41 protein-coding genes and 6 tRNA genes (2 of these 47 cut by a window edge) are annotated in these 57,671 nt (G+C 40.6%); 19 read left to right on the top strand and 28 right to left on the bottom strand.

Features of this window, described 5'->3' with window-relative positions:
- Window positions 1-1,014: the start of a T9SS C-terminal target domain-containing protein gene (locus ED557_15335; GenBank protein ID RNC79446.1), read on the bottom strand. Its footprint begins 1,569 nt before the window's first position; only the first 1,014 of its 2,583 coding nucleotides appear in the window; its start codon is at window positions 1,012-1,014; its stop codon lies off the left edge, out of view.
- Window positions 1,015-1,406: 392 nt separating this feature from the next.
- Here ED557_15335 and ED557_15330 point away from each other — a divergent pair, with 392 nt between their 5' ends.
- A complete protein-coding gene (locus ED557_15330) occupies window positions 1,407-8,378 on the top strand; it encodes a CHRD domain-containing protein (GenBank protein RNC79445.1) in 6,972 nt (2,323 codons plus the stop codon).
- Between the two features lie 120 nt (window positions 8,379-8,498).
- Window positions 8,499-9,365 (top strand): hypothetical protein, encoded by an 867-nt coding sequence (locus ED557_15325; protein RNC79444.1) that lies wholly within the window; start codon window positions 8,499-8,501, stop codon window positions 9,363-9,365.
- A gap of 159 nt (window positions 9,366-9,524) precedes the next feature.
- Here the strand turns inward: ED557_15325 and ED557_15320 are convergent, their stop codons facing one another.
- The 17 genes from ED557_15320 to ED557_15240 form a co-directional block, all read right to left on the bottom strand.
- Window positions 9,525-10,424 (bottom strand): GTP cyclohydrolase I FolE2, encoded by a 900-nt coding sequence (locus tag ED557_15320; GenBank protein RNC79443.1) that lies wholly within the window; start codon window positions 10,422-10,424, stop codon window positions 9,525-9,527.
- 25 nt (window positions 10,425-10,449) lie between these two features.
- Complete coding sequence (locus ED557_15315) at window positions 10,450-10,884, bottom strand: 6-carboxytetrahydropterin synthase (GenBank protein RNC79442.1); 435 nt, start codon at window positions 10,882-10,884, stop codon at window positions 10,450-10,452.
- A gap of 350 nt (window positions 10,885-11,234) precedes the next feature.
- The gene (locus ED557_15310) at window positions 11,235-11,798 is read right to left on the bottom strand and encodes a hypothetical protein (protein RNC79441.1); all 564 of its coding nucleotides are present in this window, start codon (window positions 11,796-11,798) and stop codon (window positions 11,235-11,237) included.
- 186 nt (window positions 11,799-11,984) lie between these two features.
- Window positions 11,985-14,390: a T9SS C-terminal target domain-containing protein gene (locus ED557_15305; GenBank protein RNC79520.1), complete on the bottom strand. Its 2,406-nt coding sequence runs from the start codon at window positions 14,388-14,390 to the stop codon at window positions 11,985-11,987.
- A gap of 3,228 nt (window positions 14,391-17,618) precedes the next feature.
- Complete coding sequence (locus tag ED557_15300) at window positions 17,619-20,522, bottom strand: TonB-dependent receptor (GenBank protein ID RNC79440.1); 2,904 nt, start codon at window positions 20,520-20,522, stop codon at window positions 17,619-17,621.
- 132 nt (window positions 20,523-20,654) lie between these two features.
- Window positions 20,655-22,730, bottom strand: coding sequence for an ATP-dependent metallopeptidase FtsH/Yme1/Tma family protein (locus ED557_15295; GenBank protein RNC79439.1), 2,076 nt, complete (start codon window positions 22,728-22,730; stop codon window positions 20,655-20,657).
- Between the two features lie 97 nt (window positions 22,731-22,827).
- Entirely contained in the window at window positions 22,828-23,856 is a 1,029-nt protein-coding gene (gene thiL / locus ED557_15290) for a thiamine-phosphate kinase (GenBank protein ID RNC79438.1), read from the bottom strand.
- Window positions 23,857-23,921: 65 nt separating this feature from the next.
- The gene (locus ED557_15285) at window positions 23,922-24,368 is read right to left on the bottom strand and encodes a biopolymer transporter ExbD (protein RNC79437.1); all 447 of its coding nucleotides are present in this window, start codon (window positions 24,366-24,368) and stop codon (window positions 23,922-23,924) included.
- Between the two features lie 2 nt (window positions 24,369-24,370).
- Window positions 24,371-24,913: a biopolymer transporter ExbD gene (locus tag ED557_15280; GenBank protein RNC79436.1), complete on the bottom strand. Its 543-nt coding sequence runs from the start codon at window positions 24,911-24,913 to the stop codon at window positions 24,371-24,373.
- 13 nt (window positions 24,914-24,926) lie between these two features.
- Entirely contained in the window at window positions 24,927-25,208 is a 282-nt protein-coding gene (locus tag ED557_15275; GenBank protein ID RNC79435.1) for a hypothetical protein, read from the bottom strand.
- Between the two features lie 28 nt (window positions 25,209-25,236).
- A complete protein-coding gene (locus tag ED557_15270; GenBank protein ID RNC79434.1) occupies window positions 25,237-25,962 on the bottom strand; it encodes a MotA/TolQ/ExbB proton channel family protein in 726 nt (241 codons plus the stop codon).
- Window positions 25,963-26,136: 174 nt separating this feature from the next.
- A complete protein-coding gene (locus ED557_15265; protein RNC79433.1) occupies window positions 26,137-29,625 on the bottom strand; it encodes a hypothetical protein in 3,489 nt (1,162 codons plus the stop codon).
- 119 nt (window positions 29,626-29,744) lie between these two features.
- Window positions 29,745-31,661 carry a hypothetical protein gene (locus ED557_15260; protein ID RNC79432.1) on the bottom strand — a complete coding sequence of 639 codons (1,917 nt, stop codon included), beginning with the start codon at window positions 31,659-31,661 and terminating at the stop codon, window positions 29,745-29,747.
- 131 nt (window positions 31,662-31,792) lie between these two features.
- Window positions 31,793-32,239 carry a 50S ribosomal protein L9 gene (locus tag ED557_15255; GenBank protein RNC79431.1) on the bottom strand — a complete coding sequence of 149 codons (447 nt, stop codon included), beginning with the start codon at window positions 32,237-32,239 and terminating at the stop codon, window positions 31,793-31,795.
- A 15-nt stretch (window positions 32,240-32,254) separates the two neighbouring features.
- Window positions 32,255-32,506 carry a 30S ribosomal protein S18 gene (rpsR, locus tag ED557_15250; protein RNC79430.1) on the bottom strand — a complete coding sequence of 84 codons (252 nt, stop codon included), beginning with the start codon at window positions 32,504-32,506 and terminating at the stop codon, window positions 32,255-32,257.
- A 23-nt stretch (window positions 32,507-32,529) separates the two neighbouring features.
- A complete protein-coding gene (gene rpsF / locus ED557_15245) occupies window positions 32,530-32,907 on the bottom strand; it encodes a 30S ribosomal protein S6 (GenBank protein ID RNC79429.1) in 378 nt (125 codons plus the stop codon).
- 142 nt (window positions 32,908-33,049) lie between these two features.
- Window positions 33,050-33,328 (bottom strand): 4a-hydroxytetrahydrobiopterin dehydratase, encoded by a 279-nt coding sequence (locus ED557_15240; GenBank protein RNC79428.1) that lies wholly within the window; start codon window positions 33,326-33,328, stop codon window positions 33,050-33,052.
- A gap of 190 nt (window positions 33,329-33,518) precedes the next feature.
- Here ED557_15240 and ED557_15235 point away from each other — a divergent pair, with 190 nt between their 5' ends.
- Both ED557_15235 and ED557_15230 read left to right on the top strand, forming a co-directional pair.
- Window positions 33,519-34,961: a sodium:proton antiporter gene (locus ED557_15235; GenBank protein RNC79427.1), complete on the top strand. Its 1,443-nt coding sequence runs from the start codon at window positions 33,519-33,521 to the stop codon at window positions 34,959-34,961.
- A gap of 3 nt (window positions 34,962-34,964) precedes the next feature.
- Window positions 34,965-36,116: a hypothetical protein gene (locus ED557_15230; protein ID RNC79426.1), complete on the top strand. Its 1,152-nt coding sequence runs from the start codon at window positions 34,965-34,967 to the stop codon at window positions 36,114-36,116.
- Here the strand turns inward: ED557_15230 and ED557_15225 are convergent.
- From ED557_15225 to uppP, 3 genes are all read right to left on the bottom strand, one after another.
- Window positions 36,113-37,066, bottom strand: coding sequence for a fatty acid desaturase (locus ED557_15225; protein RNC79425.1), 954 nt, complete (start codon window positions 37,064-37,066; stop codon window positions 36,113-36,115). The two genes, ED557_15230 and ED557_15225, sit on opposite strands and share 4 nt — an antisense overlap.
- A 132-nt stretch (window positions 37,067-37,198) precedes the next feature.
- Window positions 37,199-38,317, bottom strand: a complete 1,119-nt coding sequence (locus tag ED557_15220) for a hypothetical protein (protein ID RNC79424.1) — start codon at window positions 38,315-38,317, stop codon at window positions 37,199-37,201.
- Between the two features lie 134 nt (window positions 38,318-38,451).
- Entirely contained in the window at window positions 38,452-39,258 is an 807-nt protein-coding gene (gene uppP / locus ED557_15215) for an undecaprenyl-diphosphatase UppP (protein ID RNC79423.1), read from the bottom strand.
- 95 nt (window positions 39,259-39,353) lie between these two features.
- Here uppP and ED557_15210 point away from each other — a divergent pair, with 95 nt between their 5' ends.
- Together ED557_15210 and ED557_15205 are read left to right on the top strand one after the other, a co-directional pair.
- Window positions 39,354-40,355 carry a MoxR family ATPase gene (locus tag ED557_15210; protein RNC79422.1) on the top strand — a complete coding sequence of 334 codons (1,002 nt, stop codon included), beginning with the start codon at window positions 39,354-39,356 and terminating at the stop codon, window positions 40,353-40,355.
- A gap of 71 nt (window positions 40,356-40,426) precedes the next feature.
- Window positions 40,427-40,675 carry a hypothetical protein gene (locus ED557_15205; protein RNC79421.1) on the top strand — a complete coding sequence of 83 codons (249 nt, stop codon included), beginning with the start codon at window positions 40,427-40,429 and terminating at the stop codon, window positions 40,673-40,675.
- A gap of 97 nt (window positions 40,676-40,772) precedes the next feature.
- Here ED557_15205 and ED557_15200 read toward each other — a convergent pair whose 3' ends face one another.
- Complete coding sequence (locus ED557_15200) at window positions 40,773-42,824, bottom strand: 30S ribosomal protein S1 (GenBank protein RNC79420.1); 2,052 nt, start codon at window positions 42,822-42,824, stop codon at window positions 40,773-40,775.
- 67 nt (window positions 42,825-42,891) lie between these two features.
- A complete protein-coding gene (locus ED557_15195) occupies window positions 42,892-43,548 on the bottom strand; it encodes a (d)CMP kinase (protein RNC79419.1) in 657 nt (218 codons plus the stop codon).
- Window positions 43,549-43,671: 123 nt separating this feature from the next.
- Between ED557_15195 and rpsT the strand changes: the two genes are divergently transcribed.
- The 3 genes from rpsT to ED557_15180 all read left to right on the top strand — a co-directional run bounded on the left by rpsT (window position 43,672) and on the right by ED557_15180 (window position 48,206).
- Window positions 43,672-43,923 carry a 30S ribosomal protein S20 gene (gene rpsT / locus ED557_15190; GenBank protein ID RNC79418.1) on the top strand — a complete coding sequence of 84 codons (252 nt, stop codon included), beginning with the start codon at window positions 43,672-43,674 and terminating at the stop codon, window positions 43,921-43,923.
- A gap of 11 nt (window positions 43,924-43,934) precedes the next feature.
- The gene (locus ED557_15185; GenBank protein RNC79417.1) at window positions 43,935-45,455 is read left to right on the top strand and encodes a 2,3-bisphosphoglycerate-independent phosphoglycerate mutase; all 1,521 of its coding nucleotides are present in this window, start codon (window positions 43,935-43,937) and stop codon (window positions 45,453-45,455) included.
- A 135-nt stretch (window positions 45,456-45,590) separates the two neighbouring features.
- Window positions 45,591-48,206, top strand: coding sequence for an ATP-dependent Clp protease ATP-binding subunit (locus tag ED557_15180; GenBank protein ID RNC79416.1), 2,616 nt, complete (start codon window positions 45,591-45,593; stop codon window positions 48,204-48,206).
- A 113-nt stretch (window positions 48,207-48,319) separates the two neighbouring features.
- On the opposite strand, the gene ED557_15175 is transcribed toward ED557_15180, so the two are convergent.
- Window positions 48,320-49,423, bottom strand: coding sequence for a hypothetical protein (locus ED557_15175; protein ID RNC79415.1), 1,104 nt, complete (start codon window positions 49,421-49,423; stop codon window positions 48,320-48,322).
- Between ED557_15175 and ED557_15170 the strand changes: the two genes are divergently transcribed.
- The 8 genes from ED557_15170 to ED557_15135 all read left to right on the top strand — a co-directional run bounded on the left by ED557_15170 (window position 49,412) and on the right by ED557_15135 (window position 52,499).
- Window positions 49,412-50,455: an NAD-dependent epimerase/dehydratase family protein gene (locus tag ED557_15170; GenBank protein RNC79414.1), complete on the top strand. Its 1,044-nt coding sequence runs from the start codon at window positions 49,412-49,414 to the stop codon at window positions 50,453-50,455. The two genes, ED557_15175 and ED557_15170, sit on opposite strands and share 12 nt — an antisense overlap.
- Window position 50,456: 1 nt before the next feature.
- Window positions 50,457-51,725 carry a glycosyltransferase gene (locus ED557_15165; GenBank protein ID RNC79413.1) on the top strand — a complete coding sequence of 423 codons (1,269 nt, stop codon included), beginning with the start codon at window positions 50,457-50,459 and terminating at the stop codon, window positions 51,723-51,725.
- Window positions 51,726-51,808: 83 nt separating this feature from the next.
- Window positions 51,809-51,882 (top strand) — tRNA-Pro (locus tag ED557_15160).
- 31 nt (window positions 51,883-51,913) lie between these two features.
- Window positions 51,914-51,990, top strand: a tRNA-Arg gene (locus ED557_15155).
- An 8-nt stretch (window positions 51,991-51,998) separates the two neighbouring features.
- A tRNA-Cys gene (locus ED557_15150) sits at window positions 51,999-52,072 on the top strand.
- A 26-nt stretch (window positions 52,073-52,098) separates the two neighbouring features.
- Window positions 52,099-52,171: transfer RNA gene (locus ED557_15145), tRNA-Glu, on the top strand.
- Window positions 52,172-52,333: 162 nt separating this feature from the next.
- Window positions 52,334-52,407 (top strand) — tRNA-His (locus ED557_15140).
- A 19-nt stretch (window positions 52,408-52,426) separates the two neighbouring features.
- A tRNA-Glu gene (locus ED557_15135) sits at window positions 52,427-52,499 on the top strand.
- Window positions 52,500-52,537: 38 nt separating this feature from the next.
- On the opposite strand, the gene ED557_15130 is transcribed toward ED557_15135, so the two are convergent.
- From ED557_15130 to ED557_15120, 3 genes are read right to left on the bottom strand one after another with little or no spacing between them, the layout of a single operon-like run.
- Window positions 52,538-54,019: a glycosyltransferase gene (locus tag ED557_15130; protein RNC79412.1), complete on the bottom strand. Its 1,482-nt coding sequence runs from the start codon at window positions 54,017-54,019 to the stop codon at window positions 52,538-52,540.
- 57 nt (window positions 54,020-54,076) lie between these two features.
- Window positions 54,077-55,210, bottom strand: coding sequence for a hypothetical protein (locus ED557_15125; protein RNC79411.1), 1,134 nt, complete (start codon window positions 55,208-55,210; stop codon window positions 54,077-54,079).
- Between the two features lie 18 nt (window positions 55,211-55,228).
- Window positions 55,229-56,071: a hypothetical protein gene (locus tag ED557_15120; GenBank protein ID RNC79410.1), complete on the bottom strand. Its 843-nt coding sequence runs from the start codon at window positions 56,069-56,071 to the stop codon at window positions 55,229-55,231.
- A 14-nt stretch (window positions 56,072-56,085) separates the two neighbouring features.
- On the opposite strand from ED557_15120, the gene ED557_15115 reads away from it, so the two are divergent.
- Window positions 56,086-56,511 (top strand): GtrA family protein, encoded by a 426-nt coding sequence (locus ED557_15115; protein ID RNC79409.1) that lies wholly within the window; start codon window positions 56,086-56,088, stop codon window positions 56,509-56,511.
- A gap of 14 nt (window positions 56,512-56,525) precedes the next feature.
- On the opposite strand, the gene ED557_15110 is transcribed toward ED557_15115, so the two are convergent.
- Window positions 56,526-57,476, bottom strand: a complete 951-nt coding sequence (locus ED557_15110) for a glycosyltransferase (protein ID RNC79408.1) — start codon at window positions 57,474-57,476, stop codon at window positions 56,526-56,528.
- An 80-nt stretch (window positions 57,477-57,556) separates the two neighbouring features.
- On the opposite strand from ED557_15110, the gene ED557_15105 reads away from it, so the two are divergent.
- Window positions 57,557-57,671 carry the 5' end (the start) of a MerR family transcriptional regulator gene (locus ED557_15105; protein RNC79407.1) on the top strand. Its footprint extends 212 nt past the window's final position, so the window shows 115 of its 327 coding nt (coding positions 1-115); its start codon is at window positions 57,557-57,559; its stop codon lies off the right edge, out of view.

Here is a 57,671-nt window from a genome sequence, read left to right as displayed (position 1 = left end):
GAGCTCCCAAAAAACAGCAATTCCGGCAGTACCATCCTGCATGTAAAGCGGGCCTCCGAATTCATTACCTACTGTTACCCTTCCGGTAACGGTTACACGGGTACCAAGTGGAAAATCTCTGGCTGTTGAGATCGGAATAATCTCTCCATCTTCGATTCCTTCACCGGAGAGTGTTACACCAAATGAAGGGGCGTTTTCGGAGTTATTAAGAATACTAATAGAACCAGCTGCTTCACCTGCACTTTGAGGTTCGAATGTTAGCGTCAGATCCGTTGATTCATTGAAAGCCAGAGAACTATCCGCAAGGCTTGAAACGGAGAATCCTTGTCCTGTGATGGTTACTTCTGAAATGTCTAACTGGGTATTACCTGTATTTTTGATACTGAGTGTTTTTTCTCTTGAGGTACCTACCAGGGTAGTCGGGAATGTAGTAGTGCCCGTATCATTAATGGTGATATCATCTACAGTAACGGCAATTGTTGCGGTATCGCTGGCTTCTACAAAATCGGTGATTCGGATATCATCAATATTCAATCGGTCTGTGCCAGCCGATTGTATGAATTTGAAGCGGATATTGCCGGAAATGGCAACCGAAATTGTTCGTTGTTCAAGGGTTGACGGAGCAGCTAAGGGATCGCCAAGATTTTCCCAGGTGCTTCCTCCATCAGTTGAGTACTGTACTTGCAACTCATTGTCATCGCTACTTCCATAATTAGCGAAATAAAAGGAGACTTCATCAGCACCATCCGTCTTATCAAATTGCATATAGATGTTTCCGGTCCGGTCATTTCTGCGATCCATTCTTACTCCCTGGGAGCCATTAAACTTGTCATTGGCCAGGTTTCCCAGTAAGGCATCATCCAGAAACCAGTTTCCTGAAGAAAGGCTAACAGTAGCTCCGGTATAACTTGCCTTTTCAGCACCTTCGAAATCTTCGAAGAGCTGAGCCTGAACCGGATTGTTGGAAATAAGAAAAAGAAGACCTAGAACGGAAAGAAACTGCAAATACTTCATCTAAAAAAAATTTGAAAATTGAGCCTGAAGTTAAGCAGTTGATGTTAACAGATCATAATCGGATTTCTATTCTTTCAATTTTGATAGCTCTGTCCTTTTGCTGTCTTATGTTGAGTCATCCTGAACTTGTTTCAGGATCGGGGTGTGGGATGACTAAGGAAAGAATTGGGATGTCGACAGAGGCAAGTGCAGGATAACCAGAAAGAGAAAAGGGCGAAGGTTATAATTCAGTAACCAAAAAATAACCTATCATTAATCTTAATTCAGAATGTTTACACTTTGGTAAACTAAATTGGATTCTGTTAATCAAATCGTAAATCACTAGTAAAGGTGAAGTAAAGTTAGGTTCGGATTCTGGGGAGTTACTAACCCTTAATTAACAAACCTAACTAATGAAGAAACAAGCTAACATTTTGCTGCTTTTAGCAGCTCTTATTTTTTCTTCCGCGGGGGTTTTTGCTCAGGATGTATCCTTAAATCTGATCGGGCAATACCATACCGGACTTTTTGATGCTGGTGCTGCTGAAATTTCAGCCTATGACCCAGCTTCAAAACAACTTTTTTTCACGAATGCTGAGGATAACTCAATCGTGGTATTAGATCTCAGCGACCCTAACAACCCCTCTGAAGTAACCACCATAGATATGAGTGTTTATGGTGATGGGGTTAACAGCGTAGCTGTTTACAATGGACTTGTAGCTGTTGCGGTACAGGCCGATCCTGTAACCGACCCTGGTAGCGTAGTCTTTTTCAAAGCCTCTGATGCAAGTCATATCAGCACTGCTACTGTTGGAGCACTACCAGACATGTTAACCTTCACGAATGATGGCGAAACAGTTGTAGTAGCCAATGAAGGTGAACCTAATGACGATTATGATGTAGACCCTGAAGGTTCTATTTCTATTCTTGATGTCTCGGGAATTGATGCAAGTGCCGGAACCGGTTCAGCTGTGGTATCAACTGCTGATTTCAATGATTTTGATACTCAAGAAGCTACTCTTTTAGCTGAAGGAGTAAGGATTTTTGGTCCCGGAGCAACAGTATCAGAAGATCTTGAACCGGAATACGTAACCATCTCCAGTGATGATGCTACTGCTTATGTAGTACTTCAGGAAAACAATGCTATTGCTGTTGTTGATATCGCTTCTGCTACCGTAACTGATATCTGGGCACTTGGATTTAAAGACCACTCAGAATTTGGCAACGAAATCGATGCAAGTAATGACGACAATGCCATCAACCTTGCTAAATGGCCTGTAATGGGTATGTATCAGCCTGATGCAATCTCTATCATCACAATGGATGGGAATGATTATTTAATTACCGCAAATGAAGGTGATGCCCGTGATTATGATGGTTTTTCTGAAGAATTCAGAATAGGTGATTTCCGATTAAACCCCTCTGTGTTTACTGATTCGGACTTACAGGAAGATGAAAACCTGGGCCGTTTAAGAACTACCAATACTCTTGGTATGAATGCGGATTCTCTATTTTTTGTGATGGAAGCTGATTCTGCACAGGAAACTTCAGGCGGAGATAATAGAGGATCTGGCGAAGGCGAGTTCAAGTATGATGTAGCTGCACAAACTATGACCTTTACCATGACTTTTGAAGGTCTGGACTTCAACGGCTTCAATGGTATGGATACCCTAACTACCGACGATACTTCTGATGATGTTACCGCAATGCATTTCCATAATGCGGCAAGCGGAGCTGATGGAGGAGTGCTCTTCAACATTTTGACTGATGGTGATACCGAGGTTACTACTGATGATGCAGGTGTTACTACAGTTACTGGTGAGTGGTCTGAATCAGATTCCACGTTTGCAGCTATTCTTTCTGAAATGGAGGAAGCTCTTTTTGAAGAAGAAATTTCACTTTATGTTAATGTTCATACCGTTGGTCAATCAAATGGCGCTATTCGTGGTCAGTTGATTGCTGATCCAATGTTTGACGAGCTTTATTCATATGGCGCGCGTTCGTTCAGTATCTGGAGTGCTACTGACGGTTCTTTGGTCTACGATAGTGGAAGCGATATGGAATTAAGGCTTTCATTGCTAGAACCTGATAATTTCAACTCTACCAATTCAGAGAATGATTCTTTTGATAACCGTTCTGACGATAAAGGGCCTGAGCCTGAAGCAGTAACTGTAGTTTACCTGGCAGGTAAAACCTATGCATTCATCGGTCTTGAAAGAATCGGTGGGGTTATGGTGTATGATGTAAGTGATCCAACCGATCCTACTTATATTTCTTATGCCAACCCAAGAAACTTCAACGAGCTGGACTTCAACGAAGATACTATTGAAGAATTGGCCGATGCTGATGATACTGAAGCTATTGCAGCAATTATGCGATCTACCATTGCCTCTGGTCCTGAAAGCATCACCTTTTTAAAGCAAGGTACCAGCCCTGCTGCCCTTCCTCTAGCTCTTGTCAGCAATGAGGTAACTGGTTCTATTACCGTTCATGAAGTTGAATTTGCTTCTGAGGCTGCTCCGATTTTTATCTCTGAGTATGCTGATGGAGATGGTGGAAGCAACAAGTACCTGGAACTTTATAATCCAACCGATGAAGATGTACTTCTCCAGGATTACGCAATTGCTCGTGTATCTAACGCGCCAAGCTTACCCGGTGATTTTGAAAGCTGGGAAGACTTTTCAGCTACAGATACAATCAAAGCTAATAGTACTTTCCTTTGGGTAAATCCAAGTGCTGTTGACTCGCTGCTCGATCTTGCTGATGCAACGGGTAGTGCATTCTTTAACGGAGATGATGCTGTTGCTCTCGTTTTCGGTACCGAAGATGATTATGAAGTACTTGATATGTTTGGCGATTTCCTTGGAGATCCGGGTACTGCCTGGGATGTAGCCGGTATCTCTGAAGCAACTGCTGATCGCGTACTTATAAGAAAGTCTTTCATTAAAGAAGGAAACCCTGCTCCTCAAGGCTCATTTGGTTCTTCAACGCTTACTTCTGAGTGGATTGTTGGAGAAGATGGAGCTAATGACTTTAGCGATGCCGGTGAGCATATGATTGATAACTCCATCACGCTAACCATTCTTCATAATAATGATGGTGAGTCTCAGCTTATAGATCTGGGATCGGATACTCTTGAAAACTTTGGGGGTGCTGCCCGCTTCAAAACTCTTGTTGAAGATTTAAGAGACGAAGCTGATTACCCAGGAAGTACTTCTATCCTGCTTTCTTCAGGGGATAACTTCCTTGCAGGTCCTGAATTTAATGCTGGTGTAAATAACGGGGTATTCTACGATGCTCTTGCAATGGACCAGCTTGCTTACGATGCAATTGCTCTTGGGAACCATGACTTCGACTTTGGCCCTCAAAATACTGCTGATTTCATCTCTGCATTCGAACAAACCAGCCCAACCTTCCTAAGTGCGAACCTTGACTTCAATGGCGAGCCTTCGCTAAAAGAACTTGAAGGCGATGGACGAATAGCAAGCAGTACTATTGTGGAAGCCGGGGGTCAAATGATTGGTATTATTGGTGCAACTACACCAAACCTTCCGTTTATCTCAAGCCCTGGTAATGTAGAAGTAGATTCTGATGTAGCCGGACTGGTACAGGACGAAATTGACGCTCTTGAAGCTGCGGGTGTTAATAAAATCATCCTTATTTCTCACCTTCAGGGTATTGAAGAAGATTCCACGCTTGCAACGCAACTTTCTGGCATCGACATCATGATTGCTGGTGGTGGTGATGAACTTCTTGCCAATGATGGTGATCTTCTGGTACCAGGAGACGAAGAAATCGTTTACGGCTCATATCCTATTACCGTACAAAACCTCGATGGTGATGATGTACCAATCGTTACAACCAGAGGGTCTTACTCTTATGTTGGACGATTAATCGTTGAGTTTGATGAGAACGGTGACATTGTTCAAGTAAGCGATGATTCCGGCCCGGTTCGAGTTTCAGGTATTGGAACTGACGCTGTAGATGAAGATCTGACTATGTTTGAAACTGTTGTGGAGCCTGTAGCTGACTTCCTTGATCAATTAGACCAAAATGTGATCGCAGTTAGTGATGTAGCACTTGATGGTGTAAGAGGTAACGTTCGAGGTAAAGAAACAAACCTTGGTAACCTTATTTCTCAGGCTTACTTAAGAGTTGCACAGGATAGAGCTCCTGATTTTGGAGTGAATGTTCCTGATGTTGCTCTTCAAAATGGTGGCGGTATCCGAAATGACAATGTGATTGCAGCTGGAGATATCACTGAATTACTAACCTTCGATATCCTTCCATTTGGAAACTTTCTCAGTGTAGTTGAAGAAATTCCTGCTGAGCAGTTTAAGGAAATTATGGAAAACGCCGTTTCCAAGATTAGTAGCGAAACCGGTGAACCAAGCGGAAGTGGTACTGGCCGATTTGCCCAGGCTGCAGGGTTCTATTTCGTATATGATCTAGAAGGCGAGCCTCGCCAGTTCGATGATGAAGGAAATGTTACGTTCTCAGGAGATCGAATTGTTGATCTTGTACTTGATGACGGAACGGTAATAGTTCGTAACGGAGAGGTAATCGAAGATGCTCCAAATGTTAATATGGCTATTGGTGACTTCAATGCAGGTGGCGGAGATCAATACCCATTTGGTGATCTTGGATTTACCAGATTAGGTATCACTGATCAGCAAGCATTCTCTCTCTACCTTTCTGACAGCGAGTATCTTGACGGCGAAGTTTCCGGAGATGATTTCCCAGAAGGTGGTCTTGGAAATATCACGCGTACTGACACCTATATTGAGGATATCCTTGAAACCGAAGAAGGTGTTCGTGTAACGGTTCACGGTGTTGTCACCAGAGCAGCAGGTGCTATTGCCAGAATCCAGGATCCTACAGCTGGTGTAGCAGTATTTAGCTTTAGTGGTGAGTTCCGCGATTCAGTAGAAACCGGTTATATCCGTCAGGGAGACCTGATAAGAGTGACTGGTGAAATTGATCCTTTTAACGGACTTCATGAAATCGCCGGAGACCTCCTATTTACCGTTATTTCTCGTAACAATACCCTTCCTGAGCCACAGTTGGTAACTCTTGCTGAGATTGCTGCTAATGGTGAGGAATATGAAAATGAGTTAGTGGTTGTAAAAGATATCACTATTACAACTGACGACACTGAGTTCTCTTTAGGAACTACCTATGATATCACTGATGAATCTGGCGAAACTGAAGTAGGACTTAGAGTTCAAACCAGCTCAACAGGTGAGTCTGCCAATTTTGTTGGAACTACAGTTCCTGATGGTGAATTTACATTTACAGGTGTTATTGGTCAGTTTGATGGTTCTGGAAATAATAACTCCGGATATCAGTTAGTACCAAGCTTATCTTCTGATATAAGAACTTCATTCCAGCTTGCCATCCTTCACAATAATGATGGCGAATCTCAGCTTGTGAATGCTGGCGAAGGTTTAGAAGACTTCGGTGGTGTAGCTCGATTCAAAACCATGGTTGATTTAATGAGATCATCTAACCAGGCTATGAGCCGTGGAGTATTGATGCTTTCTTCAGGAGATAACTTCCTGGCAGGCCCTGAATATACCGTTGGTGAAAACGATTCTGTATTCTACGATGCTCTTGCTGTAGATGACATTGGATACAACGCACTTTCGCTAGGTAACCACGATTTCGACTTTGGACCAGAAGTAACTGCCGATTTCGTTAGTCAAATCAACAGTATCTTCTTGAGTGCAAACCTTGATTTCTCTGAAAACGCATCCCTTTCGGCACTTGAAGATGATGATCAAATTGCAGCAGCTGCTGTATTTGAAGTAAATGGTGAGGAAATAGGAATCGTAGGTGCAATTACTCCAAACCTTCCATTCATCTCAAGCCCTGGCGATGTTGAAGTACTTGATGATGTTGCCACTATCGTTCAAGCTGCTATTGATGAGCTTGAAGCAGAAGGTGTCGACAAGATTATCTTGATCTCTCACTTACAGGGAATCGAAGAGGATTCAGTGCTAGCTACCCAGCTTTCCGGAATTGATATCATGATTGCTGGCGGTGGTGATGAACTTCTTGCTAACGACGGTGATGCCCTCATTCCTGGAGACGAAGGCGATGTATTTGGTTCATATCCAATGTACGCTGAAAACCTTGACGGAAACGACGTACCAATTGTAACTACTACTGGTAGCTACAAGTATCTTGGTCAGCTTGTCGTTGAGTTTGATGCGAGCGGTGATGTGGTACAGGTTCTGGATGAATCAGGCCCGATCAGAATTGCTGGTGGAGACAATGATGACGCTGTTGAAAGCGATCCATACCTACAAGAAACTGTAGTTGACCCGGTAGTTGAAGGGTTAGCAGAGCTTGCATCTAACGTGATTGCCAGCTCTGAGGTAGCTCTAGATGGTGTTAGATCAAATATCAGAGCTCGTGAAACAAACCAGGGTAACCTGATCGCAGATGCCTTCATATGGCAGGCAAATGAGTTAGCTAATGACTTTGGTGCTCCACAAGTTCAGGTTGCTATTGCTAACGGTGGTGGTATCAGAAATGACAATGTTATTCCTGCAGGAGATATCTCCGAGCTTACCACATTCGATATGCTGCCTTTCTTAAACTTCATCACTATCGTGGAAGGTGTTACACCGGAAAGATTCAAGCTGATGATGGAAAATGCAGTATCCAGAATCTCCCTTGACGGAGGTGAGCCTATCTCATCCGGAAGCGGTACAGGTAGATATGCTCAATTTGCAGGGTTTAGCATGCAATACAATCCAACATTAACCGCTGTTGAGTTAGATGATAATCTGGAAGCTACTGTTGAAGGGTTACGCGTAATCGATATTACTCTCGAAGATGGAACCAAGATCATCGAAAATGGACAAGTTGTTGCTGGCGCTCCTGATGTAAACCTTGCAACTGCTAACTTTACGGCAGCAGGTGGAGATCAATATCCGTTAGCCGATCTTGATCAAACACTGGTTGGTGTTACTTATCAGCAGGCACTTTCGAACTACATTGTTGAAAGTCTGGGAGGTTCTATCACTTCTGCTGAGTATCCAGAGGGTGGTGAAGGCAGAGCCGTAGTCACCGACAGAATGCCGGTTGCTAACGAGCAAATCTCCGGACTTCCAACCGAGTTTGGTCTGGATCAGAATTACCCGAATCCATTCAACCCCACTACTAACATCCAATTTGCTTTACCACAAGCTGCTGATGTTCAGTTGTCGGTATATAACATGCTTGGGCAAAAGGTAGCTACTCTTGTTAACAACAAGATGGAGGCTGGCTATCACAGCGTAGCTTTCGATGCAAGAAGCCTGGCTAGTGGCATGTATATTTACCGAATTGAAGCGGGTAAATTTACCAGCGTGAAGAAGATGATGCTTATCAAATAAGCGAGACTCTGCTCACACAAGAAGCAGAATAGTAGCTCTGTTTCATGTTTATCCCGTACATCGAGAGATGTGCGGGATTTTTTTTATCATCCAGAAGTACCCAGTTTAATTCTATATGCCATGCGTTCTTTCATACTTCTCATTTTCTTAAGCTTTTCCTTCACGGTAGGTTACACTCAAAGCAACCCTGAAGTGTACATGGGAGATATATCATTTGAAGGTGAATCGTTCACCATAAGCGGATTGCAAAATATCTCGAACTCCCCGGGTTATGATAACCAACCCTCTTTTCATCCAAATGGGCGCCATCTTTTTTATGTAAGTACAAGGGATAGCGCGAACCAGGATATCCTGAGCTTTGATTTTAAAACAGGAGCAAAAGCGTGGATCACAGACTTAGAAGGTGGAGAATATTCTCCTACCGTTACACCGGATCCTCTTTTCCTTTCCTCAATATGGTTGAAACCAGATGGTGAACAATTGCTTTGGAAGTTTCCTATTGACGGAGGAAAGCCAAAGGTATTAGTCCCGGATGAGGTGATCGGATACCATACCTGGTTTGATAAAAAAACCATTTATGCTTTTGTGTTAGGAAATCCTCAAACCTTTGTCGAGTTTAAGCTTGGTCGCAAAGGCTCTAAAAAGGTTATTGCAAACAATCCCGGCCGTTCTATTCATAAAATACCTGGTACAGAACTTATCAGTTTCGTAGATAAGTCTGATCCGGACAGCTGGCTTGTTAAAGCTTATGATCCTTCGGAAGGTGCAATGAAGCCTCTAACAGAAACCCCTGAAGGCTCGGAAGATATGTTTTGGGTGGATGGAGAGAGCTTTATCATTGGTTCAGGTAACACACTCCGACTTTGGAAAGAAGGCCACGGATATGCACCAGAAGTCCAGATATTTGATCGCAATGGAACTATTTCCAGGGTATCTCTGAGCCCGGATAGAACTAAAATTGTCATCGTTTTTGCTGAAACGGACTGAGGAATAACAACTACACAAGCAAGTCATCCTGAACTCGTTTCAGGAAGGTAAATAGATCATCCTAAGTCATTCCCGCGGAGGCGGGAATCTAGATTCCGGCTTTCGCCGCGGAATGACGAACAATAAGGTAGTTGAAAACTCTTAACGAACTAAGAAAAACTATCTAAGCCCGTTGGGAAGTCCTTTACAAATTCTGCTTACCGCATCATGGCTGTGTAAGCTTTCGTAATGAGCACATCGGACTACGAAGTCTCTAATACTATTGTATGTATCCAGTTCTTCGTAAAGAAGGCGTGCAGCATCTTCCACAAATTTCTGGTAGGCACCATTAAGTTCCGCAAAGGCTTGCTCATCCTCTCTTTTAACCATCACTTGCGTTTCGGTTTTAAGAGCTGTTTGGCAAATTTGGACTAAATCCTCTACAAAAAATTCATCTCTCAGTGAAACTGTAACCTCTGCCTCACTTCGCTGGCTATGAGGAATTGCCGCTACTCCCCTTTCTACACGAGCGTGCTCAGCGAGTTCATAAGAACACGGACAAGCACTGCTGTACACAAACTTTAAATGCATATGCTTATGAAAGCGGTCATAATTATCAAGATGACCTTCCAGCGAAACATCATAATATTGATATCCTTCCATTCCCGATCGTAGGCTCTCTTGTATCATAGGATAGGAAAAAGTTAACCGCAGGAATGATTCCTGTGATTCTAAGTCTTCTTTATATGACTTCAATACTTCCTCTAACATATCTAGAGAGAACACCCGGTCTTTAAACCCATAAAAAGTCCGCATTATACGGCTCATATTGATGCCTTTCTTGTTAGCATCCAGGCTCACATACCCATCAACCGATACTTCAAGTGTGATGGGTTTACCATCTCTCTTTTTAAGCTGAAGAGGTAAGCGAAAATTTGAAATTCCTACTTGCTGAATGGGAACATTTGCACCTTCGATTAATGATGCAGGTCCGTTCTGTAAATCGGGTAAAGTCTCTTTGTATTCGGGTGTAATAGTAAATGTAGGATCATAGAACCTACGAACTTGATTAGAAATCATATTGGAGAAATTCAGTATTAAATAATTAACTAGTCCGTCGATATGGACAATATTCGGCTATGTTTCGTTCGGTCTCGAACAGCTTCACCGAATAGAGAACGCTACCTTGTGATGCGGATTGCTCAACGTTCTCCTTTAGTTCCTCATAAAAAGCTTTAACTAAATTCTCAGAGGTTGGGATAATTCCCTTAAGAAAAGGAACATCCAGATTTAGATTTTTGTGATCGCAAGGATCGGTAATTCTCTTCTTGATAATGGACTTAAGTGCACCGAGATCTATCACATACCCTGTTTTAGGATCAGGATCTCCCGCAACGGTTACTTCCAGTACATAGTTGTGGCCATGCCAATTCGGATAATTGCACTTCCCGTAAGTGTTTTTATTCCACTCTTCCGACTCGTTTGGATTGTTAAGCCGATGGGCTGCGTTAAAATGTGTTTTGCGCGTTACGAATATCACTATGAATGCTTTTTAATTGGGCACCCATAAACCTAAACAATTCTGTTTCGGTTCCAAATATTCATTGACCAAGAAAAACCCACCCCTCAGTCCCCTCCCAAGAGGGGAACTCTTTGATTTTCAGAATAATCTTTAACAACGAGCTTTCCCTCCAATTGACGAGATTGAGCCGCCTTCCATAGTATATTTAAAGCGAACAGGGGTGGGTCAAAAGATGGTGGGTATTGCACCCCACCGAATGATCAAAGGACTATTTGATCATTCAGCTCCCCTAAAGAGGAGACTTTTGAAGGGCATAAAAAAAGAGCCCCAAACATATGGAGCTCTTTTCATTGATATTGGGGTTATAATCAATCATTTAAATCGAATACTACTCTAATGGAGTCTACCCCGGTACCTCCTCCACCTCCGGTACCTATCAGAAGTACTTCATATACTCTAAGTCGGAATCTTTCATCTCCATCCATACCATTAAATGCATTTCCATAAGCATCTGATTCAAACACATAAATATCATCACCTCTCGCAAAAATATCAGGTGAGTCATGTGTCCAGTACGTATCCCAACTTGAAGAGGTATCATCCCATTTTTCTACTTCAAAGTAGAATCCATCTGAAGATTCAATCAATTCTCCGTAGGTAGTTATTCTTAAATACCCATCACCACCATCGCTTGGAGGACATACCACCGGGCTAGTAAAACCATCTAAGTCCCATTGTTGAGTACTAATCAACCATGCCCTATAGTTTCTGGTTGAGCAGCTAGGTGTCGTAAACTCAGCTCCTGGATTTTGTGAGAGCGGTGCTAATTCTAATTCCCCTGGATCTTCAGCAGTTGGGCTTGTACAACTTATAAAAGTAATTACGATTAGAAGTGCAACCATACTTGTTAGTGTTCTCTTTGAGTTTTTCATATCTCTTTCTTTTTTGATTTTGACCATTATTGGTACTTATAAGAGCACTCTAGCCTTCACTCATTACATTAATAAAGTGTTATCAATATGTTAGGGGAATAAAAAAAGGAGTTCCAATTCCTTGGAACTCCCTTTGTGATCAGCACACCTCACAATGAAGTGAGACGTTTCGTGAGTAGAAAATCCTTATTTGATTAAGGTCATTTTCTTAGTCAATACTGTGTTAGCACCTACCAATCGGTAAATGTATACCCCACTTGAAAGTGAAGACGCATCGAATGAAATCGTCTGGCTGCCAGCCTGAAGGTTTTCATTATTGATGAGTGTTGCCACTTCCTGACCAAGCATGTTGTACACTTTCAATGTCACATTCTGTGCAGAAGGTAACGCGAACTGAATGTTGGTAGTAGGGTTGAATGGATTCGGATAGTTTTGGCTTAACTGCATTTCAGAAGGAATGTCAGTTTCAACTTCCTCATTTGGATTGATAACAGCATCGTTTAGGTATCCGTAGTCATCTAATCCAGTCCAGTCTTTGATCCATACTTCGTTATAAGCAAATGCTCCAATATGGCCTCTGTTAGCAAACCAGTCGCTTACTGTAGAGTTAAGGTCAGTAGTTGTTGAAGTAGATGCAGCACCGTCTGGTGAAACTTCCGGGTTCAAACCACCATCAGTAGATCGGCTGATGCCGGCAATACCCGGATCAACGATTTGGTTAGTACCAGCTACCATTGCAGTTTCAACGAAGTCTTGTGGCCAGATATCAGCAGCAGTAGCACCTGCACCGAAGTCGTACCAGATGTTATTTTCAAACACAAGGTTCCCTGCTTCGACTTGAGCACGGCTATCCTCAGAAGAGCCGTCAATGTCTTCAATGTTTGCACCTACACCAGCAAAGTCAGTGAAGATAGAGTTGTAGTACTTACCACCTGCATTGTCACGGATCGCGAACGCTCTATCGTTACCGTCACCACCAACTCCAGTTGCACCAGAACCGGAACCGATGTAAGTAACGTGAGAGATTACCGGGATTGAGAATGGAGTACCTGTTTCGTTGGTATCACCACCATCATGCTCACCAGCACGTCCAGCTTCATCAGTTCCCTGGATAGAGAACCAATACTGTCCGTAACCTCTAAACCCTTGGTCATAATCATAGGTATCATCACCACAGAAGGCACCTACTAAGTAACGGGTATTTACTGTTCCACCGAACCACTCGAAGCAGTCATCAAGGTTTGCAAATACTTCTACAAACTCTATAACAGTTCCGGAACCTACAGCTCCCATAGTAAGACCATTGATCTCATCGCCAGGAACACCTGAGATAGAGAAACCACCATGTCGGATAGATACATATCGTAACGTACCGGAATTATCGGTGTCGTCGTTACCACCATATTGAGCTGGCTGCTCAGCTGGGATACCTTCAACCTGGATGTTGGTGCTGGTTTCGTTAGTAGTAGCACGTCCAAGGATGATTATACCACCCCAAAGACCACGGTCAGTAGCTTCTACTTCGTCAACTTCAGTAGTGAAGACAATAGGGTTAGAAGCATCACCTTGAGCATTAATAGTAGCTCCTCTTTGAACGATAAGAGCAGAAGCCCCTTCACCCGTAGTGATGTTAGTGTTCAATCTACCTTTAACTATAGTACCTGGCTGGATAGTTAATTCACCGCTTTGAACGAATACTAGTCCGTCAAGGATGTAGATATTGTCGTTAGTCCAGGTAGTGTTTGCAGTGACATCGTCAGTTATTACAACTTCATTGGTTGCTGTACCTAATGGAATATCACCAAGAGTTCCTGCATTGTCGATTGCAGTCCAACCAGCTAACCAGTTAGAACCACCGAATGCACCTTGATAAATTACAGGAGTGAAGAAGTCATCATCCAGTACATCAAAGCTGAAATTAGCGCCTGTTGAAGCAGGGCTTCCTAATCCTAATCGAGGATCAAGACCAGCGTCTGTTCCACGGCTGATTCCTCTTAGATTTGGATCTACAACCTGGTTGTTAGCAGCAACGAAGTTCGTTCTTACGAAGTCTTGCGGAAGAATAGCTTCAGCAGTATTTCCTGCTCCATAACCATACCATAGGTTGTTATTGAAAACAAGATTTCCTTCTTCAAGCTGTCCACGGCTATCATCGGAAGTTCCGTCAAGATCTTCGATGTTGGCACCTACACCAGCAAAGTCAGTGAAGATAGAATTGTAGTATTTACCACCAGCGTTGTCACGGATCGCGAATGTTCTGTCGTTTCCGTCACCACCAATTCCTGAAGCTCCTTCTCCGGAACCGATATAAGTAACGTTAGTGATTACAGGGATAGAGAATGGCTCACCAGTTTCGTTGGTATCACCACCGTCATGCTCACCAGCACGGCCGGTTTCATCTGCTCCCTGGATAGAGAACCAGAATTGACCTTTACCGCGGAACCCCTGGTCATAGTCATAAGTATCATCACCACAGAAGGCACCTACAAGGTTCTTTGTGTTTACTGTACCTCCAAACCACTCGAAGCAGTCATCAAGGTTTGCGTAAACTTCTACATACTCAATAACAGTTCCGGAACCTACACCACCCATAGTAAGACCGTTAATCTCGTCTCCAGGAACACCTGAGATAGAGAATCCACCGTGACGGATAGAAACATAGCTTAAAGTACCTGAACCATCTTCATCATCAGTACCTCCATAAAGAGCAGGTTGCTCAGAAGGAATCCCTTCTATCTGGATGTTGGTGCTAGTTTCGTTAGTGGTAGCAGAACCTAACATGATCAAACCACCCCAAAGACCACGATCACTTGAAGTAAGATCCGTTCCATCGGTAACGTCATCTAGTTCTGAAGTCATAATGATTGGTTGATCAGCAGAACCCTGAGCATCAATTGTAGCACCTCTGCGAACGATAAGAGCAGAAGCTCCTTCACCGGTAGAGATGTTCGTATTCAATCGTCCTTTGATTACAGTACCTGCCTGAATAGTAAGCTCAGCACCATCAACAAATACAAGACCGTCCAAGATGTATACATTGTCAGCAGTCCAGGTAGTGTTTGCAGTAATATTGTTAGTAACAACAACTTCACCAGTTGGAACTTCTAGTGGAATGTCACCATTAATTCCCATTGCGTCTAGAGCAGTCCAACCAGCTAACCAGTTAGAACCACCAAAAGCACCTTGATAGAGTACCGGAGTAAAGAAGTCATCATCTAAAGAGTCCGCGCTAAAGTCAGCTCCGGTAGCAGCAACGCTTCCTAATTGAAGACGTGGGTCAAGACCAGCATCGTCAGTTCGACTGATTCCTCTTAATTCAGCATCCGTGATATCATTACCAGATGCTGTAAATGCAGTTTCAACAAAATCTTGTGGGAAAATGTCAGCAGCAGTATTACCAGCACCAAATCCAAACCATAGGTTGTTGGTGAATGATAAGTTTCCTGCTTCCAATTGACCACGGCTATCATCAGTAGATCCATCAAGATCTTCAATATTCATACCAACACCAGCAAAGTCGGTGAAGATAGAGTTGAAGTAATGTCCACCAGCGTTATCACGGATAGCAAATGTTCTGTCGTTTCCGTCACCACCAATTCCAGTAGCTCCTTCACCAGAACCGATGAATGTTACGTTTGAGATAACAGGAAGTGAGTACGGAGTACCAGTTTCATTAGTATCACCACCATCATGCTCACCAGCACGGCCGGTTTCATCAGCACCCTGGATCGAGAACCAGAATTGACCTTTACCACGGAATCCCTGGTCATAGTCGTAAGTATCATCACCACAGAACGCGCCTACTAGATACTTGGAGTTTACTGTACCACCAAACCACTCATAGCAGTCATCAAGGTTTGCAAATACTTCAATGTTTTCGATAGTAGTTCCGGAACCAACAGCTCCCATTGTAAGACCATTGATCTCATCACCTGGAACACCAGAGATTGAATAACCACCATGACGGATTGAAACATATCTAAGTGTACCAGAGTTGTCTGAATCATCAGAACCACCATAAAGAGCTGGCTGCTCTGAAGGGATACCTTCAATCTGGATGTTTGTACTGGTTTCGTTGGTAGTAGCTTGTCCTAAAAGAATGATACCACCCCAAAGACCTCTGTCTGATACTGTTAAGTCATCAGCATCATCAGTGTCATCAAACTGTGAAGTAAAGATGATTGGGCTTGTGGCAGAACCCTGAGCATCGATACTACCACCTCTTCTTACGATAAGAGCAGATGCTCCTTCACCAGTAGAAATGTTAGAAGTAAATCTCGCCTTGATAATTGTACCAGGCTCGATAGTTAATGAAGCAAGAGAGTCAACGAATACCAGACCGTCAAGAATGTATAAGTTATCAGCAGTCCAGGTTTCGTTTCCGGTAATGTCGTCAGTTACAACTACAGCATCAACTGGCTCCTGCCCAGCAGTTCCGGTGAATCCCATGTCAGAAAGAGCAGTCCAGCCGTCTAACCAGTTTACTGCACCACTAAAAGCACCTACATAGCTTGTATTTGTGAAAAATGTATCTGATAAAGAATCTGCAGAGAAATCACCAGCAGTTAACGCGGGGCTAGCTGCATCAAGAGTTGGATCAAGACCTCCATCCACGATACGGCTGATTCCGTTAAGCTGAGGATCAACGATAGTGTTTCCGGTTGTGAATGCAGTTTCAACAAAATCTTGTGGCCAGATATCAGCAGCAGTAGCACCTGCAGCGAAATCAAACCAGTAGTTGTTGTCAAAAGTAAGGTTACCGGCCTCTAATTGCCCACGGCTATCATCAGAAGTACCATCAAGATCTTCAATGTTCATACCTACACCAGCAAAGTCGGTGAAGATAGAGTTGAAGTAGTGACCACCTGCATTGTCGCGAATAGCAAAGGCTCTGTCGTTTCCGTCACCTCCAATTCCGGAAGCACTTGAACCAGAACCAATAAATGTTACGTTTGAAATAACAGGAAGTGAAAATGGAGTGCCAGTTTCGTTGGTATCACCACCATCGTGCTCACCTGCACGACCTGCTTCATCAGTACCTTGTAATGAGAACCAGAATTGACCTTTACCACGGAATCCCTGGTCGTAATCAAAAGAGTCATCACCACAGAATGCAGCTACCAAATACTTGGTGTTAACTGTTCCACCAAACCACTCGTAACCATCATCAAGGTTTGCAAAAATTTCGATGTACTCGATAGTTGTTCCGGAACCAACAGCGCCCATAGTAAGACCATTGATTTCATCTCCAGGAACACCTGAAATAGAGAATCCACCGTGCCGAACAGAGACATATCGTAGCGTACCAGAGTTATCAGTATCATCAGAACCACCATATAGTGCTGGCTGCTCTGAAGGGATACCTTCAATCTGGATGTTTGTACTGGTCTCGTTGGTAGTAGCTTGCCCTAAAATAATAATACCACCCCAAAGTCCGCGATCAAACTGAGTTAAGTCGGTTCCATCATTGAGATCATCAAACTCTGAAGTAAAGATAATTGGGTTGTTCGCAGTACCTTCTGCATCAATCTGGGCGCCTCTTCTCACGATAAGTGCAGATGCTCCTTCTCCAGAAGTGATGTTGGTTACTGATCTGGCTTTAATAATGGTACCAGGCTCAATAGTAAGTGTAAACGTAGAATCTACGAATACAAGTCCATTGAGAATGTACTCAGTATCAGCAGTCCAAGTAGTATTGGATGTGATGTCATCAGTTACTACAACTTGCTGTGCGAAAACATTAGCAGTTGCCATCACAAATAACAAACATATGGTATATAAGTGCTTCATACTTGTGGGTTTTGTTAGTTAGGTTAATAGTTAAAGTTTGTACTTAACCCCCAGGGAGAAAGAGACACCCGTCTTATAGCTTTGATACACTTCGTTATTATTCTTGAAGTCGTATTCAAAGCTGGTTTCGGAGTTAAGGATATTCTTGATATCGAAGCTTACTTCGACGTTTCCAAAATCCTTTGAGCTAATAAAATCTAATTGCGAACGTGGCTGCTCAAATACATCAGGATTGGTACCAAAGCCTACGTTTGACAAACGCTGGCCAAATACGTTGAAATACATACCAATACTTAGACCCTTATCTACATCGTCATAACCAAAGTTAATGTTGACGATATACGGTGACTGACCCTGAAGCTCTCGTGTTGTTTGCGTTGAATCTGCTCTCTGCGCAAGCTCCTCAGGTGGTAGATCGATGCTTGAATTGATAAGTGATAAGTTTGCTCCAACACTAAAGTTTTCTGTGAAATCAGAAATGAAGTCAAGGTTTTTTCTTACTTCGAATTCAAGCCCAAGAATTTCGGCCTCATCGACATTTTGCCATTGTAAGATGGCATTTGTTGCAATCGCTCCGGGTCTAAAACCAAGTTCTATAGGATTTTCCAGGTTTTTGTAGAATGCACTTACAGCAAGCACTTCACCCGGGCGAGGGAAAATTTCGTATCTGAAGTCATAGTTGGTAATCAATGTTCTTTTTAATCCCGGATTACCTTGTTTTGCTTCATCACCAATGAAGTCGAAACTGGAGAATGGAGCAATTTCCCTTGCAGTAGGCCTTGCGATGGTTCTTGTCCAAGCAACCCTAAGATTCGAGTTGTCTCCTAGTGCATAAATAAGACTTAAAGAAGGGAGTAAATCGGTATTGTCTATTTTACCCTGGCCTGGTCTGGTTTCTACATCATCAACAATTACCACTGATGTATCAAAACTTGCTACTTCAAGAACTGCAGTTTCATACCTGGCGCCACCTACAAATTTTAATCTGTCGGTTAGTGGTAACTCGAACATCCCGTAAATAGCCTGTATCTCAGTAGATGCATCGTAGTTGTTTCTGTCCTGGGTATTATCACTTACATAATTACCAAATGTTGGTCTGTTAGTGGTCTCATTACGATCGATTATACCCCGGTAAGGGAAAGTAAAAAACTCAACCACATCGCCATCCAGGTCAGAAAAGATTCCCTGGTCAGGATTGATAAAGAAATAGTTCTCCCTGAATTCTCTCTCTACATTTCTGTAGGACGCTCCCATTTTGAATTTGGAGTTTTGGTCGGTAAGGAGCTGGAAGGGGAACTCTACATTAATTGCATAGTTCTCATTTGTTTCTTCCAAATCTCTAAAGAGTCGGGAAGGAAAAGCAAAACCTGCCGTTCTGATTACATTGTTTGTATCAGCTCCAACAAAATTTTGATTCTGATAGTAAGAAACGAAACGTAAATCTGGCTGCTCTTGAGTAGTCGTAGCGAATGAAGCCGACCAATCTACTTTTGCTCTAAGGAAGTTTTCAAAATAGTGCTCACCTAATAACTGTGTATACTTGAGGTTCCTTTCCGTATAGCTGACAACGTTATTCGTTCTTTGCTGGAATTGGCCTTCTATAGGAAAACCTAACTCATCCGGCCAAATTCCCTGTTGGATTCGCCCAGAATTTGCTCCACTCTGAGTTCTGAAATAGTTTACCCCAACTCTGTGAGCATTACTTAATTTGTACTGTAAACTGATTAGCCCGCCAATATTTACTTCATCAGTTCCAACTCTATCGGTATACTGCTGCAGTGGAGTTAATTGATCCGCATTAAGGTTAATTAAATTATAGCGGCCTGTTTCACCGTCATCGTAGTATTGGTATGAACGGCTATATGTGAGACTTCCCACATATCCTAACTCTTTGCCAAATAGGGTAGTTTGATTGCCCAAAGAGATCGAATAGCCATAGTCTAACGGGATAGTTCTTTCAACAGGAACCATCGTCTCATTGAACGCATTACTTGTATTATCAAGAATGGTAGCAAGAGAATCATTGAACCTTGCTTGTACTTCGGCAGGGATAACCAAATCCGGATCATTAAAAATATCCGGAATTGCTCTCATTCCGTCATCAGATCCCAGCCAATCTGTATCAGAAGTGTTATCACTAATAAAATCATCTCTAAACGATGATTGTGTGTTATACTTGAATGAGGTAGAAAGAGAGAATTGTAAATTTTCAGGGAAGGTTTTGGTATTGATGTCTACAATACCGCCACTAAAGCTCCCTGGTTTATCCGGAGTAAAAGTCTTTACCGTGTTGATATTCTCCAGGAGTGATGAAGGAATTAAATCCAGCTGGAAAGTTTTTCTATCGGGGTTAGTACTAGGTAATTCTACTCCATTCATTTGGATAGATGAATAGCGATCACCCAAACCTCGTACATATACATACTTGCCGCCTACTACACTGGCTCCGGTTACTTTTGTAAGAGCAGCTGCAGCATCTCCTGATCCACTCTTCGAAATGCTTTCAGCTGAAATTGCATCGCTAAAAGAAATAGATTTTTGACGGTCACGTAACAGACCCGCCTCACTGTTAAGTACCGCCTCTGCTGTTACAACTATTTCCTCAAGAAACTCAGTCTCTGACTGGAGAGTAATGTCCAACCTTACGGTTGCACCTTCTTCAACTTCAACCCCAGTTACGGTCTGGGTTGCATATGACAGATAGCTTATAACGATGTTATATGTACCTGCCGCTACTTTACGGATGGTATAATTACCATCAATATCGGTTGCTGTACCTTGTATGGTACCTTCGATTACCACGTTAACACCAATAAGGGTTTCCCCTGTTTCGGCGTCAACAACGGTACCTACTATTTTTCCATCTTGCGCAAAAAGGTTAGATGAGATTAAAAGCGCAAGAAAAAGAAAACATGCGTGTTTTATTTTATTCACGAGTGTGCTGATTTTTTAGTTTTGTTCGCATTTTTCATTGCGCTCAAAACTACCCTACACTCGTTGCGGTACTGTTATGTTGAGTTTATGCTTTTGTTATGTGTGTATTACCGGAACATTAACAAGAACTCTCTATTCTTCTGTACTAGTCTCAGCTTTTTCTTCGGCTATCTCTTCCTCTTCTACTTCAGCTTTGGGCTCTTTCGGAACACCATTTTTTGTAGCCTTTTTCTTTGGGTTCTCTTCAGTTGCTTCTTCTTTCTTGCTATTGGTAAAAGCCTCATAAGTAGTTTCTTTGTCGAAAGGTCTTTTACCTATAAGCTTCTCAAGATCGGTCTGGAAAAGAATCTCTTTCTCCAATAATTCTTTGGCAAGAATCTCGAGCTCATCTCTTTTATCTTTTAACAGTTTTAGTGTGCGCTGATAAGCAGTGTCAATGATTTTCTTGACCTCTTCATCAATGATCTTTGCAGTGGCATCAGAGTATGGCTTATTAAATGAGTACTCATTCTGCTTTGAATCATAGAATGAAATATTCCCAATCTTATCATTCATACCATACACAGTAACAATACTGTAAGCCATTTTTGTGATTCGCTCTAAATCACTCAATGCTCCCGTAGAGATTTTCCCGAATACAATTTGTTCTGCTGCACGGCCACCTAAAGTCATACACATTTGATCCATCAACTGCTCTGTTTGATGAAGGAATTGCTCTTTTGGTAAATACTGTGCATAACCAAGTGCTGCAAGTCCTCTTGGCACAATAGAAACCTTTACCAATGGATCGGCATGCTCTAGGAACCAACCGGCTACAGCATGTCCTGCCTCATGATAGGCCACAATTTTCTTTTCCTCGGGGGATATAATCTTGTTCTTTTTTTCAAGCCCACCGATAACCCGGTCAATGGCGTTTTGGAAGTCTTCCATATCTACCGACTTCTTATTTCCGCGAGCTGCAATTAACGCTGCTTCGTTACACACGTTGGCTATCTCAGCTCCGGCAAAACCCGGTGTTTGGGCCGCAAGATTTTTTGGGTCAACTTCTTTATGTAGCTTTAAAGGCTTTAGATGTACTCTAAAAATTTCTTCCCGTCCATTTATGTCTGGTTTGTCAATACTGATCTGACGATCGAATCGACCTGGACGTAGTAAGGCGCTATCTAATACATCTGGGCGGTTAGTAGCAGCTAGAATGATTACCCCTGAATCGGTTGCAAAACCATCCATTTCAACTAGCAAAGAATTTAATGTATTCTCTCGCTCGTCATTCGAGCCAGGCATTTGACCTTTTCCTCTGGATCGACCAATTGCATCAATCTCATCTATAAATATTATACAAGGTGCTTTTTCTTTCGCAGTCTTGAAAAGATCCCTAACCCTTGCTGCACCAACCCCAACAAACATTTCCACAAAGTCAGATCCGGAAAGTGAAAAGAATGGCACTGCTGCTTCCCCAGCTACTGCTTTTGCGAGAAGAGTTTTTCCGGTGCCGGGAGAGCCTACCAATAACGCTCCTTTAGGAATCTTACCACCAAGCTTGGTGAATTTACCAGGGTTCTTTAAAAACTCGACAATTTCTCTAACCTCTTCTTTGGCCTCTTCCAGACCAGCTACATCCTTGAAAGTGATTTTTGTATCGGTCTGCTGATCATAAAGTGAAGCTTTATTCTTCCCGATATTCAGAACTTGCTGACCAGGGTTCATTCTTCTAAAAATGAATACCCAAAAACCAACGGCAAGTGCGATCATGATTAGCCACATGAACATTCCACTAAACCACTCTTCCTCAATCCTTACCTCATACTCTACTTCATTCGCATCAAGTATGGGACGAATCTCATCACCTGGTAGCATAGTGGTGATAAAGGCATTAATATCTTCTGACCCTGAAGAAAGACTAAAGGGACTATCATCTTGTACTGGTAAATCAACTATCCCATCCTGTATAGCACTGTCATTATACTTCCCATAGATATTTACTCCGTTCTTGATGATGATTTCATCTACATAACCACCTTCTACGTGCTCAAGAAAAGTGCTGTACTTGATCTGTGTTCCCGTCTCTGGGTTCAGGAACATAAACTGAATAACAATTAGAAAAAGAATGATAGCAAGAAAACCCCAGGTTGGGAATTTCGGGGTATTTCCTTTCTTTTCTCCTGATGGAGGTTTAATCTGTTTTTTAGGAAGGGGCTTATCGGCCATTAACTTACTTAATTATATTTTCAATATAGCGAATAACAAATACTAATCTCGAATTCAAACTAACACCTTATTCGCAAAAAACGTGCCACTGCAAGTTTTATGACAAATCATCAAAACTTATTATTTCTCCCTCAGCACTTTGGAGGTTTAACCCCTCCTCTTTAGGAATCATTCTTCCTATTACAACAAAATCTTTGAATTGCTCTGCAAATGCTTCGATTTGTTTCTCATTCAATGTGAACATCAACTCCAGATCCTCTCCTCCAAATAGGCCGTATCTATCTACATCCTCTTCCATTTCATCTGCAACTTTACGAGTTTCCAGAGCTATTGGAAGTGCTGCCTGGTAAAGATGAGCGCCAGTATCTGACGCAATACATAATTCTGTTACCTCACTAATTACCCCTTTTGTAATATCAATCATCGAGGACGGCACTACGTTCTGTGTTTTTAATTCCTCGATCAAATCTTTTCGGGCATTGGGCATAAGTTGGCGCTGTACAACAAACCGGTAATCTTCCAAGTCAGGCTGTAGCGCTTCATTACCATGTTCTTCCCAGAATTGTTTTTCGCGCATCAGAACTCTGAGCCCAGCTAACGCGGCTCCAACATCTCCTGTTACACAGATTGCGTCATCTACTTTTGCTCCTGATCGATATACAATATGCTCACTTTCAGCTTTACCATATACTGTCACAGAGATTACTGCATTTTGATGATTCCCAGTCAGATCGCCACCTACTACTTCTATACCATAGGCCTTACAAGCATTGTCAATTCCTGTATAAAGATCTTCCACCATTTGAACAGACATTCGATTAGGTAATGCCAGGTTTATAAGTATTGAAGTGGGAGTTCCATTCATGGAATAAATATCACTTACACTTGCACTAACCATCTTGTAACCGAAATGCGTAAACGGAGTGTAAACCGGGTCAAAATCTACTCCTTCTACAAAAGTATCTGTGGTAAGTAGTGTGAGTGATCCATCTTTCTCCTTGATTACTGACGCATCATCTCCTATCCCCGTTAATGTAGATTCCTGAACTTCCCCTTTATAAACAGAAATTCTCTCCAGCAGTTTTTGCCGACCTAAGTTTTGTATGGTAGTAAAATCGTTGTTCATTTTTCCAGATATAAAAAAACCAGCACATTTAGAATGTGCTGGTTCTAATATGAATTTGATTCAGACTATTCTTCTCGCTTAGTAGAATAATTAATTCTGAATGTTCCGGCTTGCTGAAGTTCTTTTTGAACATCAGTTAACAGCCCAAACTCAGAATTCTCATCAACACGAAGAGAAACAATTAATCGAGGCTCTTCGAGTAGTTTATCATACATAATGTTTCGAATTGCTCCAATATCTTCCTGTATTGAATCATCGATCTGAACCTTATCTTCTCCTAATTGATTTCCAGGTAACCGTTCTGGTCCCATATAGATATAAGACACTAACCGCTTTTCCTCAATCTTTTCGATGTTATTCGCTTTAGTAAGATCGAGCTTTACTTTTAAGGTAACCTCACGAAGAACCGTGGTAACCATAAAGAAGAACAAAAGCATGAATACTACATCAGGCATTGCTGAAGTTGGTACCTCTTGCTTGCTCCCTGCTTGTTTCTTTTTGAATTGGCTCATAATTAACTATCAGGTTCTGCGATTGAAATTTTCTTAGGATACATATCCTTAATCTGTTCCTGTTGAGGACTATTCTCTTCTAAACGAGCATACTCAACACCATAGTTAGCACGAGAAGCAGCATCCCTTAAATCCTTGTACGCCGACATCACCTCATCCAACATATCTATATAGATATTGTAGGGTGTTTCGCGCTGGGTTTTTAAAGAAACGATAGCTGCATCGGGAGAAATGGATAACTCCTCATTGTCGGTTGGATTATCAATAAACTCAATAAGTTTATCTTTCACCTCATTAATTGATACAGGCTGCTCATCCATCAAGATCAATCCCTGAGCATTCACCAGAATGTTCATAAGGTTTCTCTCCCGGATCGGTGGTGGTTCAACTTCCGGATCTAAAGGGGGAGGAAGAACCATACCTATACCGGTATCCACATTAATAGTAGTGGTTACCAGGAAGAAAATAAGGAGAAGGAATGCGATATCGGCCATTGAAGACCCATTTATTTCCGCAGAATCTCTTTCTCTTTTCTTTAATAGCATAGGTTATGCTCCATTAAAATTTAAAAGTACCTCGGAGGCCGGTAATCACTACCGATACCACCATAATACCCATCATAATAAGGGTAGTAAGTACGCCAGCTTGAGCAAAGTCAAGCTCGCTTCCTCGTACAGCAAAATAAGAAATCGCAAAAATCACAAATGGCACCGCCATAATCGCGATTCGCTTAACATCCTGCTTGCCTTGAGATAAGCCTTTAATGCCTGAAATAATCATAGTCAGAATTCCGAGGCCCATCAAAGCAAACGTTCCAATAACGGCTATTTGAACAATCATAGTATCTCCTTTTAGAGGTTAATGATGATTATTCTTCATCTGAACTAGTGTCATCTGCTGCAGGAACTAATGATTTGCCTTCCTGAAGTAAGATAATCGAATCAATAAGTGTGATAGAACTTTCTTCCATCTCAGCAATTAATCGATCGATTTTAGAAACACAATAGTTGTACCCAATTTGTAGAATAATACCTGCTATAAGACCACCGGCAGTGGTTAAAAGTGCAGTCTTGATACCACCTGCAACGATACTTGGAGAAATGTCGGCAGCTTCCTGAATATCATCGAAGGCCTCGATCATACCTACTACTGTTCCAAGGAATCCGAACAGTGGGGCAATAGCGATAAATAATGACAACCAAACAAGACCTCGTTCAAGGAAACTCATTTCAATTGATCCGTATGCTGCGATTGCTTTTTCCGCAGCGTCAATTCCTTCATGTGATCGCATTAAACCAGCCTGGAATACCGAAGCTACAGGACCACGAGTTTGAGCACAAAGTTGCTCTGCTGCTTCAACACCACCTTCTTGTAATGCTTCTTGAACATTTACAATGAACTTTCTAGTGTTAATATCAGCAAGGTTAAGAGTAATAATTCTTTCAAGGAAAATCGCAAGACCCAGAATAAGAGTAATTAATACAGGCCACATCCAGCCCCCATCATTACCTTCGTTAAATTTCTGAACAATTAGATTGAAAAAGCCTTCTTCAGCTTGGAGTCTTAAAAGAAATAGAGCAATCGACGATGTCATGTTCACTCCGATTATTTTTGATTAAATGTTAGTGTCTAAGATTAGTGAAGCGAAAGGATATGTCATTTTAAACTAAATGTCAAAGCTCTGAACAATCGAAAAATTAACTTTTAGTTAACAGAAATGAGGTTTTACCAAGTTTTTTTAGTTCCGCACTTATCACTCATAAAACACTTAAAAAACCGCACTCACAACCAATTTAAGCGTATGAATATCAGGACGGTTTTTCACTGTTCTTCCATCATAATTAAGACTGAGCCTAATTAGTTCACTTACTCGGTAATTTCCATTAATGGACCACAAGAAATTACTCCCTTCTCCGGTACCTTCAGTTAACTCAAAAGTTCCTAGCGCCGAAGCAGTTCCTTTTACTTCTGTATTTCGAAATTCAAGCCGTGCGTTTGCCTGAACTCTTCTAAAAAGAAACGCGCGATGAGTATTAACTATTTTAACAATTCTTGCAGTAACCGGATCGATGGGAAAAGCATCTTTTTTTGAAGAATAGGAAACCGAGAAGCCGGTCTGCCATGAACGATTAATCGTAGACTCAAATCCTTGTGTAATGGATAGTGACTCTATGGAAAAATTCCTGCTTTGTATTTGATTGCTTATCGTCTTGTTTCTTCCTTTTGTAATTCCAAGCGTTGATCGGGTAGTCTGAGAAATCATATAAGAAGCATTCAAATAATATTGAGATGAAAATAGCTCCTGTGATTCATTACTAAATCGATTAAGGCTCCTGCTTTCTGTGAATCCCACCGAAAGATCACTTATATCAAACTCAGGGAGCAAATCTAGTTCCTTTTCCAGTGTTATTCTCCCAGTCAAGGTAGTAGAGTCATTCCTAAATGTATTAAATCTTAACAAGTACACATCTTCAAGATTTGAAGTTGTGGAGTTCTCTATCACATCTACCCGGGAGAATAAATTTATGTTTGATAGAAAGTGTCCAAGTGCGGCATTACTATTTAAAAAAGAGAATGGTTTAAATTCATTTCTTACTCGAACTTTTAAATCAGCAACAGGAAGCAGTTCATCTGAAGGCAGTAGTTGACGAATGTATATACCTTCGTTAGGACTTAGTTCAGGAAAAAATTCATCTATTTGCTGAACACCATCTTCGTTAGTATCGGTCCAGACATATTGCCCCAGTTCCGGACCAACTTCAATATATGCCTCCTGGAAAAGTGCCCTTCTTTCAGTATTTACCTCATATACTACCTGACCATTCCAGTTATTATTTCTGGTTTCATAATCGGTAACTGAACTTAATAACAAGCCCTTTCTATTCGAATTACCGGAACCCTGAAACTCAGATGTAAACTCTTTGGTGCGAATTACAAGCTCGTTGCTTGTTCTAATTAAGCTACTTGGCCTGTATTGGAGCTTCATTCTTTGCTCAAGAGAAGAGGCCTGGGGTATTAATTCATTTTCGAATACCCTCTTTTCCTGCCTGGTAATCAAATTGAGATCGACCTGGATTTTAGAATGGTTGTATCGTAAGCCCGGCCCAATTTCGAAAAACGAAAATGAGCTATTTAACAGTGAATCATTGGTTGAAGATGTCTGCTCTCTTCGCTCTTGTTCAAAACTTAGGTACGGTGTCCAGTTTCCAAACAGATCCTTACTCACACTTCCTATTTGCCGAAACCAATTCCCATCATGAGCCAATAGCCTTTCTTCAGATTTTACCCAGTCCTGATCATAATTAATAGTTACCAGCTTCCCTTCACTACTAGACAATTGAATTCCCTGGCGATACCCCTTGAAATTCGGTCGGTTTAATAATCCAAATTCGGTTTGAATGCTTGAATTGGGAGTGAATTGTGCTTTTACTACTGCTTCATTTATATCCTCTTCAGTTTCCAGTGTCGAGTTTAGATCCCATTTTCTGTCAAACTCAACCTCTCTTGTTCTTTCGAAAAATTGAAAGTTTCCACCTGAATATCTTCTGCTAATTGAAGCATCAATAGTTCCTATTGAGGTATTCAACTGTTTCACTCTAATCCCGGATAAATAAGACATGTCATTATTATCCTCGTTATCAAGGGAAGAAAATCGATTCTGATCAAAACTGCTTGCTGCCCACTCACCATAAACTTCTACATTTTCCGAAAGACTGTATGAACTATTCAAAGAGACAATCTGATGTTTCTCTGGAGCCGGGAGTCTTCTGAAGGGCTCATACTCACCAAGACCCGGTCCTACCCATTCATAAAGTAATCCGTTTACCGAACCACTTATGCGCCGGTAACTCCCTCCCTCTACTCTGCTAAATGTAACTATATATATAGACTCAGCAGAACCGGGTATATTTTTGAAAATTGAGAATACTTCGCCACTTACAGTTGTATCTACTCTTGCATATCGAACATTAATATCATCATCTTCATTAGTTGCTAATCGTTCTCCGGAAACAACAGCATTGTTTAGGTTATCACCTACTCCTCTCAATAAGTCTATATCGCTTTCGGTTAGGGTTTGTTGTGAAAGTAGCTCGTTGCCATCGGCCTGGCGAATGATCGAAGCGCCAATTTTTAGTCTTCCATCAAAAAATTTATCTCCTCCTTCTGTAGCTATCAAGGTGCGGTTGAAATTTTGATCTACATATTCATATTCGATTACAATCCGGGTCTCATCTTTTATGAGAAGATTATTTGTGAAAAAAACCTCCCCCAATCCATAATCGATGATGTATTCGTTTTCCTCTCCGCGATTAACTCTTTGACCATTTATATACACTTTTTCTGTGCCTGCCAAAATAATGACAAACTCTTCGCCTTGTCTTCCGGTTAATCGGTAAGGCCCCTGAACCCCATCAGATCCTTCGAACGACATGGATCTAAAGCTTCCACGAACTACTGAAAGTGCACCTCTATAATCACCATAGTTGGTACTTGTATATCCCGTTGCTCCCTGTAGCCGACGATTTAGTTTAGCGAATGTATTTTGCTCCAGACTTACATCCACATCCCCCATTTCAACAGTGGTGTTTGTCGATTGTAATTGAATAAATACCCGATCAAATTCTCTGATATTTTGGGTAGTACCATCAGGTTGAAATGGAATATTTCTATCTGTTAATACTGCATTGATTCGGATATCATCAGTTAATCGTCCGTTCAATTCGAATTGCAATCCACTCTCTAGTGCAAAATCCTGGTTCGTACCAACGATAATCCCTCTGCTTAAACTCCCTTTTTGTTGTATATCTGAGTCATCAAAAGCAAAAGAGGACGAGCTTTCGAATAATTGCTGGTTAATTGAATCTTCATTTTGAGCGAGAATTGAAGGGTCGAATGTTCTAAATGTTCTACTTCGGAATACTCGCCTGATTGCAAGAGGATAGGCTTCATAAGTGATTCTGATCCGATCTGCGCTTCTGTATTTTTCTAAGTGCTCTTCTTTGATGTTCCATATTCCTGATGTGGAACTAAACTCCCAATGGCTTTCAGGAACTGGCTCATCTCGATTATAGGTTACTATAAAAACCTGAATAGTCTCTCGAAGTGCCCAAACATTTAAACTATAGCTAGAGTCTACCTGAAAAGGGGCAATAACGACTTCTGAAGAAATAGTAGTCTGGGCTTCTACTCTTCCCAGTACAAAGAAAAAGAGAAGCACCAGTGCTATTCTTATAAAAAACTTTGAGAAGTCTATCACTTTAGCCGTTACTGTTCTGCTGATACTTCGAGAATATAATCTAGTTTCTCAAATCATCATGGTTCCAATCAATAAAGATTAGTCAGGAAATATGCCTAAACAGTAACAGTGGGTATAAGCTATCGTGAATTGAAGTTTGATATCCCCTCATCAAGAAAGGAGATGAATTTATCAGATGCTACAAATCCTAATTCTTGAGCAATTACTTGTTTACTATTGGGATCAAGAATTACATAAGTAGGTAATGCTACGTTTCCTGTTAGCCTAAATTGTATCTGCTGGTTTTTTTGAGCATCCTGACCACCATCTGTATAAAGCTTAACCAGTTTCATCTGATCAAAGCGTTCTCTTACCTCTGCTAATGGGAAAACATTAGATTCCATAGCACGACAGTTTGTACAAGTGTATCCTGTAAAATCTATAAAGACTGGAATACCTTCTTCCGCAGCTTCTTCAATAGCTCCTTCGTAATCCTCGGTCCATCCATCATCTACACCGGTACCAGTACCGCCGCCACCCATAGCTGCAATGGTTCCCACCACACTCACATCCGTTTGCATTTTAGGTGGTAACCAGGAATCCCAAATTCCGAGTGATGCTCCCATCAAGCCCGGTAGCAAATAGAAACTGAATAATAATAACGGGAGAGCAAGTAACAACCTTCCTGTTGTAATTCTTTCCGGCTTTGTATCATGGTTGAGTGCAAATACCCCCAGAACATATAGTCCGGCTACAAGGAAAATGGCAATCCAGGCTGCAATTGCAAATGGACGGCTTATTAAGCCCCATCCTAATACTAAATCCACATTGGATAAAAATTTAATTGCAGCTGCGAGTTCAATGAAACCTAATAGCACTTTTACCACATTCATCCAGGAACCACTTTTTGGAAGTGATTCTAACCACTGGGGGAACATTGCAAAAAGCACAAAGGGACTTGCAAAAGCAGCGGAAAAACCTACCATCCCAATAATTGGGTAGAACCATTCACCTCCGGCAGTAGCTGCAAAAACAGCGCCCACAAATGGAGCGGTACAAGAAAATGAAACAGCACTTATGGTCATGGCCATAAACAGAATGCCTAAAACACCCGAGCTCTCATTACTTTTTCTGTTCAAGAAATTAGTGAATTGATGAGGAAGCTGAAGTTCAAACATCCCGAATAAACTCAGGGCAAATGCAATCAATACAATGGCAATCATTGCATTCACAAAAGGATTAGAAGCAAAGTTCTGAGCTCCTGATACTCCGACTAAGGCAGCTAATATTACGCCAATCAAAGTGAAGGTCACTATGATCGCAACTCCAAAAAATAACGCTTGTCCTACCCCTTTTTTACTTCCATCCTGCTTAGAGAAATAGGACACAGTAAGTGGAATCATTGGGAATACACAGGGAGTAAGTAAGGCAGCAAAACCCGCTAACAAAGCAATCCAGATAAACGAGAATACCCCCTCTCTTGCTAAATCAACTGTAGATGCACCAACCTGTTGTTCTGCTGAAACTTCTTCCTCAATACCTCCAATTGCTGCTTCAAATGGAGCATCTGATACTCCGGCTACCTCAACAGCCGCTATAATGGATTTTGTTTTTGGAGGTAAACAAACCCGATCGTCACATACCTGATAGAATACTTCTATATCGAGTGTCTGCTCTCCTGTAAGCTCTGTTTTAATAGCCACTGGAACATTGAATCGAGCAAAAGAACTGTGCCATCCTAATTCGGCTTCAAAGTTGGGATCGAATTCGATATCAGCTTCTGATTCAGTTACATCCCCTGCGAGTACAAAGTTTGGAGAGTTTGAAGAGAATTCGGTTGGAAACGGGCCAGCGTCAGGATCATTCAGCACAGAGTATAAGTGCCAGTCTCCTTCAATAGATGCATCAATAGTAATTGTAAAAACTTTGCCAGCTTGTACTGTACCTGGTATTTCTGTTACCTGATACTTTACAGGATCAGGGATCTGAGCCTGTAAAAAAAATGGGAACAGCATCAGAATGATGGTTCCCATTGTTATTTTTTGAAATAATTTCATTTGAGCAGTCAATTCTGAATTAATACTAATTCATCATAATAAGGTGGTATACTGGAACATCAAACATTCAAGAATAACAATTCTATAACATTTAGCAGCCCAGGCTAATACTAACTCAAAATTAAGTCAGATTATTCCGCCCTAACTACCCAGAATTTCACTGTTGGCTTAAGGTCACCCAAAAGATTTACCGTCGCCGTGTATTCACCTAAAACTTTTACATCTTCATTAATCGAAATATTTCGGCGATCTACCTCAATATTCTTTTCCTGAAGAGCTTCAGCGAGCTGAACATTTGTTACTGTTCCGAAGATCTTATCATCCTCGCCCGTTGTAACAGGGATAGTAACAGAAGTTGATTCCAATAATTTTGCCAATTCTTTGGCTTCCTGAACAGTGAGTTCTGCTTTAAGGGAAGCTCTTTGTTTCATCAATTCTACTTCTGCAATAGCTCCTTTGGTAGCTAATACTGCTTTTGCCTGTGGAATCAGGAAGTTGCGACCGTAGCCGTCCTTAACTTCAACAAGGTCACCGGCATAACCTAATTTTTCTACGTCTTCTTTTAGAATAACTTTCATCGTTTCAATCTCCTCTTATCGCAGGTTTTCAGCTACATATGGAATCAACGCAAGAAAACGAGCACGCTTGATGGCAGTCGTAAGTTGTCGTTGATGTTTTGCACTTGTTCCGGTTACTCTTCTAGGTAAGATTTTTCCCTGGTCGTTAGTAAATCTCTTAAGGGTTTCAACATCTTTATAGTCGATGTATTCTACACCAGCTTGAGTGAACTTACACTGCTTAACCTTACGTACGCTTTTCTTTGGGTGTGATGGATTCTTAATCATGATTTAATTCCTTTTGAGTGAGTTTATGCTTCCGCTTTTGCTTCTTCTTCAACAGCAAATATGCTTGGTACTGCATTATTCTTAACCAACTCACGATGACGAAGCATTTTCGCGTCAAGCTTAAGGGTTAAATAGCGCATGTACTCATCCTCAATTCTCATGAATCGCTCATACGCAGCTACTACTGCTGCTGGTCCTGAGAAATAGGTATTTACATAATACCCGTTTCCTTTTTTGTCCATCTCATATGCAAACTTGCGGAGACCCCACTCGTCTACTTCTTCGATTTCGCCGCCGTTATCAGTGATAAGCTTGTTAATTTTTTCGATTGCGGCTTTAAACTGATCCTCTTCCAACACAGGATTAAGGATATACGTCAATTCGTAATGATTCTTACTCATAGCAATATTTGGTTTCTATGGATGTCTTCGTTGTGAAAACAGTTATTCAAGCACTTTGCCCAAATAACAGAAAGCTCTAAATATAAAGCTTTTTAAATGCCGTTGCTACATTTTTTATTACCCAGCTATTTCGAGTTTATTATCAAATAGCTTCGATTCTTGTAGCTAATTCAAAGTCCTTTTCAGTCACTTTGTTACCAACATCGTGGGTTTGAAGAGAAATAGTAACCTGGTTGTATACATTTGCAAGATTAGGATGATGCCCGAGTAACTCGGCTTCTAGCCCTACCCTAACAATAAATCCAAGTGCTTCTTTAAAATCTGAGAGCTCAAATTTTTTTTGAATGGTATCACTTTTATAGCTCCACCCGGAAATAGATTCCAGCTTTTCAGTTATTTGTAATTCTGTTAATGCTTCCATAGTTCTTGTTTTTATAAGTAATTAATGAATTGGATAACCCGGCACATCGTTCATTCTTCTTGAGGTTTCGATCAGTTTGCTTTACAATATTTTAACACCCATTTTTACAAAGTAACATTTACGTTTTTTGAAAGGAGTTTAGTTCTTTTATTTTCAACGAAAATGTAGTGAACCAATAATTCTATTCTTTGTGAGGCAATATTCTCTTTTAAAAAAATTAGCGATAGTAGGGGCTCCTTTATTGGTTTTATTATTTTCGGAATTAGCTTCCGCAGCAGAAGCTGGCTCAGGACATGGTATTGACGGTAGTGGACTAAGTATTCTTTGGGCTCTCCCTTTTGCTGGCATCTTGCTCTCAATTGCAATCTTTCCCCTTGTTGCAGAACATTGGTGGCATCATAATTTTGGAAAAGTCTCAGCGGTCTGGGCCTTCGCTCTTATTATTCCCTTATTAGTAACTTTTGGTTTTGAAGCGACCCTTTATGAAGTACTCCACGCTTATTTGTTAGAATACATTCCTTTTATTGTTCTCCTCTTCGCTCTTTTTACTGTTTCGGGTGGAATCCGAATTAAAGGATACCTTAAAGGCACTCCGGAAGTAAATACAGGAATCTTGCTTCTGGGAACTATACTGGCTAGCTGGATGGGAACCACTGGTGCAGCCATGCTACTTATTCGCCCAATCTTGAGAGCAAACGAGTGGAGAAGTACAAAAAAGCATATTGTCATCTTTTTCATTTTCTTGGTTGCCAATGTGGGCGGCTCATTAACCCCATTAGGGGATCCCCCATTGTTTTTAGGATTTCTTCAGGGAGTAGATTTCTTCTGGACAACCACAAATTTATTTTTTGAGATGACTTTTGTAGCTACACTCCTACTAGTCATCTATTATTTCTGGGATCGTCATCTCTACAAAAAAGAGACAAATACTCCTCCTTTAGATGATGGTTCTGAACCGTTAGGCATCGAAGGTAGTTTCAATCTTGTCCTCATTTTGGGGATTGTTGGAGCTGTTCTTTTTTCAGGATTGGTTCATGTTGGCGAACTAACCATTTTTCATGTTCATGTGAATATTGAAAACCTGATAAGAGACTTGGTTCTGCTTCTTATCGCCTGGATAAGCTGGGCCGTTACCTCTAAAGCAAGTAGGGCAGCAAATGGATTTAATTGGTTTCCAATTCAAGAAGTAGCAAAGCTCTTCGCCGGGATTTTCATCACCATTATAGCTCCTATCGCAATGCTAAAAGCTGCCAACAATGGAGAAGGAGCACTTCAATTTGTTAATGATGCTGTTTTTGATGAATCAGGCGACCCTATCAATTATATGTTTTTCTGGATAACCGGGATGCTATCTGCTTTTCTGGATAATGCCCCAACATATCTTGTATTCTTCAATGCAGCAGGTGGTGACGCCCAGTTACTTATGACGGAGATGAGCCATACTCTTATCGCTATCTCATCAGGAGCCGTTTTCTTTGGTGCACTTACATATATTGGTAATGCACCCAACTTCATGGTTAAATCGATTGCAGAGCAAAATGGGGTAAAAATGCCTAGCTTTGGTGCGTACCTAATATGGTCGATCGGAATACTCGTACCAATTTATCTATTGGTTACTTTCCTCTTCATTTAACGCATTGATTTGTCTAAAAAAGTCTTCCTGATTCTTTTTTGTCTGCTAGGATATTTACCAAGCGTACATGCCCAATATGAACATGTACCTGACTCTCTTGAATTAGCATTTCTTCCTGCTCTTGCCTTTAACAGCGATTTGGGCTTGATCGCGGGCGGACTAATAAACTGGTACCATTATAAAGATGAAGTAAAACCTTATTACTCCTACACAAATATAGCGGGAGTTTTTTCAACCAGAGGACTTGCTTCCTTTGAAATCTCAAGGAATAAGCCAAACGTATTTGGTACAAAGTTCAGGATATATACTTCTATTTATGCCTCCAGATTTTTTGAAGATGCTTATCTCGGAATTGGTAACTATGGTAAATTGCCTGAGGCTCCCGCAAATACCCCAAATTACTATGAGTTCCAATCGTTTTCGATGGGCCTTACTGCTAGAGCTCGTTATCCACTGTTTGTAAACGTAAAAGAACAACAGCTAGACGTACTAGCTATCATAAACTTTGATTATGAAACCCCATGGGACAATGGCTCTAGCAGGTTACTATCAATAGACCGACCTACAGGTTTTGATGGAGGGCGTACTTTTATGTTTGGTGCAGGGCTGGTTTGGGAGGCAAGGAATAGTGAATTCAACCCTACTAGGGGAACCTATTTAAATACTTCAATAGAACAAGGCTCTAAAATCTGGGGAAGTAACTTCAATACTTTTGTTTGGAAACATGAAATGAGCCACTACCTCACATTTCATATTATTCGTGATATAACATTTGCGAACAGAGTGTATCTGAAACATACATCCGGAGAAGTACCTTATTGGAAACTTTCATATTTAGGAGACGAAGAGACCCTAAGAGGCTATCAGTCTAAGCGTTTTCTAGATGACAACGCTTTTGTTTTAAATAATGAGCTACGTACATGGCTGTTCGAAATACCGTCTTTAGAGATGAGACTTGGTGGCACCTTATTTTTTGATATTGGACGCACCTTCGCAAATGGTACCTCTTTTGATACTATCACCAATGATCTAAAGTATACCTTTGGCTTGGGAGGAACAGCATCATTTTTCACACCTGACTTTATTATCAGGACAGATGTCGGCTTTTCTGAAGAAGATTTCGGGGTCTATATAACTACTGGGTATCTATTCTAGACACCAGCTTTAGCGTTTTCACGCTCAACCCTGGAATAGAGGGTAATATTCTTATCTACAAGGAAACGCACAAGGAGCTTTGACCAGGAAGTGTGGTAATACAGCGTATCATAAAATTCGGGCGCCGTTTTCCGAAGCTTTGCCAAATTATTCCAGGGTATTCCAGGAAAATCGTGGTGCTCATTATGATGCCCGATGTTGAATGTAATTTTATTAAGCCATCCGTAATAAGAATACGTTTCCTGGTTTTCATATACTACATAATGCTCCTGTACCCACCTAGCTCCAAGAGGATGGAGTCCCAACCCAAATCCGAACGAAAGAAATAAATACATAAATGCATACGGTCCCATAAAATAGAGTATGGCCAGGTCAAAAATTAAAACGGCAGCTATATTTATGTATGTCCACTTGTTCACATACTGAATACTATGTCTTCTTAATGGCCTTAAAGCTATTGCTAATGGCTGCAGAAACATCCACAATATTTTCCCAAAAGGAGTATGCTCGATTAACTTAGCTTCCCATCTTAGTGGTAAATCAAAATCCATTTCATATTCACCCTGGTGAGAATGATGCTTTAAATGAGCAACAGAAAAGATTACATAGCTCGGAGTACAGGATGTTAAATTCCCAAGGATACCAGTAAGGATATTTGCTGTTTTGTTTTTGAAAACAAGGTGATGGGAACACTCATGTTTTAAACAAAAAAGATTATGAGCAAAAAAAGCCCCCACAAACCATGCCACTCCTACTACCCACCAGATTGATGCATCCTTTAACAAATAAGCGATAACAAGTTGACCTGTCATAAGAAATAAAATCCACCAGAAAGTAGACTGGTTTCTTCCGAAAAGTTCTTTAACCTCGGGATGTGCTTCAAGAATAGCACGCCTTCGGTTTACATGTGGATCGCCCGTTTCAAGAATAATATTTTTTGACTCTGCCATTAGTGCTTCTCTTATGAATTAATTAGAAATATAAGATAAATAGCAGAGGATACCATCTTAAAAACAGGCCTCATTCGTACTGTATTACTATAATTTTAGCTCAACTCCACCATTAAAAAAAAATAGAATGGTTTAACTGCCTGTCGCACTTAGAAATCCCTTGTTTCGAAAGATGATATCTTTTGACTGCTCTTTCAAAAGATAAGCTGCATCAAGAAGCATTACTTCTGTTGGAGGGAAGTCAACTGGGCTCACACCAATCATCTTCTTTGATTCTTCCGAGAGCGCTCGTTCATCTCCGGTATAGGATCCTGAAAAGTGCTCAAATAATGAGGTCACTGAAATATTCTCGGTTTTTACCAATTGATCAGTTCGTAAATCAATATAATCGATTGAACCAGCAACTAATCCTTCTTTCCATTGCCTGGCTTCAGTTACTTCTGCAGTAACAGTGATCATATTAGGTTTTCGGATATCGTTTCCCAAAGAATCCTTTTTAACATTCCCTCTTTCGTCCAAAACGTATTTCATTCCATCCTGAATTTCTACCGATTCTTTTTTGATTTCTCGATCTACTCGCTCTGGTGATATTGCTATCTCTTTAATGGAGAGAACAATGAAATAATCGTAGTTGATGTTCTCATCCTCATTGACACTATATCGTATCCATTGACCATTCAAATCAGATAAAGCGATTTTCCTTAACTCTTCATCAAATCGTTCAGGAAGCAGAACTTCAGAATTGTTCTCTATTACATACAATACCTGGTTTGTCCCTTTAAAACGGGCATCTTCAATCTTCGTATCTACCTCCTTATAGTCATTATATAATGACCTCACGCGATCAAATTCGTAATAAGCCATTCTTGCACTCTCACGATCTCCTCTGGATAAGTAATCTAATCCGTTTTGATAGGATACCTCAGCAGCCTGTTCTTTTGATGCGATTAACTCATCATCATAGTCTACAATTTCAAATTCACTTAATAGCTGGGAAGGAAGTGTTTTTAATCGTTCTTGCCGATTATCAAGCCTTTGATATAGGGAATAGATTTCCACATAATTTTCGGCCCTTCCCTCTTTTTCAAGAAAAGATATTTGGTCAAGATCAAAACCATTTGCCTTGGAATACGCTTCCTTCAACACATAGAGTTCTTTGTCTTTACCCGGGTTCTTCTTCAGCTTTTTTATCGATTTGCTTATTGCCTTGTCGTACTGTCCAAGTTCAATAATTTTTCGGAAGAAGCACATCCTAAAACGAGACTAGCAGAAAGCATCAAGAAAAATTAGTTAGTGACAAATTTCGGATAAAGTAATAATCCAAATGCTAAAATATCTATTTGTTAAAGATGATGGTAGCTTTATTCACGAATACAGTCGCTTTATCATAAGAAAAAATAAACTAGTCCTACCCCGCCGACGACCCAGCAATAATAAGCAAAGTAATGAAAGCCTTTTTTCTTGAGGATGATGATCAAATACTTCAACGCGAAATAACCTGATATAAACGCTGTAAGAAAGCCAACAACCAGACTCATAATTTGGGCGTCCGAAATACCTACTTCTGCCACCTCTCGGAGTTGAAGTATCATAGCACCTGCGATAACTGGAATAACCATCAAGAAAGAGAAATTTGCCGCCTCTTCTCTTTTCACTCCTAAATACAGAGCTGTTGAAATGGTTGAGCCTGATCGGCTAATACCTGGCAACATCGCAAAAGCCTGAGCAATTCCTATTAAAATGCTTTTCCTCATGGTTATCTCTCCTTCTGGATCTTTGGCGTATTTGGTAAGAAATAAAATTACACCGGTCACCAGTAACATTACACATACCAATAGAGGGTTCATGAAAATATCCTCGATATAGTCCTTTAGAGTAAAGCCCACAATAAAAGCAGGGATCATGCTTATAAGAATAAATAGCAGGATTTTTACTTGGGGATCATCTTTTTTAGCTGAAGGGGCACCAAGAAAACCAATTCCAGCTTTAGAGAGGTCAAAAAGCTCTTTCTTATAGTAAATCAAAATGCTGCAAAGGGTACCAAAGTGGACAACTACCTCAAAAGTAATTCCAACTTCAGTATCTGCTCCTAAGAAAAAACGCCCTAATGCAAGATGCCCGGAACTGCTAATTGGTAGGAACTCCGTTAGTCCCTGAATAAGCCCCATTAAAAAAGATTGTAAAATGTCCATGTGAAAAATTAGTCAAACCTTATATTTGCCGAATGTTTTTAAGAACAAGAAATTACGTATCTCACAAGCAAATAAAACTTTTTGATTTAAAATAAATGAGCGAAGTAACACTGGACATGAATGCGTTAACAGAAAAAATTGAAACGCATAGTGCTTTTATTGATAACATTAAAAGGGAATTGGATAAAGTTATTATCGGTCAAAGTTATATGATCGACCGCCTTTTGGTAGGGTTACTTACTAATGGGCATGTGCTTTTAGAAGGTGTGCCCGGCCTTGCAAAAACATTAACGGTATCCTCTCTCGCAACGGTAATTCACACGGACTTCCAGCGCATCCAATTTACACCTGATTTACTTCCCGCTGATTTAATTGGAACTCTTATTTACAATCAAAAAGAGGGAGATTTCTTTGTAAAGAAAGGACCTATTTTTGCTAATATTATTCTTGCTGATGAGATCAACCGGTCCCCTGCCAAAGTACAAAGTGCCTTACTTGAAGCTATGCAGGAAAAACAGGTTACCATTGGTGAGTCTACATTTAAGCTTGATGAACCTTTCCTTGTTTTGGCCACTCAGAACCCTGTAGAGCAAGAAGGAACCTATCCACTCCCAGAAGCACAGGTAGATCGATTTATGCTAAAACTAAAAATTGATTACCCAACTGAGCATGAAGAATTAGAGATCATGAGGAGAATGGCAAAGACAGGACCTAAAACCTCTTTAAGCCCTGTTGTTCAGCCTAAGACAATTTTAGAGGCTCGATCCATTGTAAATGAAATTTATATGGACGAAAAAGTCGAGAAATATATAGTTGATCTTGTATTTGCTACAAGAAAACCTAAGAATTTTGGGCTTGATGATCTGGTAGATTTAATTGGCTTTGGGGCATCTCCAAGAGCTACAATCAATTTGAACCTTGCATCCAGAGCTCAGGCTTTTATGGAGCATAGAGCATACGTTACTCCCGAGGATGTAAGAACAATAGCAATGGATGTTTTAAGGCATAGAATTATACCAACTTTTGAAGCAGAAGCTGAAGATATTTCTCCTGAAGATATTGTAGAAAAAATCATGCAAAACGTTCAGGTACCGTAATATTTTTTTATTGCTTTTCATAGTAAGAAATACCTTTATTGAATTTGTATTCCAACTAAGTCTCTAAAACTATGAAGATAAAAATGGTTTCTCGGAATGATATCTCGAGTTCCAGAAAACGTAATTCAAAATTCTCTCCTCTCCTTGACGCACTTGGCAAATTAAAACCTGGTGGTGATGCAATTATGGTAAAGTATACAAACGAAAAAGAATTGAGCTCTGCCAGAAATATTATATATGCCTTCAACAGGGAAAACAACGTGAAAGTGAAGAGCAAAAAAGATTCAGTTAATAAAACAGTGTATTTCTTTTTGAAATAAAATGTTTCTCTATTAATAAAATTAAAAAGCCTCATTCACTTAGCGAATGAGGCTTCTCTTTTTTTAAGCTTATCTAGCTGTTAAATCGAATAACCAACTATTCTTCAGATGAATCAGCTTTTGCCTTTGAAGCTTTTTTAGCAGCAGCTTTTTCTTCTGCTTCCATCTTTTCTTTTAGCGCTGCTAGTCCGGACATTTCGCCAAGAGTAGGCGCGCCTGTTTCGATGTTAGCTGCTTCATCTGCTTTTTTCTTAGCAGTCTTCGCTTTCTTCTGATCTGAATCCAATTGGCTCAAGTCAATAGACTTGTTGCCTTCATCAAATTTGAAGATATATGCTTCTACTTTTTGTCCTTCTTTGAACTCAGGCTCAACAGCTTTAGTCATGTTTAAGAAGGCTTCAACACCAAGAGGAAGTTTTACGAAAGCACCACGATCAGTAACTTTTACAACTTCACCTTCAACTTCTGTTCCAGGAATATACTCTTTCGCGTATGTTTCCCAAGGATTTTCCAGAACTTGCTTGTGTCCTAGTGTAATTCTTCTGTTATCGAAGTCTACACCTAAAATAACTACATCAATTTCCTGGTCTTTGCTTACCACTTCATTTGGATGCTCAACCTTGTCTTCCCAGCTAAGATCAGAAACGTGAATTAGGCCATCAATTCCTGGCTCTAGCTCTACGAATACACCAAAGTTGGTAAGGTTTCTAACGAATCCTTTGTGCTTAGAACCAATTGGGAATCGCTCAAGGATATCAGCCCATGGATCTTTAGTAAGCTGCTTAACACCGAGAGAAATCTTTTTCTCTTCCTCACTGATGTTTAGAACAATACACTCAACCACATCATCCTTCTCAACAAGCTGAGATGGGTGCTTAATGTTTTGAGTCCAGGACATTTCAGAGATATGAATTAAACCTTCCACGCCTTTTTCCAGTTCGATAAACGCACCGTAATCAGCAATAGAAACCACGCGTCCCTGAACTTTCATGCCTTCTGGATACTTGTCGTGAATCTCTTCCCAAGGATGTGGCTGAAGTTGCTTAAGACCAAGAGATACTCTCTTACTTCTTTCATCAAAATCGATTACAGCAACGTTCATACGCTGATCAAGCTGTACGATTTCACTTGGGTTGTCAACACGCCCCCATGAAAGATCGGTAATGTGAAGAAGTCCATCCACACCACCAAGGTCGATAAACACACCGAAATCAGTAATATTCTTAACAGCTCCTTCAAGAACCTGACCTGACTCGATCGTGTCAAGAATTTGCTCTCTTTGCTCTTCAAGATCACTCTCAATAAGAGCTCTGTGAGAGACAACCACGTTTTCAGCAGCCATGTTCAATTTAACTACAGCGAATTCCATGGTCTTGCTTACATAAGCATCAAAATCGCGTACAGGGCGTACATCGATTTGAGAACCTGGTAAGAAGGCGTCAATACCGAATAGGTCAACAACCATTCCACCTTTAATTCTTCTCTTAATAAGTCCTTCAACAACTTCTTGTGAAGCATGGGCTGCTTCAATTTTTTCCCAAGCTTGAAGGATATCAGCTTTTCTACGAGACAGGATAAGCTGACCTTCTTTGTCCTCTACTCGATCAAGGAATACGTCAACCTCATCACCAGCTCCCATATTTTCTAAAATGGAGGAAGGGAACTCATTTACTGCAATGATACCTTCTGATTTGAATCCGATATCGATTACAACATACTTCTCATCGATGGAAACTACTCGCCCAGTAACAATTTCTTTTTCTTCAATTTCATTCAGCGTGTTTTCATACATACCCATGAGTTGATTGTACTCTTCGGCAGTATATTCATCTGAGGGGCTATCAAGTTGATCGAAGGTATATGTTTCGCCTTCTACTTCCCCTGTAAACACGTGGGTAAGTGTTTCTTCTGTATTATTTTCTTCCGTTGTAGGTGCTTCTGCACTTACTTCTTCTTCTACAGTTTCTTCTTGTTGCTCAGTTTCAGCAACTTCTTCTACAACTTCTTCGGTGGGTTCTTCTGCAGTTTCAACATCTGCTACTTCAGTGGTAGCTTCTGCTTCTACAGTTTCTGTAGTTGTTTCTTCAGTAGCTTCAGGAGTTGCTACTTCTTCTTGTTCGGTTTGTTCGTTTTTTACGTCTTCTGACATAGTATCTATCTGTTAATGTTTTACCGCATATCCGACTTTCGGGTATGGGCTAGAGTTAATGTTTCAGTTATGAAGTGATAAGATGCTTGATCTTGTCACTAATTATTGAAACCTGCTCATCAAATGTGAGTGAGGAGGTATCAATTTCTATGGCATCGTCCGCCTTTTTAAGCGGATCAGCACTTCTGGATGAATCAATCTCATCCCTTTCCAGGATATTTTGTTTTATTGATTCCAGAGTAGCTTCAACTCCATTACTTAAGAGTTCGGCTAATCTTCTTTTGGCTCTGGTTTCCAGATCAGCTACCATAAAAAATTTTAAAGCAGCTTCTGGAAATACCGCAGTACCCAAATCCCTACCGTCAGCAATAAAAACATCTGTCTGAACAGCTGTTCTCATTAGGTTATTTACAAAGACCCTTACTTCTGGCTTTGCGGCAACCTCACTAACATGAGAGGAAACTTCTAAAGATCTGATGTCTTCGGAAACATCTTTTTGATCAATAAAACAATGGAACTTTCTTTCTTTATAAAAGAATGAGATTTTATTTTCTTTCAGGAGTTCAAAGAACGAGGATATATTCTTTTCTGCCTTGAGGTAAAGAAGGGTTGCAGCTCGGTATAAAGCTCCGGAATCCAAAAATTGAATTTGTAGTCGCTCGGCAACTGCTCGAGCAGTAGAACTTTTACCTGACCCTGCGGGCCCATCAATCACCACTATCATAACAGAACAGCTAAATTAAGTTTATTCCCTTAATTATTCAATCATTTCTTGTATAAGATTTAAGGAAGCCTTAATTTTGGAGTCTTCGAAAAAATCGAACGAACTAACCTGTCAAAAGAATTCATGGCACGTAATAAATCAGCGATAAAACGTACTCGTCAGAATATTAAGCGAAATGAGCATAATCGAACTCGACGTTCTAAAATGAGAACATTGACTAAAAAAGTTTTTGGCTCAACTGACAAAGCAGAGGCTGAAGCTGCATTAAAGGAAGCTACTTCTTTCATCGACCGAATGAGTGTTAAAGGAGTAATCCACAAAAACAATGCTGCTCGCAAAAAAGCCCAGCTTACCAAGTACGTAAATAACTTATAAGTTTTTCAACAATGCCCGAGCCCAGATCTAAAGCCTTACTTGTAATTTTAGATGGGTTCGGAATTGCTGTCGACCCTTCTGTAAGCGCCATCGATAAAGCGCAAACCCCCTTTTTTGATTCCCTCCTTGAAACCTGTCCTCACTCTACACTTTCTGCAAGTGGCGAAGATGTAGGATTACCTGATGGTCAGTTTGGAAATTCTGAAGTAGGCCACCTCAATATTGGAGCTGGACGTATTGTCTGGCAAGCGTTATCGCGAATTAATAAGGATATTCGTGAAGGCGGTTTTTTTAAAAATCATCAGCTCTTATACGGAATTGAACAGGCAAAAAAGAAGGGTAAAATTCATTTGATGGGGCTCTTTTCGGATGGAGGAGTGCATAGTCATAATGAACACTTATTCGCCTTATTAAAACTCTGCAAACAAGAGGGATTGGAGAAAGTTTTTGTTCACGCATTTACCGATGGTAGAGATACTGCTCCTGATTCAGGGAAAAAATATGCACAACAACTTAATACGAAGACTGAAGAGATTGGTGTAGGAGAACTCGTTTCTATAATAGGACGGTATTATGCGATGGATAGGGATAATCGTTGGGAAAGAGTTCAACTTGCTTATGATCTGCTTGTACACAGGAAAGGGACAAAGCTTAGCTCATCTGACGAAGCGTTTGATGCTTCTTACAAAGATGGCGTGACTGACGAGTTTATCAAACCAGTCCTATTAAATGATTCTCAAGAATCAAGAATAGAACCAGGTGATACCGTAATCTTCTACAATATAAGAGGTGACAGGGCCCGCGAAATTTCACGTGCTCTCAACGAAAAGAATTTTTCAGAATTCGAAGCTCAGGATCTTAATCTGACTTACATCAATTTTACTTCATACGATGCCACTTTTGACTTTGCTCGAGTTGCTTATCCGCCACAGATATTGAAAAATACGTTAGGAGAATGGGTTAGTAAGGAAGGCATGAAACAATTTAGGATCGCAGAAACAGAAAAGTACCCGCACGTCACTTACTTTTTTAATGGTGGGGAGGAAACGCCAAATGAAGGTGAAGATCGATTAGTTGTTCCGAGCCCGAAAGTTGCTACTTATGATCTTAAACCCGAGATGAGTGCCCCTGAAGTTGGAGATGAGTTAGTTGACCGATTACAGTCAGAGATGTATGATCTGGTTATTCTAAATTTTGCGAATCCCGACATGGTTGGTCATACCGGAGATATGCAGGCAGCGATAAAAGCTGTCGAAGCTGTTGATACCCAGCTAGAGCGAGTTATAGAAACCGCGTCCAATCATGGATATAGATCACTCATTATCGCTGACCACGGAAACTCAGATCAGATGGTTAAAAAAGATGGTTCTCCACATACTGCGCATACAACTGCTCTCGTACCATCCATTGTTGTTAATTACGGAGAGCCCATCACCATGCACCCGGGAATACTCGCCGATGTAGCTCCTACCCTATTAAAATTAATGGAGCTTTCACAACCTGAAGAAATGACAGGCGCTCCTCTTTTCTAATCTATTCAGCGCCCATTTTGTTTGCTTTTACTTGGTTGCTCTGCTACATTCGCGAAGAAACGAACTAAATATCGATTTGGCTCGTTTTTTGCCCTGTAGCATATAAATTTTATTCTAGATTGAGGACTTAGTTACATGGAGGGAAATTTTTCCAGCAAAGTACGTGACGTGATACAATTTAGCCGAGAGGAAGCACTTCGGTTGGGTCACGATTACATCGGCACAGAGCATTTAATACTTGGTATCGTTCGTTTGGGAGACGGCGTTGCTGTTCGCATTTTGAAGAATCTGGATTGCGATCTTTTCAAACTTAAAAAGACAATAGAAGATACTGTTCGTGGAACGGGAGGTTCTGTTACTGTGGGTAATATACCGCTCACAAAACAAGCAGAGAAAGTTCTTCGCATTACCTATCTCGAAGCTAAGCTTTATAAAAGCGACACTATCGGAACAGAGCATCTTTTACTGTCACTACTTCGCGATGATGAAAATATTGCAGCCCAAATTCTTCAGCAGTTCAGCGTTTCCTACGATGCCGTTCGCGAAGAACTTGATTTAATTATTTCAGGAAAATCCAGAGAGGAGTTTGATGATACAACTACTGTTTCATCCAGCTCATCCTCTTCTTCTTCAAAAGGAAGTTCAGGATCAGGAAGTGCAAGGGAAAAGCGTATGGATAAATCTAAAACACCAGTACTGGATAACTTTGGCCGGGATCTTACCCAAATGGCTGAAGAAGGAAAACTAGATCCTATTATTGGCCGCGATAAAGAAATAGAAAGAGTTGCTCAAGTGTTGAGTCGCCGCAAAAAAAATAATCCTGTTCTTATTGGAGAACCTGGAGTTGGTAAAACTGCCATTGCAGAAGGACTTGCCGCAAGAATAGTTCAACGTAAAGTCTCAAGGGTACTTTATGATAAAAGAGTGATTGCCTTAGATCTTGCTGCACTTGTCGCTGGCACCAAGTACAGAGGACAATTCGAAGAACGCATGAAAGCCGTCATGACAGAGCTAGAAAAGACGGATAATGTAATTCTGTTTATCGACGAGCTACATACCATTGTTGGCGCTGGTGGAGCAAGTGGTTCTTTAGACGCTTCAAACATGTTGAAGCCGGCTCTTGCCAGAGGTGATATTCAAGCTATTGGCGCTACCACACTTAATGAATACCGTCAGTTCATAGAAAAGGATGGTGCTTTAGAGCGTCGCTTCCAAAAAATTATGGTTGATCCTACAACTGCTGAAGAAACAGTCGAGATTCTAAACCAAATCAAAGGTAAATATGAAAAGCACCACAGCGTTCGATATACCAAAGAAGCTATTGAGGGTTGTGTAAAGCTAACTGATCGTTATGTAACCGATCATTTTTTACCAGATAAGGCAATCGATGCACTTGATGAAGCTGGTGCAAGAGTTCACCTGGCCAACATCACTGTACCAAAGCATATTATTGAACTGGAAGAAGAAATTGAAGCAACCAGTATCGATAAAAACTCAATGGTTAAAAAGCAGCGCTTTGAAGAAGCTGCACGATTACGTGACAAAGAAAAGCGCCTGATTGAGGATTTAGAAGTAGCTCAACGTGAGTGGGAAAAAGAATCTGAAAGTATCGTTTTTGATGTTGAAGAAGAAGACGTTGCCTCAGTAATAGCTATGATGAGTGGCGTTCCTGTTAATAAGATTAGCCAGAATGAAGGACAGAAACTCCTCAAGATGAAGGAAAGCCTGTCAGGAAAAGTAGTTGGCCAGGAAGAAGCCATCATAAAGCTTACTAAAGCTATACAAAGAACTCGCGCCGGATTAAAGGATCCTTCCAGGCCTATTGGTTCATTTATTTTCTTAGGTCCAACGGGCGTTGGTAAAACTGAAATGGCCAAAGTTCTTGCTAAGTATTTATTCGATAAGGATGATTCACTCATCCGAATTGACATGAGTGAATACATGGAGAAGTTCTCTGTTTCCAGGTTAATCGGAGCACCTCCAGGCTATGTGGGTTATGAGGAAGGCGGAGTACTTACTGAGAAAGTTCGTCGTAAGCCTTACAGTGTAGTGCTTCTTGACGAAATAGAGAAAGCTCACCCTGATGTGTTCAATATTTTACTACAAGTGCTTGATGATGGTATCCTAACCGATAGTCTTGGCCGCAGAGTTGATTTCAGAAATACCATAATTATCATGACTTCCAATATTGGAGCCCGTGATATACGTAATATGGGCAAAGGTATCGGCTTTGGCGGACCTGATGAAACTGCTTTTGATTATGCAAAAATGAAGACAACCATTCAGGATGCATTAAAGAAAGTGTTCAACCCGGAATTTCTGAATCGAATTGACGATGTAATTACATTCAAGCCTCTTGAAAAAGACGACATCTTCCAGATCATTGACATATTAAGTGAAGAGCTTTTTGTTCGAATCCGTGAAGTTGGTTTCAATATTGAAATTACTAAAGGAGCCAAAGACTTCATTTCTGATCGAGGATTTGATCAAAAGTACGGAGCCCGACCTCTTAAGCGAGCTATCCAAAAGTACATTGAAGACCCTCTTGCTGAAGAGCTTCTGGAAAACAAGCAGGAAATCGGTTCTACCATTAAAATTAAGATGAATAAATCTCGTGATGATTTAGAGTTTTTATGGGAAAAACCAGATATCAAAGCACTTGAGGAAGCCGCTTCCACTCCTTCTTCAAAAAAGGCGAAGAAGGAAGAACCTAAAGAAGAAGACGAATCAGAGGAAGCTAAAGAAGCTTAGTGAAATAAGAACCAGCCTACCACAGCCCGCCTATTGGCAAAGGCAGGGTAGGTATTAAGCAAGGAATATTTGAAGTAAAAAGCCCTGCTCATTCAACATGTGCAGGGCTTTTTTTAGAATGAAGCTCTTAGGGTTATTTCTTTATCCAACCCTTTAATCTTATACCTTCCAGAACCTACCCGTTCCATCGAAACCTGACTAACTATATTAAAGGACTCGTTTGAGTTTTCACGAGCTATTTTTCGGGCTGATACATTTACAGCGTGAAGCTGAACTTCTGTAAGTGTTGAACTACCACTACCTGTTAAGCCAATTATGGTTTTGTCAACAGGATCGTACCCGGCAAAAACTACCGATGTATTTCTGAAACTTGTACTTCCTACTCGCTCTCCCGACCTTACCTGATATGCTGCTGCTCTTCCTCCTGAATATATCGCAACATATAATCCATTCTCCGAAAAGCTTACGCCTTTTACTGACTGGTCGAAAGAAATAGTTACCAACATATTGCCAAAGCGATCCATCAATTGTACTTCATCATCACTTCCCTCTTTAGCAGAAACAAAAGCAATAAATTCTCCATTAGCAGAAACCTCTACATGAGAAAGCGCTCTATCCTGAGAATAAAATACATCCATTACCGGGCCACTTCCGGAGATTATTTTACCACGCGACCCTTCTACTCCGTTCGTCATTACTTTAGGATTGTAAACAACCACTGTTTTACCATTCCCGTCCATTGCCAGCTCAGAAATAGCTTCTCCACCTTCACTTTGTGTACTATTAGAAATCGAACGTTGTACTTTACCGAATGAATCATATACCAAAAAATTTGCAATATTCTCTCTTACTATAAATGAACCATCAGCAAGCGGATATACTGCAATTGAGGGATCATTTGCAGAAACCGAATAATCAGCTCCAAAAATTTCCGTGCCATCCATCTCTAGGATCTGAATTCCACTACCATTTATACTCGCTTCTAATGTGACGTTTGAACCTGGAGCCGTGCTAATGCTGAGCTCCTGAGCATTTGATAATAAAGGGAGAGTGCCAATTATGAGTAGTGAAAGTATTCTATTCATTCCAATTCGTTTTATTTGAGTGCCAAAGAAAGGAATTTTTGAATAAAAGTGCCTCTTTTGGAAAGGCTTTTTTCTAGAATTGGCTATCTTCATTTCTGGAAAAAATGAATTAATGAAATAATGAATTATCATCTAGTCACCGGTGGTTGCGGATTCGTTGGTCGCAATTTTGTAAAGCGGATATACAATACAACAAATGATACTATACTATTTATTGATGACCTTTCAGTAGGCACCCACCCTTCAACTTGGTTACCCGAAGGTACAGCAAGTAGAGAAGCAAACGGACTTACATATTTTGGCTCTGATGAAAGGATGATATTTCTGAAAGGGGATATACGAGTCATTTTCGAAGGACTTATAGAAGATCCGGGGTACTTCAATACTAAGCATGGCTTGGACATTTCATCATTTAAAGATGTTTTCCATTTTGCTGCTATTGTTGGGGGTAGAGCGACAATCGATGGAGACCCTATGAAAGTAGCTCTTGACCTCGCAATTGACGCGTTATTTTTCCGCTGGATTTGTCTTAACAAACCAGAACGTGCTTTATACCCAAGCTCAAGTGCAGCATATCCCGTTGACTTACAAACTGAATCTGATGCTATTGCTCTCAGTGAGAGTGATATTGACTTTACAAGAATGGGACAGCCGGACATGACCTACGGATGGTCTAAGTTAACTGGCGAATATTTAGCTTCTATTGCGGCGAAATATTATGATGTGTCTGTGACTTGTATTCGTCCTTTCTCGGGTTTTGGTGAAGATCAGGATTTAACCTACCCAGTACCAGCAATAGCCCGAAGAGCTGCCTTGAAAGAAAATCCATTTGAGGTTTGGGGCAGTGGAAAACAAGGGCGTGACTTTGTACATATTGAGGACGTAATGGATTGTACGCTCTTGGCTATGGACCATATTACTGATGGTAGCGCAATCAATATTGGCAGCGGGAAACTAACTAGCTTCCTGGATCTCATTCAGGTATTTACTTCTTTCGCTGGGTATTCCCCGGATATCAAGCCCCTTTTAGACAAACCGGTGGGAGTTCATTCCAGATATGCTAATATGGATTATGTAAATAATAAGCTCGGTTGGAAACCAAGGCTCAGTATGGAAGAAGGTATGCATCGTGTTTATGATGTGGCGGTAAAGAAATACACTTAATATGCCCAAGATTGTTTGCTTTGGCCCTGGTCCCAAGTTTAAGGGAGGTATTTCTAACTATAATACTTCACTTGCCAAAACCCTGGATAAGAACCCGGATAATGAAGTACATATCGTTTCATGGACAAACCAGTATCCTTCCATAATCCCAAGAGAATTTGTTGATAAATCGAGCCAGTCTGATTTTTTAGAAGGGACCCGCATTCAGGTTAAGTACATCATCAACTACAATAACCCGCTAAGCTGGAAAGAAACGGCAAAGTATATCGCCTCACTTAAACCCACCAAAGTGATATTTCAGTGGGCGATTTCTATACAGGGTTTACCAATGGGTTCGATCGCTAAGTGGCTAAAAAAACATTCTGATGCCGAGGTTATCTTTGACCTTCATTTTGTAGTACAAAAAGAAGGGAGCACAATCGATGAACGATTTACGAAAATGGGCATTAAACATGCTCATACTTATATCGCCCATGCCTACAAAACAGTAGATGAGTTAAAAGCTCTATTCCCCTTAAAGAAGCTATCGGTTAATGAAGATGGAACACGTTCAGGTGATAATTCCACGACCGTTGTTAAGCTGTTTCACCCGGTTTACGATTTATATCAACCAGATCCGGAGTTTGATATAGAACAATTCAAGCAACAGCTTGGGCTTAGAGAAAACGTCTTTTTATTTTTTGGATTTATCAGAAAGTACAAAGGGCTACACAATGCCATTAAAGCTTTTGACAAAGTAAGTAAGCAACGAGATGATGTATCGTTCCTGATTTGTGGAGAAGAGTTTTGGGCAACCCTAGACACTTCAAAATTTTCTACAAAGTTAAAGCGAGGACTCTTTGCAATAGCACAAAAACTTTTGCTTAAGAACAAAGAGAGCGAACAAGATTACCGCCCTCTACATTTAGTTGAGGAATTAAATCTTACAGATTCAGTAGTTGTAAAAAACGAATTTATTCCCAATGAAGATGTCCATAAATATTTCCAGGTAGCAGATAGCAGTATCCTTTTTTATCTGACTGCTACTCCTTCAGGAGTAGAATCATTAACCTATAATTTTGAACTCCCCATTCTTGCAACCCGAGTCGGTCACTTTCCTGAAACCATAAAAGACGGTTTTAACGGTTACCTTGCTGAACCTGAGGATATCGACTCTATGGCAGAACAAATGTTACGTTTTCTTGATAGCCCTCTACCCAGAGAAAATGTCCGTGAATCAGCTTCTGATATGAGCTGGGACAACTATGTGTCTTCCATTCTTAAGGATTGATTCTTGCCAATATTTATAAACTTTTTTTGGATTAGTATTGGTAACCGATTTTTTAAACCCTTATCTTAGTGGTCTTTCGAAATCGGGGAGTGGCGCAGCCCGGTAGCGCATTCGCTTTGGGAGCGAAGGGTCGCAGGTTCAAATCCTGTCTCCCCGACATTTGAAATATTGAAACTTACATAAGTTGAGCGCCCATAGCTCAACTGGATAGAGCAATTGCCTTCTAAGCAATAGGTTTCAGGTTCGAGTCCTGATGGGCGTACTACTTAGTAAGGCGACATGGCCGAGTGGCTAGGCAGAGGTCTGCAAAACCTCGTACGGCGGTTCGAATCCGCCTGTCGCCTCCATAAGGTTATTTGATTTATTGAATTTTGCCGCGTTCGTCTAGAGGCCTAGGACGCCGCCCTTTCACGGCGGTAGCACGGGTTCGAATCCCGTACGCGGTACTTTTATTATTATTTAGGACGTCAATGCCATCTTCTATTATTTATTTTATAATTGCGAGCATTATCATTTGCACCATTGGTTACTGGATTTTGATTACCAAAACCAATGCTCATTATGATGACGATTCTAAATAATTTGTTTGACTTACTGAATGTTAGATGGAGCCTGTAGCTCAGTTGGTTAGAGCGCTAGTTTGTGGCACTAGAGGTCGTGGGTTCGATTCCCATCAGGCTCCCTTACTAATTTAATTTCCAGCCGCGTTCGTCTAGAGGCCTAGGACGCCGCCCTTTCACGGCGGTAGCACGGGTTCGAATCCCGTACGCGGTACACACTAAAGCCGGATCAATTTATTGATGCGGCTTTTTTTATGCCCTTTTGAATGAATTCACAAACACATAGGCAAAGCTAATCACAAGAATAATATGGAAGTGAAGAAAACCAAATGTACTGTAAGTTATATCCAGATAAATAGCCCAGCTGTAATACAGTACAAATAAGCCTTCCAAATAAGTAATGGGAGATATTTTTCGAGGTGCATATATCTTACCCTTAGCTGAACCTTCCTTACCTACAATATTATATTTCGATGTTCGATGGAAAACCTTGTTATTGGTAAAATATGCATCGAAAATAGAAACAAGCTGCGTTAACGTTATCCCTAGTAATAGAAAAGCCAAAGGAAAAATCGATTTAACTACATCAAGAAATGTTTTCCATTTTGTAGCATTGTATCTCCTTAATACTAACCATGCAAACCAGGGCGGTATAATTATATTTAGTAGCCCAATGGTTCCCCAAGCCAGATATTTGTTATAAACATCCGTTTCAATAATTAAAAACGTGATTGGGATACTTAACAGTGCAATTAATACAAGAGCAGGTATTACGAAAATATTATAGAGGTCAAAGAAAACATGAAGCTTGTTCAAAAAGGGCATCTTTTTCTTTAACAATTTGCCGCTTAGTTTTTTGATTACCTGGGCTTTCCCTTTCGACCATCGATATTGCTGAGCCTTAAAGTCTAAAAGGTTGATGGGAACTTCGGCGGGTACTTCTAATGAATCATCATAAATAACTTTCCAATCCTTTAGTTGTGCCCTGAATACTAAATCCAAATCCTCCGATATAGTATCGTCTGACCAGCCTCCGGCATCTTCAATGCATGATTTTCTCCAAATCCCTCCCGAACCATTAAAGCGGAGATAATACCCCGCTAACGATCGTGCATGTTGCTCAATCATAAAAAACATATCCAGAAAAAGACTTTGTGCTCTGGTAAGTGTTGAATAGTCACGATTCAAGTGCCCCCATCTTCCTTGTACTATACCTACCTTCTCATCCTGGAAATAAGGAATAGATTTAAGCAGAAAATCCTGGTTTGGTCTAAAGTCTGCATCAAATACAGCCAGAAATTCCCCGGAAGCAAAAGGTATTGCATCCTTTAGTGCTCCCGCTTTATAGCCTTTCCTTTCTTCTCTTCGAAAAACCTCAATATTGATCCCTTGCTCTTTCCAGTATGCAACTCGTTTATCTACGATTTCCACCGTTTCATCATTGGAATCGTCTACAACCTGAATTTCAAATTTATCCCTTGGATAATCTAATACCGCGCATGAGTCGATAACAGCCTCAGCTACATACCGTTCATTATACATGGGCAATTGAACCGTTACTTTTGGAAGCTCATCTCTTATATATGAGGGTAAAGCGGGTTGAAATCTCTTTTTCTTCTTTTTAGTAACTACAAAGTAAACCAGGTGAAATTCACCGAAGGTGTAGATGGTAATCAGTAGAACTGCAATCCCAAAAAGGACTAGAATTAACTCAGGAATAGGGCTTTGTAACATTAAAATCGACTGACCTTTTCTGGTATCACTTTCTTTTGAATAGTTGAGCTGAGCTTATCAAAAAGAGTATCCGGTTCCTAAATATATTCCCGTTCCATCTTCCGAAAAACCAACTTCAGCTTTTAAGATAAAATCGGGTGTGAAGATAGACATTACTCCCCCTAAACCCAATGCATACTTATGATCGCTGAATGCTGAATCCCAATTATTATTTGAGAAAACCCTACCTCCGTCCATAAAAACATGACCTCCTAAATCAATGCTTTTGAAAGGCAAACTTATCAACCAGGTTCTTAGCTCAACCGTGTATGAAAGTGCGTTATCACTTGTAAAACGCCGGTAAATAAATCCTCTTAAATTTTCGCTACCTCCTAGTGCAGGTGTAAACCAATAAGGTTTTTCACCTGCTGAGTTGACAAATGAGAACCTTGTAGCCATGGTGACTTCAGGGAACCTCTTTGTTAGGGGCAAAAAACCAAGCGCCGTTAGATAGTTTTGAATTCCATGATGAGTACTTAAGCCAATTGGTGAATATCTGGTGCCTACATCAATAAGGTATCCTTGACCAGCGCGGAATTCTGAATTTCTTTGATCAATAATTAACCCTAATTCAAAAAGACTCAAAAAGGCTCCATCCCTTCCCTCAATCCGTTCTGTGTTTATAAAGTCTGTGGCAGAAGTATCAAATGGCCGTTCATAGATAAGACTCAATCCAGTTTTCAACTCGATTCTTTTATCCGGATCCCAGGCTTCAATAGGAGTTCGAACTACTCCCCCTATATCTACTCTAACCATATCAAAGTTGTAGAAATCTGTGGAATCGAACCTGGCTTCATCATAATCTTGTCTGTCAGTATCCCCAAAAAAATAGTTAGAAAGACCTCTGTTCGCGAAGGCATAATAGAATACTCGTTTTCTGGTTCCAAAGGCGTTTACGTCGTCTCTTGAAGCCAATAACGAAAAAGCTCCTATAGTTTCATAGGATACTCTATACCTTGAAAAACTCTCGAAAGGAGTTACTGATTCAAATCCATAGCCGTACACGAGTAGATCAGTAGCAATTTTCACTCCATTATCTGTACTGAACGAAAGCTCTGGAATGGGGGCATATTTAGTACCTATTCGAGTTGAATCCTGAGCCCACAAAGTAATGGGTACAGTAATAAGAAGAACCAGCAAAAACGTTCTCATAAAATGAATGGTAGCAAATTAGCTATGTTTTTCAATAAGCTTTTTTGCTTCTTCTTTAAGATAATCGTCATTGTGTTGAACATAAGGCAACGTTTGGATAATCCTAAACTGCTCAAGGGCTTGTTCTTTTTTACCTTGTTCGAGGTAGGCCATCCCTAGCCAGAATCTATGTGTTGAAATATTATCCAATTCAATAGCTTTGTTGAAGTGCTCTTCTGCTTTTTCAAAAGATCCGTCCTGAGGTTCTCTGAAAACAACTCTCGAAAGGAATTTAGTGAGCCACCCTAGTTTTGATACTTCATAGTGCCATCTTCCCAAGATGTGATGAGCCCTGTCATTTTCAGGATGAAGCCGAATGGCACTTTCGGCATATATCCTTACACTATCAGCTAACTTTGCTTGAGTACGAAGTCTGGAAACGGTGAGTAAAGCTGCAAATGCAGTAGAGGCTATTTCATAATTCTCATGATCAGTACTATCCTGCCTGATTGAAGTTTTTGCCCAGGACAACCCTTCCTTGAAAAGATCTTTTTTACTCCTGGACTCACTTGCAATATCATCATAGGTTGTGTCTCCCCATTCCAGGTACCGGAGTGCTATCCTTCTTGAAACTGGCCCTACTTCTTCACAATCAGAGCTGCGTTCGAGTAAAAAATCAATCTCAGCTCCCTCTCCAAAACGAGCTTTGGTGGTATCAGATTCTATGAAAAGGTTTCTTACACATTCAGTATGATCCCAATACTTGGGCAATTCCTCTGTTTCAAGTGTGTCAACCTCCTGACTTAAAACGGTACTACCTCCTGCGAGCAGAATTATACATATACTTAATAGCCGCAATATTTTTACTTTCCTTTTTACCAACTTTGAGTTTGTAGATGAACAAACACTCTGTAAAGAGCTTTATTATTCCAAAACTAAAATACGGGGCAAATTCCGCGATTGCCACCTCTATCAATTATTTAGTTTTTTTCTCCCTCGTTGAGTTTGTTGTTTCAATACCGGTTGTACTCGCGCAGGTCATAGCATACTCTACTGCTGTGGTAGTCAACTTCTTTCTTCAAAAAGCTTTTGTTTTTGAGCTACACCGAAGGGTAGCGACTGCTTTCCATCTATCGGTGATTTTTTCTGTTATCGGCTTAGGGTTGAGTACACTCATTATCTATTTACTCATTCAACTCCCTTTCTTTGAAGAACACTTATTGGCTGCAAAAGTAATTACCACAAGCACCGTATTTCTCTACAATTTTTACAGTAAGCGGTATGCCTTTGAGAGAAAGAAGTTATTCGAACCGAATGAGTAGAAAACTCAAATAGCTTAAAAGCTCTCTTTAATTCCCGGCTTCTTTTTTTCTACATGGTGGATATTGATGAGTTCTCCCAATAGACCGGTTGAAAAGAACTGAACTCCAAGGACCATTAGCAGGATGCCTAGAAAAAGTAATGGCCTGCTTCCGATACCCATGTTGAATACTAAACGAAGTACTGCCATATAAATATTAATAACGCCACCAACAGCAAGTAAAAGTATCCCTATACTTCCAAAAAAATGCATCGGCTTTTGAAGATAGCGCTGAACAAAAAGAATAGTTATTAAATCCAGAAAGCCATTAATAAATCTTGAAAGTCCGAATTTTGTACTTCCGTACTTTCGCGGATGATGTTTAACTATCTTCTCAGTAATTGCATTAAATCCTTCTTTCTTAGCTAACATTGGTACATACCGATGCAGCTCGCCATACAAATAGATGTTCTTAACCACATCCGATTTATATGCTTTAAGCCCACAATTGAAATCGTGTAGTTTTATCCCGGTAGCAGAACTAGTGACAAAATTAAAGAACTTGGATGGTATGGTCTTGGAGATGGGGTCAAAACGTTCTTTTTTCCAACCACTTACCAAATCAAAACCCTCTTCGAGCATTTTAACCATCTCTGGTACTTCCTGTGGATCGTCTTGCAAATCGGCATCCATGGTAATCACATATTTACCTGATGCTGCTTCAAAACCAGATTGTAGTGCAACACTTTTACCCTGATTATTTCTGAACGAAATTCCTTTTATGTACTCCCCTTTCTCACCAAGAGACTTTATTACCTTCCATGACTCATCTGTAGATCCATCGTCCACGAATATTATCTCATAAGAGTATTTCCCTTTCAAAGAAGATTCTATAGCTTGTTCAAGTTCTGGTAATGATTCTGCTTCGTTGAAGAGGGGTACAACTACACTTATGTCAAATGGAAAACTGTTTTCTATTTCTGGCAAAATGGAGCCTTTTAAAAAAGTTTAGAAATGATTTTCTTGTTGGTTAAAAAAACTGTGCTAAAATACACTTTCTTAATACTATGAAAAAATTGTATTACTCAATGGGTGAAGTCACGAAGCTAACTGGTTTAGCTCCACATGTTCTTCGGAATTGGGAAAAGACCTACGCTCAGCTCAGCCCAAAAAAGAATAGTG

The sequence above is a fragment of the Balneola sp. genome, assembly GCA_003712055.1.
Classification (GTDB): domain Bacteria; phylum Bacteroidota; class Rhodothermia; order Balneolales; family Balneolaceae; genus RHLJ01.
Note: the sequence above shows the minus strand (reverse complement) of the source record. Positions and strands in the feature narration are given on the sequence as shown.

What these genes read in the sequence shown, in the direction of transcription:
- ED557_15330 (RNC79445.1), top strand. Translation starts at nt 1,407, where the DNA reads ATGAAGAAACAAGCTAACATTTTGCTGCTTTTAGCAGCTCTTATTTTT.
- ED557_15325 (RNC79444.1), top strand. Translation starts at nt 8,499, where the DNA reads ATGCGTTCTTTCATACTTCTCATTTTCTTAAGCTTTTCCTTCACGGTA.
- ED557_15320 (RNC79443.1), bottom strand. Translation starts at nt 10,424, where the DNA reads ATGATTTCTAATCAAGTTCGTAGGTTCTATGATCCTACATTTACTATT.
- ED557_15310 (RNC79441.1), bottom strand. Translation starts at nt 11,798, where the DNA reads ATGAAAAACTCAAAGAGAACACTAACAAGTATGGTTGCACTTCTAATC.
- ED557_15305 (RNC79520.1), bottom strand. Translation starts at nt 14,390, where the DNA reads ATGGGTGGTGTAGGTTCCGGAACTGTTATTGAGTATGTAGAAGTTTAC.
- ED557_15295 (RNC79439.1), bottom strand. Translation starts at nt 22,730, where the DNA reads ATGGCCGATAAGCCCCTTCCTAAAAAACAGATTAAACCTCCATCAGGA.
- thiL (RNC79438.1), bottom strand. Translation starts at nt 23,856, where the DNA reads ATGAACAACGATTTTACTACCATACAAAACTTAGGTCGGCAAAAACTG.
- ED557_15285 (RNC79437.1), bottom strand. Translation starts at nt 24,368, where the DNA reads ATGAGCCAATTCAAAAAGAAACAAGCAGGGAGCAAGCAAGAGGTACCA.
- ED557_15280 (RNC79436.1), bottom strand. Translation starts at nt 24,913, where the DNA reads ATGCTATTAAAGAAAAGAGAAAGAGATTCTGCGGAAATAAATGGGTCT.
- ED557_15275 (RNC79435.1), bottom strand. Translation starts at nt 25,208, where the DNA reads ATGATTGTTCAAATAGCCGTTATTGGAACGTTTGCTTTGATGGGCCTC.
- ED557_15270 (RNC79434.1), bottom strand. Translation starts at nt 25,962, where the DNA reads ATGACATCGTCGATTGCTCTATTTCTTTTAAGACTCCAAGCTGAAGAA.
- ED557_15260 (RNC79432.1), bottom strand. Translation starts at nt 31,661, where the DNA reads ATGAAATTATTTCAAAAAATAACAATGGGAACCATCATTCTGATGCTG.
- ED557_15255 (RNC79431.1), bottom strand. Translation starts at nt 32,239, where the DNA reads ATGAAAGTTATTCTAAAAGAAGACGTAGAAAAATTAGGTTATGCCGGT.
- rpsR (RNC79430.1), bottom strand. Translation starts at nt 32,506, where the DNA reads ATGATTAAGAATCCATCACACCCAAAGAAAAGCGTACGTAAGGTTAAG.
- rpsF (RNC79429.1), bottom strand. Translation starts at nt 32,907, where the DNA reads ATGAGTAAGAATCATTACGAATTGACGTATATCCTTAATCCTGTGTTG.
- ED557_15240 (RNC79428.1), bottom strand. Translation starts at nt 33,328, where the DNA reads ATGGAAGCATTAACAGAATTACAAATAACTGAAAAGCTGGAATCTATT.
- ED557_15225 (RNC79425.1), bottom strand. Translation starts at nt 37,066, where the DNA reads ATGGCAGAGTCAAAAAATATTATTCTTGAAACGGGCGATCCACATGTA.
- ED557_15220 (RNC79424.1), bottom strand. Translation starts at nt 38,317, where the DNA reads ATGTGCTTCTTCCGAAAAATTATTGAACTTGGACAGTACGACAAGGCA.
- uppP (RNC79423.1), bottom strand. Translation starts at nt 39,258, where the DNA reads ATGGACATTTTACAATCTTTTTTAATGGGGCTTATTCAGGGACTAACG.
- ED557_15210 (RNC79422.1), top strand. Translation starts at nt 39,354, where the DNA reads ATGAGCGAAGTAACACTGGACATGAATGCGTTAACAGAAAAAATTGAA.
- ED557_15205 (RNC79421.1), top strand. Translation starts at nt 40,427, where the DNA reads ATGAAGATAAAAATGGTTTCTCGGAATGATATCTCGAGTTCCAGAAAA.
- ED557_15200 (RNC79420.1), bottom strand. Translation starts at nt 42,824, where the DNA reads ATGTCAGAAGACGTAAAAAACGAACAAACCGAACAAGAAGAAGTAGCA.
- ED557_15195 (RNC79419.1), bottom strand. Translation starts at nt 43,548, where the DNA reads ATGATAGTGGTGATTGATGGGCCCGCAGGGTCAGGTAAAAGTTCTACT.
- rpsT (RNC79418.1), top strand. Translation starts at nt 43,672, where the DNA reads ATGGCACGTAATAAATCAGCGATAAAACGTACTCGTCAGAATATTAAG.
- ED557_15185 (RNC79417.1), top strand. Translation starts at nt 43,935, where the DNA reads ATGCCCGAGCCCAGATCTAAAGCCTTACTTGTAATTTTAGATGGGTTC.
- ED557_15180 (RNC79416.1), top strand. Translation starts at nt 45,591, where the DNA reads ATGGAGGGAAATTTTTCCAGCAAAGTACGTGACGTGATACAATTTAGC.
- ED557_15170 (RNC79414.1), top strand. Translation starts at nt 49,412, where the DNA reads ATGAATTATCATCTAGTCACCGGTGGTTGCGGATTCGTTGGTCGCAAT.
- ED557_15175 (RNC79415.1), bottom strand. Translation starts at nt 49,423, where the DNA reads ATGATAATTCATTATTTCATTAATTCATTTTTTCCAGAAATGAAGATA.
- ED557_15165 (RNC79413.1), top strand. Translation starts at nt 50,457, where the DNA reads ATGCCCAAGATTGTTTGCTTTGGCCCTGGTCCCAAGTTTAAGGGAGGT.
- ED557_15130 (RNC79412.1), bottom strand. Translation starts at nt 54,019, where the DNA reads ATGTTACAAAGCCCTATTCCTGAGTTAATTCTAGTCCTTTTTGGGATT.
- ED557_15125 (RNC79411.1), bottom strand. Translation starts at nt 55,210, where the DNA reads ATGAGAACGTTTTTGCTGGTTCTTCTTATTACTGTACCCATTACTTTG.
- ED557_15115 (RNC79409.1), top strand. Translation starts at nt 56,086, where the DNA reads ATGAACAAACACTCTGTAAAGAGCTTTATTATTCCAAAACTAAAATAC.